We start from the raw sequence: 41,256 nt of genomic DNA, 5'->3' as shown, positions 1-41,256 counted from the left end.
CCAGAGCAGCGAACTGAGGAAGCATTCGCTGGTGGGTCTGCGGTCCTGCGTGAAAGGTAGCCATCTGGATCACACCTCCAACGGTGATGACTAGGGCTGGTCAACGCGGGGCTTCAAAGCACCTGACGGCACCTCAAGCCCCCTCCATCAGGAGGGGGTCGTTGACGCGAGGGCTTCCTCCGTCTGCTCGTCCTCCGCGCGGTGCCCGGTCAGGGCCAGGAACACCTCGTCGAGGCTGGACTTGCGCAGTGCCAGCTCGGAGGCGACGATGCCGAGGTCGTCGAGGCGGCGGACGATGGCGGGCACCACGGCCGGGTCGCGCACGGCGGCCGTGACCATGGCGCCGGACAGGTCGGGCGCCACGTCGAGGACGTCGGTGACCACCTTGGCGACCAGGTCGAGCTGGTCCTCCCTGAGCGGCCGCACCTCCAGCACCTGTGCGCCGGTGGTGGCCTTGAGCTCGTCGGACGTGCCCGACGCGATGACCTTGCCGTGGTCGAACACCACGATGTCGTCGGCCAACTGGTCGGCTTCCTCCAGGTATTGGGTGGTCAGCAGCACGGTCACGCCGTCGGCCATCAGACCGCGCACGACGCCCCACAGCTCGGTGCGGCTACGCGGGTCGAGACCGGTCGTCGGCTCGTCCAGGAACAGCACCTGCGGCCTGCCCACCAGGCTCGCCGCCAGGTCGAGCCGCCTGCGCATCCCACCCGAATAGGTCTTCGTGGCCCGGCCCCCGGCGTCGGCCAGGTCGAACCGGCTGAGCAACGCCTTCGCCCGCTCCCTCGCCTCACCTCGCGACAAGCCCAGCAGACGGCCGATCATCATCAGGTTTTCGACACCGGTCAGCATCTCGTCGACCGCGGCGTACTGTCCGGTCAGCCCGATCAGCGACCGCACCTGATGCGCCTGCCAGCGCACGTCGAACCCCAGCACCGTGGCCGTGCCCGAGTCAGGCGTGAGCAGCGTCGCCAGAATGCGCACGGCGGTCGTCTTGCCCGCGCCGTTGGGCCCCAGCACGCCGAGCAGCCTGCCAATCGGCACGGCGAGGTCCACACCGTCGAGTGCCTTGGTCTCGCCATAGTGCTTCACCAGGCCGTCTGCCTGAATCGCATACTGCATGACCCGCCCCTTCTCCTCGGTGCCTCCACTTTGGACTACGGCACCGACAGTTTCCGGCTGGCGTTCCGGCCGGCGTCCGGCCGGCATCCGGCGCCTCTGGCCGATCACCGACGCGGGCGGGAGCCATAAGCTGGCCTCGTGACGTCTTCTGGCCCGTTGCGTGACCCCCAACACCGTGTCTCGCCCAAGGCCATCCGGCTCTGGCTCGCTGAGGCGTTGTTCGGGTTCGTGCTGCTCGTGGGGTGCTCGATCCTGGTCGCGCAGTGGGTCGGGGGGAGCGGGTGGTCGTGGGTGCCCGGCTGGTTCGCGGACGATCCGTGGCTGCTGCCGGTGGGGGTGGGCGTGCTGACCACGCCGTTCCTGGTGGCCGAGCCGTTCGTACGCTATGCCGTACATCGTTGGGAACTGTCGGGTGATGTGGTCTACACCCGGTCGGGGTTCCTGACCCGGGAGTGGGTCTTCGTGCCGGTCAGCCGGATCCAGACGGTCGACAAGGCGCAGGGGTGGGTCGAACGGCTGCTCGGGCTGGCGACCCTGGAGATCCGTACGGCCTCTCACGCGGGCTCGTCGACGATCAAGGGCCTGGACTACACGGTGGCGGCCGGGCTTGCGGAGGAACTGGCGCACCGCGCGGAGCAGCTCAGGGACGATGCCACGTGACCGAACCCCGCCCCGGCCCTCCCGCGCACCCGTCGGCGCCCGAACCTTATCCCGGGCCTCCCGAGCACCCGGCGGCTCCCGAACCTCGCCCTGGGCCCTCCTCGCACGCGTCCACGCCCGAAGCTGATCCCGGGCCTCCCATGCACCAGTCGGCGCCCGAACCAGCTGATCCCGCTCGTGAGGGCTCGTTCCCGCCGGTGACCGTTCCCGCTGGGCCTGTGGAGCCCGCTGGGGTGCCGATGCGGTTGAGCCCCAAGGTGCTGCTCATCCACCCGGTACGGATGATCCCGTCGCTGATCTTCCCCCTTGTCGGGCTGCTGTTCGTGGGTGGGTTCTCCGGCATGTCGTACACCTGGGCGGCGGTCGGGGTCGGCGTCACGCTGGCCTTCGCCGTCGTCCGGTGGGCGATATTCAGCTACGAGATCGTGGGCGATCGTCTGGAGATCAAGCGTTCACTGATCAGCCGGTCGGTCCGTACCATCCCCTTGGAGCGGATCCGCGGCGTGGACGTCTCCACCCCGCCCATGCACCGGCTGCTCGGTCTGGCCGTACTCAAGATCGACACGGGGGCGAGCGGCGGCGAGGAGGAGGGCAAGCTCGACGGCGTCACCCGCGAGGAGGCCGAACGCCTGAAGTCGGTCCTGCTCCGACGCACCCGCGCCACCCGCCCCGCCCGAGCCGCGACGCCCGATGAGGGCTCCGCCGCCGTCGCCGCCACGGATCCCGCCACGGATCCCGCCGCGGTCACGGTGTCCGCTGCGGTTCGCGGGGAGACGGTGGAGGCCGAGCAGGAGATCATCCGCGTGCCGTGGACCTGGCTGCTGTACGGCCCGCTGTCCGGCGCGTACCTGCTGACGCCGTTCGCCCTGGCGGGCGGCGCCGTGGGGCTGGCGTTCCAGTGGGGCGACGACCTCGGCTACGGCCGGGACGCCGCGCTCACCGTCGGGGAGTGGCTCTGGGAGCACCCCTACCTGCTGCTCGCCGTGGTGTTGCTGCTCGTGGTGGCGATGCCGTTCGTGGGCGGTGTGATGTACGCGGTGTTCAACTGGAACTTCCGCCTCATCAGCCGCGACGGCTACCTGGTGGCCGAACGCGGGCTGATCAACCGGCGCAGCGTGTCCCTGGAGGCGGGGCGCGTACGGGGCTACGAGATCATCGAAGGACTCGCCGAGCGCTGGGCGGGCGTCGCCCGGGTCTGGGCCATCGTGACGGGCCTGGGCGACTCCCAGACCCGCGGGCAACTCCTGCCGGACGTCCCGCGCGCGGTCGCCTTCCGGGTCACCGGGGAGGCCATCGGCACCTACCAGGCCGAACTCCGTCCCCACCCGCCCATCGCCCGCAACCGCCGCCTCTTCCGCGCCGTCGCCCCGTGGCTCGCGCCGGCCCTCGCCACCGCCCTGACGGCCCTGCTGACCGCTCAGCCGATCTGGTGGATCGGGACCGTGGTCGCTCTCCTCCTGGCGGGCTTGGGGATTCCCCTCGGCCTCGACCGATACAGGTCTCTGGGACACGGATACGACGGCGTACGCCTGGCGGTCCGCTCAGGCTCCCTCCGCCGCTCGCAAGCGATGGTGGAACGCCGCGCGGTGGTGGGCTGGCACCTCAGGCAGACGTGGTTCCAGCGGCGAGCCGGGGTGTACACGCTCACCGCCGGGGTGGGAGCGGGCAAGGGCGGCTACTCGGCGATCGACGTCTCACAGTCCCAGGCGATCGGCTTCCCGGCCGAAGTGACACCGGAGTGGCTGGCTCCGTTCTTGTCCAAGGAGCAGTAGGCGGGCACCCTCCGCTGCTCGCCAAGGGGATATCTCCGGACGCGCTGTTCTACGGTGTCGGTGAGGTCAGCCGACGCCCTTCCGCCTGAGCCCTCGCCCCCGCTCACGTCCTCGCGCCTTCAACCTGGGCCCCAGGGCGCTCAGGGGCCCTGAGGCCCGGGAGGCCCTGGAGGCCCTAAAGCCTGGGAGGTCCTGCGGCCTGAGAAGTCCTGCGGGGAGATCACCGACGAACCGCCGGGCAGTGCGCGGGCGGTGTGGGTGGCGCTCAGACGCCAGTGTGTGGACGGCGCTTGAGCGGTGTGCGGGCGGTGCTCGGCTCAGTCCTGGCGGCGGGCGCCGAACATGATCTCGTCCCAGGTCGGTACCGAGGCCCGACGCCCCCTGGAGCCCTTGCGCGGCTGACGGGCCGCAGGGGCGGGCGGGGGAGAGGGCACCGGGACCGGGGGCTCCTCCTTGGCCGCCGGCTGCTCGGGCTTCGCGGTGTCGTCCTTGCTCGACCTCGCGGCTGGTACGGCAGGCTCGGGCGCTGTCGGCTCAGCCTTGGCCGCCGCCGGCTCAGCCTTGGGCTCAGTGGCGGGCTCGGTTTTGGGCTCGGCCACTGCGGGCTCGGCCTTGGGCGCGGGTGCCGTGGTCGGCGCGGGCGCCGAGGACTCGGCCTTGGGCTGGGGCTTCGAGGGCTGCGGCTTGGGCTTGGGTACGGGCGCGGTCGGTACCGGCTCGGCGGCAGTCGCCTCTGTGTCCGCCTTCGCGGTCGACTCGGCCTTCGCGGTCGACTCGGCCTTCGCGGTCGACTCGGCCTTCGGGGCTGCGCCGGCCTTGGGGGCTGCGTTGGCCGTCGGGGTGGTGCCTGCCTCAGGTACGCCTGCGGCGGTCTGGGGCTCGGGAGCCGTGGGGCTGGGCTTGGGGGCCGCTGTCGTGGGCTCGGGCTCGGCGGTCAGGTCGGCAGTCGGCTCGGCTGCCGACCGCTCGGCCGTCTCGGGCGCGGTCTTGGAGGCGTCCTGGTCGGCTGCCGTCGCGGGAGCAGTGGCGTCCTTAGCCGCAGGCGCGGCCTCGGTGACGGGCGGTGTGGTGATGGGGTCCGTAGTGGCGGGCGTGCCGACCACTGCGGTGGCCGCCTGGCCAGTACCTTCCTGGCCAGGTGCTTCCTGAGCAGAAGCCTCCTGAGCAGCGGCTTCCTGGCCGGTGGCTTTCTGCGCTGGGCCTTCGGTCTGGGCTTCCGTGGCGGGGGACGTCTGCGGCGCGGTGGTGCTCCCCACCGTGGCGTCCCCCACCGTGGCGTCCCCCAGAGCGGCGTCCCCCAGAGCGGCGCCCCCCATAGCGGTGGTGCTCTCCACAGCGGTGCTCTCTGCGGCGGTGCTCGCCGTTGCGGCGCCGGCGGGCTGCTTGACGACGATGTCACCGGGCTTCGGCTCAGTGACAGTCCCAGCGGACTGCGGTTCGGTGAGAGTGCTGTCGGGCTCCGCCTCGGAGGCGGAGCTGGCGGCTGCCTGCGGTTCGGCTGCCACGTCTGTGGTGGGCTTCGACTCGGTTTGGGGTGGTGTGGTCGGTCCTGAGGCTGTGGTGGGCTTCGGGGTCCCAGCGGGTTGTACGGACTCCGCAGCCGGGGCGTCGGTGCCTGCCACGGCAGACGGCGAATCCGCAGACGAAGGCGAATCCTTGGTGGGCACCGACTCCGCGGAGATCTGCGCAGTGGGCGCGTCGGCGGCCGAGCTCTGAACGCCGGGCGCGTTGACGGCCGGACCCTGAGTGGCGGGCGCACTGGTCGCTGGGTGGTCTGTGACGGGCACGTTGGCCACCGGGCCCTCTGCGGCGGGCGCGTTGACGGTCGGGTCCTCTGCGGTGGGCACGGCGACGGCCTGGCCCTCCGTTGCGGACGCGTTGGCGGCCGGTGCCTCTGTTGCGGTCGCGCCAACAGCCGATCCGTCTGCGGCGCCTGCGCCGGTGGCCGGGCCGTCTGCGGCGCCTGCGGTGGCGGCCGGGCCGTCTACAGCGGGTGAATCGTAAACCGACCTCTCTGCGGCGTGTGTGCCGGGGGTCGCGTCCGGTGCCGGGGGCAGCGTGACAGTGTCTTCGGGCGCGGACGCAGTGGTACGGGTGCCCGGAGGCGTGCTCTCGCGGCTCGCCGCGGCGTAGATGGCCTCGCCGTCTCGGCCGGTCGGGCGGTCGGGCTGGCGGTCAGGCGGGCGGGGAGTGCCGTAGTCGGGCAGCCAGGACGAAGGGTCACCATGGCGTGCCGAAGGGTCGCTGGGGCGGGTGTAGTCGGTGTCCTGCGCCGACGACGCCGACGACGAAGATGCCGTAGGTGCTGACGACGCCGAAGGATGGGAACGGTGGCCGGGCTCCTGGGCGCGGTAGCCCGTCTCCGGTGCCGACGGCTCGGCAAGGTAGCCGGTCTCCTGCGCGGGAGCACGGTAGCCGGGCACGGGTGGCTCCGAGCGGTAGTCCCTCGCGGGCGGGTCCGAGCGGTAGCCGGGCTCCGCCGTGCGGCCGGCGGGGTCGGCTGCGGGGGCGCGGTCGAAAGGGGCCTCTCGCGCTGGGGTGAAGGGCGTCTCACGGGAGGGAGTCTCGCGGGACGGGACATCACGGGACGGGACATCACGGGACGGGACATCACGGGACGGCGGGCGGCCGTAGGGCGACTCCGTGCCTCTCGGCTGGTAGCCGACCGCCGGCTCCTGCGACTCCGGCTCGTGGCGGATCACCGACGGGAACGGCAGCGGGTCCGACGCCAGCGGCGGCACCGGCTGCAGCTTGGCCACTCGCGGCGTGAACGGCGTGACCGTGGTGTCCTCCACCACGGGGCTGGGGTCGAAGTCGGCGGCCGAGAGCCGCATCGACTCGTCGTCGTGCGGCGTGACGTGCCGCCTGCGCGGGTCGAAGAGCCACTCGGCGTGCCTGGTGTGACCGTTCCAAACGTAGCCGAGCTTGACGCGCCAGAGGCCGTCGTCGCGCTTGGCGGAGTCCCAGTCGATCTCGTCGGTGGGCACGCCGCGCCTGGTGAGCCGCTCGGCGACGAGATCGCCGAGCGTCGGGCCGGCTGAGGACTCTCCGGGCATGCGTACGGACACGCGCTGCGCCTGCTGGGCCACGTACTCGCGCTCCTGGAGCACGGGGCCCTCGAACCAGCGGACGCGTTCGACCGGGATGCCCGCTGTGGCGGCGATCTCCTCGGCTGTCTCTCCGGCACGAATGCGGGCCTGGATCTCCTTGGGGCGCAACGGACTCTCCACTTCGATCTCGTACTGGCCGAGACGGGAGAAGTTGCCGCGGACGGCAGCACGGAGCCGGTCGTCCACGGGAAGCGTGAACCGTGTACCCCGCCCTGCTGTCGCCAGCACGAGATAGGTACCGTCCTCACTTACCGCGACGAGTCGGAGCTCCTGCATGCGAGTCCCTTCGTCAGCGTGCTGCTCATTCTTCCCCCGGACCCTTGAGTCTCTCGCGTGTGCCGGTTGCCTGCCAGCACCGTACCCGGCATGTCCGAACATCGCCTTCCTGGGATAGCCCAGGGGCGATGTGACGCCAGTCACATTTGTTGATTCCATCATCTTCAAGGCCTGCCCGTGCGCAAAGCCCTCGACGGATTCTGGCGAATAGTGTCACGCGTCGCCGAGCACTTCAGCCAAGAGGCCAGAACGGATGGGTTGGCGCCCGGATGGAGCTCCAGATAGTGGGCGGCGGCGCCGGCCAGGCGGGGGGCTCTGGCGGAGTACGTCTCGCCGGTGGGGGAGAGCCGGCATCGGCCGGTGTCGGTGGCGGCGACGACGAAGACGCCGGACCGGGCCAGGCGGGCCATGGCGGTGCGCAGGGCCGGGGAGTCGGCGCCGTCGAGGGAGAGATTGGCCACGGCGGGACCCCGGGCGTGCCGACGTACCCAGTCGAGGCCGGCCAGGGCGTCCGACAGGCTGCCGGAGCCGTCGCAGCCCAGCACCCGTACCGAGGCGACGCTCGCCTGGGGCGACACGCCGTGCGACCGGCCGGCCACGGCGCGCGCCACCCGGGTGCCGTGGCCGTCGCAGTCTTCGCCGGTACGCCCGGTGGCGTCGAAGGCCCACCAGAGCCGATCCCTCAATCCATCCGACATACGGAGAGTCTCCGTGCGTCCCGACATATGGGGATTCCCTGAGCGGAATGCGCCGGTTCGGCCGTGGGCGACGCCGCTGTCCACGATGTAGACCGTGACGCCCTTCCCAGTGGCACGAGCGGCGCGGATGGCACGGCGGGTGCGGGGGGTACTGGCGGCACGGGGGGCGCGGCGGGCGTGGCGTCGGGCGGACGTGGTGAGCGGCATGGGGTGGATCTCGCGGTCGGGCTCGACCGCCACCACCCTGGGGTCCGCGCTGAGCTCCGCCAGCTCGCTCGCGTTCAGTAGCGTGGCGAAGCCGGGCAGTGCGGCGGTGTAGAAGCGGCGTACCCGCCATCGCATCTCGCCGACCAGGTCGCGGGCCTCGGCCCGGTCACGCACGGTAACGACGTACGGGCGCGTAGGCTCGGTTATCGGCGGCCGGGAGGCGATGCCGGAGGCGGGCGCCATGGCGATGGGGATCGCGGTGGTCACGGCCGTCGCCGCGGCCGCGGCGAGGTAGAGAGAGGGCAGGCCGATTCGTCGGGGCACGAGCGACGAGGGTGTCTGTCACACACGTCACAGGAACAACAGGACACGCCCTCGCGTCTATTCACGAGAAAGCTCTTTACCGAACGCGGGCGAGAAAGGACTGATCCGGGGGATGAGCGGCGAGCAGCGGAAGTTCGAGCTGAGCATGCCGCAGATCGCGGGAAGCGCCCTGGCGGCGGTCACGGCGGCGGTCGGAGCCTCCTACCTCGGCGTGGGGGGAACGGTGATCGGCGCGGCGCTGATGAGCGTGGCGAGCACGGTGGCCACCGCGGTCTACACGCACTACCTCAAACGTACGGGCGAGAAGGTCAAGCAGCACACGGTGATCGCCTGGCGTGAGTCCGGCGCGGCGGATCCTCCGCCCGAGCGCGACGAGGGCCAGGGCGAGCTGGCGACGGCCGCGCACGCTACGGTGCGTAACCTCAGTGAGGCCCAGGGGCCGGGTGAGCCCTCGCGGCCCGGCGAGACCACGCTGGTCATGGCGCCGATCGAGGTGCCGGCGCGAAGGCGTGTGCCGTGGGCGAAGACGGGTCTGGCCGCGGCGCTGGTGTTCGGGGTGAGCATGGGCGGCATCCTGACGTACCAGACCATCGCTCAGACGACCGTGCACGACCAGCTCACCGGTGGCAAGCCGGTGACCGAGCGCGGCAAGGCGCCCGTCAAGGAGAAGGAAGAGCCCGCGGTCGAGCCCCGGACGTTCTACAGCGACCCGGCGACGCCCAGCGGTAAACCGACGACCTCCCCGACCGCCTCGCCGACTCGCTCGTCCCAGAGCCCGACGCCGACGCCCACCGGCACGGACAAGGACGCGAGCAAGGACCCCGGCAAGAACACCGTGGAGCCGTCGACCCCGTCAGCGACCACTTCGGCCCAGGACCCCGGCCGCATGACCGAAGCGCCGTCCACCCCGACCGAGCCGCCGCAGCAGTCACAACCGGCGCAGCAGGACGAACCCGCCGAGGCACAGTAAAAGCAAGTAGACGCCTACCCCAGCACCGTCTCCAGGTAGGCGTTGCCGAACAGCCGTCCCGGATCCAGTCGATCCCGTAGCGCCACGAAGTCCGCGAACCGCGGGTAGACCGTCCCCAGATACGCCGCGTCCCGGGTGTGCAGCTTGCCCCAGTGCGGCCGCCCGCCCAGCCGCGTCATGATCTCCTCCACCCCGGCGAAGTAGGCGGGGTTGGGCGTGGGCCGATAGATGTGGCAGGCGATGTACGCCGACTGACGGCCGTACGCCGTGGACAGCCACGCCGTGCCGGCCGGCGTCACCCGCACCTCCACCGGGAACGTGATCCGCCACCCCATCCGCTCCACCAGCGCCCGCGTCTCCCGCAGCGCCTGGCCGAGGTGCTCACGCGGCACCGCGTACTCCATCTCCAGGAAGCGCACGTCCCGGCGTGAGGTGAAGATCTTGTACGACGCGTCCACGGCCTCGGAGTCGCCGAGCGCGGCGGCGCTGACACCGTTGATCCGCGGGATCAGCCCGGGGGATCGGGCCCCCAGCGCGCAGGCGGCGCCGAACAGCGTGTTCTCCAGGAAGACGTTGTCCAGCCAGTACTTGACCGCGCCGGGCGGCCGGGCCGGGCCGGGGTCGCGGTTGTTGGTCTTGACCAGGCACGCGTCGGTGTGCGGCAGCCAGAAGAAGTCGAGATGCTCGTTGTCGGTGGTCAGGGAGTCGAGCGAGTCGAGGATGCCGCTGAGTGTCATCCGGCGCCGCCGGTTGCGCAGGAGGAAAGCGGGTTCCACCCGGAACGTCACCGAGGTGAGCACCCCGAGCGCGCCCAATCCCACCCGCGCGGCGTCGAACAGGTCCTCCCCGGGGGCGGCCGTCACGACCGAGCCGTCCGCGAGCACCAACTCCAGCGCCTCGACCTGGTCGGCCAGGCCGCCACTGTCGCGCCCGGTGCCGTGCGTGCCGGTCTGGATGGCTCCCGCGACCGTCTGGTCGGTGATGTCGCCCATGTTGGCCAGCGCCAGCCCGCGTGCGGCGAGCAGGGAGTTCAGCTCCCGCACCGGCGTGCCGGCGCGTACGGTGACGCGGTCGTCGGCGACGGAGGTGAGGCCGGTCAGCGCGGTGGGGCGGAGCATGACGCCGTCGGTGAGGGCCACTCCGGTGAAGGAGTGGCCCGTACCGATCATGCGCAGACGGCGGCCGGCGGCGGCGGCGTCCTTGACGGCGCGTACGACGTCCTCGGTCGAGGCCGGGGTACGCACCTCGGCGGGCGCGGCCGTCTGGTTGCGGGCCCAGTTCGTGAAGACCATGGCCGCCCTTGCGCTAGAGCATTGTTCGGATTAAACGTGAACGATACTCAGTTCTCCCAGCCCTCGGGAAGCGGGAAGGCGTCGCCGGGCTGCAGGTTCTGCGACTTGATGATGTCGGAGACCTTCACCAGCGTGTAGCCCCGGCTCTGCAGCAGCTGCACGAGCGACGGCATCACGTCGACGGTCTGCTTCACCCAGTCGTGCATGAGGATGATGCCGTCGCGCTTGGCCACGGCCAGCGTCTGCTTCTTGATCTCCGCGGAGTTCTTGGTCGCCCAGTCGCGCGAACCGGCGGTCCACAGGATCATCGGCATGCCGAACTCGGCCGCGACCTCCGAGGTCTGGAGGTCCAGCATGCCGTACGGGGGCCGCAGCAGCTTGGGCTCGACGCCCGCGGCCTTCTTGACGGCGTCCTGCGTCTTCTGGATCTCGCTCTTGATGGCGCCCGGCTCGATGGTGGTGAAGTTCTTGTGCGTGTAGCTGTGGTTGCCGAGCTCGTGGCCCTCCTTGGCCATGCGCTTGACGAAGGCGGGGCGGCTCTTCACGTACTGGCCTTCGAGGAAGAACGTCGCCTTGGCGTTGTACTTCTTCAGGGTGTCGAGGAGCTTTCCCGCGTACTTGCCCGGCCCGTCGTCGAAGGTCAGGGCGAGGCACTTGACCTGCTCGTCGGCGCAGTCCACTGCCTTCGCCTTGGCCTGGGCGACGGCGGCCGACTTGGCCGGGGCGGCGGGCTGACTGGGGGTGGCGGACGCGGTCGCCGGTGTCAGAGTGACAGCAACAGCCGCGATAGCCAGAAGTGAAGTGATTTGTCGGGACATGCGAAAGCTTTCGTTTGTGAAGGGTGTTGCGAGGGTTGTTCGACCGTAGCGGATCAGTTCCCGGCCGGTGAAGGTGCCTCGGGAAGTCTCAGCAAACCCGAACCTCCGACGCCCACGACAACAGCGACCGCCGCCGCTCCGAGCGTGAAGCCGTACGCGTTGGACGCCCCGAACGCCTCCGTCAGCCGTCCCCCGGCCCACGCCCCGATCGCCACCCCGAACCCGATCGACGTGGAGATCCACGCCAGCCCCTCGGTGAGCACCGAAGGCGGCACGAGCCGCTCGGTGAGAGAGAAGCCGGTGATGAGCGTCGGCGAGATCGCGAGCCCGGCCAGGAAGAGACCGAAGGCCATGATCCGCGCGTCGCCGATGAACATGATCGGCAGCAGTCCCACCACGAGCACCCCGAGCGCCCGTACGAACCGGTGGCGCAGCGAGGCCCGCCAGTGCCGCGACCCGAACCAGAGCCCCGACACCATCGACCCGCCCGCGATGGCGGCCAGCAGGAACCCGGAGGCGCCCTTGACCCCGTGCTCCTCGGCGAAGGCCACCGTGATCAGGTCGATCGACCCGAACACCGCCCCCAGCGCCAGGTAGACGCAGGACAGCAGGGCGATCCCCGGAATCAGGATGGCCATCCCGGCGCCGGACTCGCCCGGCCGTATCGGCGGCTGGGTGCGCCGCTGCGCCGCGAGCGCGAGGGATCCGCCGAGCATGCAGACCAGCGCCACCAGCAGTCCCATGTACGGATTGACCGCCGTGGCCAGGACGGTGACCAGTGCCGGTCCGGCGACGAAGATCATTTCGTCGGCGACGGACTCGAACGCGAAGGCCGTGTGCAGCTTGGCCGAACCGCCGTGCAGGTGCGACCAGCGCGCGCGGACCATCCCGCCCAGGGACAGGGAGGTCGCGCCGACCGACAGCCCGGCGGCGTACAACGTCCACTCGGGCAGCGCGAAGCCCGCCGCCAGCATGAGCGCGGCCAGCGAGAGCGCGTTGACGATCGAGAAGGGCACGATCACCCGGGCCTGCCCGAACCGGTCTACCAGCCGCGCGGTCAAGGGGGCGGCCACCGCGAAGGAGACGTTGGTGGTGGCGGCCACGGCGCCCGCGGTCGCGTACGACTCGGTGAGGCCGGAGATCAGCAGCACGATGCCGATGCCGAGCATGGACATCGGCATCCGGCCGACGAAGCCGGCCAGCACGAATCCCTTGATGCCGGGCCCCTTGAACAACCCCCGATAAGGCCCGACCACGTCTGTTCCTCTCCCTTGATGCGCCCCAACATTTACGCGTGCGCTGACCGGACAGCAAGTGATTTTTCCGGCAACTCGGCTAACGTGTGCCGGGTGTCCGGTCTTCCCTCGTTCCGCGCCGTCCTGATCGTGATCGCTTCGGTCATCGCCGTCTCGGTCGTGGCCGTGGGAGTGGCGCTGTCCACGCGGGACGACCTGTTCGCGAGTACGGCCGACCAGCAGCCGGCACGGAGATCGCCGAAACCGGTCCAGAAGACGCAGCCGCAGACCGCCGGTCTCGACAAGATCGTGCCCACGACCGAGCCGGTGAAGGACTTCGGCACGGGCGGCCCCAGCGTCACCCCGACCCCGCCCCGCGTGCTGGCGATCGCCCGCGCCGAGGTGCCCAAGACCACCCGCTTCGAGCTGGCGAAGCTCAAGCACGTGCAGAAGGTCGCCATCGTCGACGCCGGCTCGGTACGCGTGTCGGGCACCGGGCTGAACCTGCTCGCCGTCGACCCGGCCGACTTCCGCTCCTGGACGCCCAAGGCCGTCGCCGACCAGCCGGCCGTGTGGAGCGCGCTGTCCAGGGGCGAACTGGTCGCCGAGACCTCGGCCGTACGCAGGCTCGGCATGATCCTGGGCGCCGAGTACCAGGTGGACGGCGGCCCCCGCCTGCGCGTCGCAGCCTCGGCCACGCTCGGCCTGTCGGGGATCGACGGCCTGGTGGGCGCCGACATGGGCAAGGCACTCGGCCTGGCGCCGGGCGTCGCGGTCCTGCTGCACGGCAAGCCCGGCATCAGCGAGCCGGGCGTACGCAAGCTGCTCGGCAAGGGCGCCCAGGTCGTGACGCTGGGCGCCCGCCCCAAGGCCCAGCCGACGCAGCCGGCCCAGCAGACGGCCAAGCCGCAGCAGCAGGTCAACGTCGGGCGACCCAGCAGCTACCTCGACCTCTACAAGGCCTCGGCCACCCGCTGCCCCGGCCTGTCCTGGACCGTGCTGGCGGCGATCGGGCAGGTGGAGAGCGGGCACGGCCGCAACAACGGCCCGTCGAGCGCGGGCGCGCTCGGGCCGATGCAGTTCATGCCCGCCACCTGGAAGCATTACGGGGTGGACGGCGACGGCGACGGCAAGTCCGACATCTGGAGCCCGTACGACGCGGTGCCCGCGGCGGCCCAGTACCTCTGCGCGAACGGCGCCGGCCAGGGCGGCCAGAAGCTGCGCAAGTCGATCTGGTTCTACAACCACTCGTGGGACTACGTGAACAAGGTGATGGGCATCGCCGAGGCGTACGCCCGCGCCTACACCTGACGGCCGCGGGCGCCTTACGCCTGACGTCTCCGGGGCGGTGGGCAGCAGGTGAGCCCGCAGGGCTGCGGCTCGGGCTCCTCCATCAGCTCACGGATCATGCGGACGAAGGCCGGGTGAGTGCCCGCCGTCGCGGCCCGCTCCATGGGCAGGCCCAGCTCGGTGGCCACCTGCCTGGCCTCGGTGTCAAGGTCGTAGACGACCTCCATGTGGTCGGAGACGAACCCGATCGGCACGAGCACGACCGACCGGGCGTCGATCTTGCGCAGATGGTCGCAGACGTCGGGCTCCAGCCACGGCACCTCGGGCGGCCCGCTGCGCGACTGCCACACCAGATCCCACGGCTGGGTGCGACCCAGCGCCTCGTTGACCAGCTCGGCGCTCCTGCGCAGCTGCGCCTCGTAGAGGCCGCCGTAGGGCCCGGCGGTGCGCGCCATCGAGACCGGCACGCTGTGCGCGGTGAACACCAGCCGGGCGTCGTCGCGGCCGAGCCGGTCGAGCGCCTGCCCGACGTGGTCGGCCATCGCGGCGACGAACCCCGGATGGTCCCCGAAGTGCCGCATCTTGACCAGCTCGGGACCGCCCTTGACGGAGATCCTTGCGATGTCCTCGTAGTACTGGCGGCAGCTGGAATAGCCGGCGAACGCCGAGGTGGCGAACACCGCCGCCTTGCGGATCCCGTCGGCCATCATCCGCTGGACGGTGTCTTCGCCGAACGGCTCCCAGTTGCGGTTGCCCCAGTAGACGGGCACATCGACCACCGGACGCAGCGCTTCGATGAGCGCGCGGTTCTGGCCGTTGATCGGGCTGACGCCGCCGAAACCCTGGTAGTGCTCGGCCACCTCCAGCAGCCGCTCCTGCGGCACGCCTCGGCCCCGCACCACGTTCTCCAGAAACGGCAACACGTCCTCAGGCCCCTCGGGCCCACCGAACGACAGCACCAGCAGAGCGTCGTATTTCCCCACGAGACAACCCTATTCCGGTGAGGGAGCGCCTCCGCCTGCAGGAGGAGCGTCGGCCGAGCCGGTCTCACAGAGCGAGGCAATAAGCAGGTACGTTTTGTTGAGTGAGCGCATTCAACGACATTCGTGACTATGTTGCCATCCCCCGGGTTCTCTCGCTGAAGCTCTCGCCCGACGGCTCCCGGCTGATCTCCGCAGTCCAGTCCCTCAACCCCGACGGCAAGTCGTACGGCACCGCGCTCTGGGCCATTCCGATCGACGGCGAGCCGTACCGGCTGACCCGCTCGGCCAAGGGTGAGAGCGCGGCGGAGTTCACCGACGCGGGCGACGTGCTGTTCACCTCGGCCCGCCCCGACCCGACCGTCAAGGACGCCACCGACGAGGTGCCCTCGCTGTGGCTGCTGCCCCGCTCGGGCGGCGAGGCCCGGCAGGTGGCCGCCCGTCCCGGCGGCGTCGGCGCCTTCCGTACGGCCGGTGACGTGGTGGTGTTCGCCGCCGACGTGCTCACCGGCGAGGAGGCGGCCGAGGAGGAGCGCCGCAAGGCGCGCAAGGACGCCGGCATCAGCGCGATCCTGCACGAGAGCTACCCGGTCCGCTACTGGGACCACGACCTCGGCCCCGGCCACACCCGGCTGTTCGCCGCGAGGCTCGGCGCGGACCGGCTGGAGGACGTACGCGACCTGACCCCCGATCCGGGCGAGGCGCTGCGCGACGTCACCTTCGCGCTCACGCCCGACGGCGCCACCGTGATCGCGACCTGGCGTACCATCCTCCCGGACGCCGAGCTGCGGGTGGACCTGGTCGCCATCGACGTGGCCACCGGTGAGCGGCGCACGCTGTTCACCGAGGAGGGCCACGACTTCTACGGCCCGATCGCGGTCTCGCCCGACGGCACCCGCGTCGCCTGCGCGCGCGAGCGCCTGGCCGAGCTCGACGTCTCCGTCCGCATCGACCTGTGGATCGGCGACCTGGCCACCGGCGCCGGGCGTACCTACGCACCCGACCTGTTCCCTGCGGACGTCGAGTGGGCGCCCGACTCGTCGGCCGTCTACCTCGCGGCCGACCACCGGGGCCGCCGGCCGATCTTCCGCGTGCCGCTGGACGGGGAGGTCGCCCGGCTGACCCAGGACGACGCCGCCTACCTCGGGCTCAACGCATCGGCCGACGGCCGGTTCGTCTACGCGCTGCACAGCGGTGTCGACCGCACCCACGGCCCGGCCAGGATCGACACCGCCACCGGCGAGATCACCGACCTGCCCTCGCCCGCCTCGCGCCCCGAGCTGCCCGGCACGCTGACCGAGGTCTCCGCGACGGCCGACGACGGCACCACGATCCGCGGCTGGCTCACGCTGCCCGAGGGCGCCTCGGCCGACGACCCGGCGCCGATCCTGCTCTGGATCCACGGCGGTCCCGTCGCCTCGTGGAACGACTGGCAGTGGCGCTGGAACCCCTGGATCATGGTCCAGCACGGCTACGCCGTCCTGCTGCCGGACCCGTGCCTGTCCACCGGCTACGGTCAGGAGATGATCGATCGCGGGTGGGGCAACTGGGGTCCGCGTACCCTCGCCGATCTCGACGCGATCGTGGACGTGGTCGTGGCCAGGGACGACATCGACGGCGAGCGGATCGGCGCGATGGGCGGCTCCTACGGCGGCTACATGGCCAACTGGATCGCCGGCCACAGCGACCGCTACAAGGCCATCGTCACCCACGCCGCCCTGTGGAACCTCGAACAGTTCGGCGGCACCACCGACGCGGCCCAGTACTGGCAGCGCGAGATGGGCGAGCCCGGCTCCGAGCGCTACGCCAAGCTCTCCCCGCACCACGGGCTCGACAGCATCACCACGCCGATGCTCGTCATCCACGGCGACAAGGACTACCGGGTGCCGATCGGCGAGGCGCTGCGCCTGTGGTGGGATCTGCAGCGCCGCAACGTCGAGTCGAAGTTCCTGTACTTCCCTGACGAGAACCACTGGATACTCAAACCCGGCAACGCCGTCGCCTGGTACGAGACCGTGCTGGCCTTCCTCGGCCAGCACGTCCTCGGCCAGGAGTGGAAGCGCCCGGACTCGGTGGCGTGATGACTGATCCGCGGAGCCTGCTCGAACTGGCCGAGGACATCGCGCGCGAGGCGGGAGACATGCTGCTCGCCAAGCGGCCCACGATGTCGGAGGTCGTCGAGACCAAGTCCAGCCCCACCGACGTGGTCACCGCCCTGGACACGGCGTCGGAGCGGCTCATCCGCGCCCGCGTCCTGGAGGCCAGGCCCGGCGACAGCGTCCTGGGGGAGGAGGGCGGCGAGGCCGCCGGTGACTCCGGCGTGCGCTGGATCGTCGATCCCATCGACGGCACGGTCAACTTCCTGTACGGCCTGCCCGAGTGGGCGGTGTCGATCGCCGTCGAAGTGGGTGGCGAGATCGTCGCCGGCGTGGTGAACGTGGTGCCGCGCGGCGAGGTGTTCACCGCGGCGCGCGGCCGGGGCGCCTGGCTCGGCGGCGAGCGGCTGCGCTGCAACACCGGCGTGCCGCTGTCGCAGGCGCTGGTCGCGACCGGCTTCGGCTACCTGCGCGAACGCCGGGCCGTGCAGGCTCAGGTGCTGGCGTCGGTGCTGCCGCGGGTACGTGACATCAGGCGTGGCGGCTCGTGCGCCGTCGACCTCTGCTCGGTGGCCTCGGGCCGGGTGGACGCCTACTACGAGCGGGGCACCAACTACTGGGACTTCGCCGCGGCCGGGCTGATCGCGACCGAGGCGGGGGCCAGGCTCGGCGGGCTGAACGGCAGGCCGCACAGCAACGACTTCGTGCTCTGCGCGGCGCCGGGGCTGTTCGACGAGCTGCACGACCTGCTCGTACCGCTGGATCCCCAGCGCGACGCCTGACGGCGCGTGGATCCACGACACGGCGATCCCCAACTCGGCGCGAAACGGCCGGAGCCCTTGTCCAGGGCTCCGGCCGTTTCGTCACACGAGGTGCCGATCAATGAGGCAATGGGACGCCGTTGTCATCCGCTATGCGGCGTAGGTCCTCGATCTCGGCGGTGAGGGTGTCGGCGAGGTAGTCGTCGCCGGTGCACCGGGCCTCCCGAAGGCCCTTGTAAGCCTGGTCGAGGCGGCTTTCGATCGTGGTCGTGAACTCGCCCATCTCACCTACTCTCTTCAGGGGTTGCGGGGCGAAGAGCGCCCACCGCTCGCGGGGAAGCCAAAAGAGGCACACGGCGACGGGTGTTCACCAGGCATACCCCGCCCCATCGCGTACCGAAACATGAATTTGGCTGTGCCTTGCGGCACACATGCTCTGACATGCCTTACCGTGCGCTTATCGCAGGTGTGGGCAGAATGAAGCAGCGGATCCGGAGAGAGGTGCCAGTCGTGCGAGTGCTGGTTGTAGAGGACGAGCGGGTGCTCGCCGATGCGATCGCGACCGGTCTGCGGCGCGAGGCCATGGCGGTGGACGTGGCCTATGACGGGGGCGGCGCGTTGGAGCGCACCTCCTACATCGACTACGACGTGATCGTCCTGGACCGCGACCTGCCGGTCGTGCACGGGGACGAGGTCTGCCGCCGCCTGGTGGAGCAGCGTACGTCCTCGCGCATCCTGATGCTGACCGCGTCCGGCGACGTCGACGACAAGGTGGAGGGGCTCGGCCTGGGGGCCGACGACTACCTGGCCAAGCCGTTCGTCTTCGTCGAACTGGTCGCCCGGGTGCGGGCGCTCGGCCGCCGGTCGGCGCCGGCCCTGCCGCCCGTCCTGGAGCGGGGCGGGATCCGGCTGGACCCGGGCAAGCGGCTGGTCGAGCGTGAGGGTAAGGAGGTCATCCTCACCAAGAAGGAGTTCGCGGTCCTGGAAGAGCTGATGCGGGCGGAGGGCGCCGTCGTCAGCCAGGAGGACCTGCTGGACAAGGCGTGGGACGAGAACATCGACCCGTTCACCAACGTGGTGCGGGTGACGATGATGACCCTGCGCAAGAAGCTGGGGGATCCGCAGGTGATCGAGACGGTGCCCGGAGTGGGATACAAGTTGTGACTCAACGGCCGGAGCGCGAGGCGATGCCGACGCATCCGATGATCAGCCCGCACTCGGAGCGGGCCGTGGCGCGGGCGGATCAGGCGCCGCCGCCGAGCGGGCCGCCCGTCTGGGACGGCCCGCCTCCACCGTCGTACGCCCGGCCGCAGCGGACCCCGATGGAGCGGGTCAAGGAGCTGCCGGGCAGGGTGAGCATCCGGTGGCGGCTCACCATGGCCTACAGCGTGCTGTTCTTCGTGGCGGCGGTGGTGCTGGTCTTCTCGATCTACGCCATCGTCGGCACGGCGATCACCAGCGCGTGGCCGGAGCTCAGGACGGACAACGTCGACCCGACCATCGCGCGAATCATGATCGCGACGTGGTACTCGGCCAAGAACGAGACCGTCACCAGCGCCCGCGACGCGCTGCTGCAGAGCTCCTTCATGGCCCTGGCGGGTGTCGGCATCTTCGCGGTGATGCTCGGCTACTTCGTCGCCGACCGGGCGATGCGCCCCGTGAGCCAGATGACGGCCACTGCCAAGAAACTCTCCGAAAGCACCCTGGCCCATCAGCGCATCGACCTGGAGGGCCCGGACGACGAGCTGAAGGAGCTGGCCGACACCTTCGACGCCATGCTCACCCGGCTCAACATCGCCTTCGACACCCAGCGAAGGTTCGTCGCCAACGCCTCGCACGAATTGCGAACACCGCTCACCATCAACCGGACGGTCCTGGAGATCGCCCTGTCCGATCCCGAGGCGTCACAGGACCTCAAGGCGCTCGGCCGTACCCTGCTCGAAGTCAACGCGCGCAACGAGAAGCTCATCGAGGGACTGCTGCTGCTCGCCAGGAGCGAACGCGAGCTGGCGGTACGCAAGCCGCTGGACGTCAAGGACGTCGCCCAGACGGCCGTTGAGCAGGTGACTCCATTCGCCGAAGATAACGGCGTAACCATCACCACCGAACTGGTCAGCGCGCCTACCATAGGCGATCCGGTGCTCTTGGAGCGGTCCGTCAGCAACCTGCTCGAGAACGCCGTCAAGTACAACATTCCGGAAAACGGAAAAGTATGGATCCGAACGGGAATGGTAGACGGTGCGCTGGTTGTTCAGGTGGCCAACACAGGGCAGCATGTCCCTGCGTACGAGGTGAACAGCCTGTTCGAGCCCTTCCGGAGGCTCCACGCGGATCGTGTGGATTCGGCGAAGGGATCTGGTCTTGGGCTGTCCATCGTTCGTGCTGTTGTGCAGGCGCACGGCGGAAATGTGACCGCCGTGCCGCGGGAGGGCGGAGGACTTGTGGTGACCATTCGGCTGCCGAGCCGCTGATCCGGCGTGTTGCACCACGGCGGGCGTCTCGTTCTCGCCGCACATGTGGTTGGATGTGCCGTCGAACACGGTGGGGCATGCCGCCAAGGCTGTGGGTTTCGCCATATTTGGCTAACCATTGCCGACGGCAGCGGGTCCTGACGTGTTGGGAGGTTCATGGTTCCTTCCTGCTGGGTACCGATGCAAAAATTCCCCCGGCAGAACGGGCACAAGATGAGGCTCCCGGGCGTTAGAAGACGCGCGATGAGCGCGAAGACGTATAGATGAGGGGGATGGAGCAAGCACGATGGCTACCGATTACGACAGCCCGCGCAAGACGGACGACGACCTGGGGGAAGACAGCCTCCAGGAGCTCCAGGCGCGGCGCACCGACAAGTCGTCGGGCAGTATCGACATCGATGAGACCGATCTGGCCGAGTCGCTCGAACTACCCGGTGCCGACCTGTCGAACGAAGAGCTCAGCCTGCGCGTGATCCCGCGCCAGGCGGACGAGTTCACCTGCTCGCGTTGCTTCCTCGTGCACCACCGCAGCCAGCTGGCCTCCGAGAAGAACGGCCAGCAGGTGTGCCGGGAGTGCGCCGCCTGACGAAGGAGGAGGCTCCGCGTGGCCGCACCTGAGAAGGACAGGCAACCAGGCGACGAGATCGCCGACCCCGATAAAGAGGTCGGCGAGCTCGTAGGTCGGCTCGCCGACTCCGGTGAGCTGGAGCCGGCCGAGCGGCGACGGCTGCTCGGCCGTCTAGCCCGCGCTCTGGCCTCCGGCGCGCGCAAGACGCGTGAGACCGGAGTGGGGCGTGGACGCTGGCTGGCGGATGTGTTCATGAACATCGCGCCCCGCATCCCCATCAGAGACCTGCACACCCTCTCCGAGCACCACCACGGCCTGACCGGCGAGCAGCTCGCCGACGACCTGGTGCGCACCGCCCAGAAGGCGACCATGACGGTCGGCGCCATCGGCGGAGCGCTCGCCGCGGCCGAGTTCGCGGCCCCACCCCTCCTTCTCTCCGCTCCGGCCCAGCTCGTCGCCGAGACCATCGTGGTGGCCGCCATCGAGGTCAAGCTGCTGGCCGAGCTTCACGAGGTCTATGGCGTACGCGTCTCGGGCACCGGCACGCAGCGTGCGGCCGTCTTCGCCGCGGCCTGGGCCAAGCAGCGTGGCGTCGACCCCCTCGCGCCCGCCTCCGTCACCCTCGCGCTCGGCGCGGCCACCAAGACCGCCCTGCGCAACCGCCTCATGCGTACCCTCGGGCGCCACCTGACCACGCTGGGCCCGTTCCTGACCGGCGCGGTCGCCGGTGGAGCGCTCAACCGGATGGCGACCAAGAAGGTGGGTGAGGCCATCCGCGACGACCTGCGCGGCAAGCTGCCGCCCGGCAGCCGCTCGCCGGAGATCCGGCCTTAGGACGCCCGCTTGGGCGCGACGGCTCTGGCACGACCGCTTCGGGACGCCCGCATGGGGACGACCTCCGCCGGCCTAATGATCCCGCTTGTCGATGACTCGCCGGAGTTTGCCCACTGAGCGCTCCAGCGTCTCCGGGTCCACCACCTCGACCTCGACCTGTACGCCGATCGTGTCCTTGACGATCCTGCGCAGCGTCTGCACTGCCTCTGCGCGGGCCTCTGTGCCCTCCTCCAGGCCCGGTCGCGCCTCGACCCTGACCGTCATCACGTCGAGCCGCTCCGGTCGGGTGAGCCGTACCTGGAAGTGCGGGGACAGCCCCGGTACGCGCAGCACGATCTCCTCGATCTGGGTGGGGAAGACGTTCACCCCGCGCAGGATGATCATGTCGTCGGTACGGCCCGTCACCTTCTCCATCCGCCGGAACGCCGGCCGGGCGGTGCCGGGCAGCAGCTTGGTCAGGTCGCGGGTCCGGTAGCGGATGATCGGCAGCGCCTCCTTGGTGAGGCTGGTGAAGACCAGCTCGCCCGACTCGGCGGGGGCCCCGGTGAACGGGTCGACGGTCTCGGGGTAGAAGTGGTCCTCCCAGACGTGCAGGCCGTCCTTCGACTCCACGCACTCGTTGGCCACGCCCGGCCCCATCACCTCGGACAGTCCGTAGATGTCGACGGCGTCCAGGTCGAAGCGGTCCTCGATCTCCGCGCGCATCTCCTCGGTCCACGGCTCGGCGCCGAAGACGCCGACGCGCAGCGAGCACGCGCGGGCGTCCAGGCCCTGCCGGTCGAACTCGTCGAGCAACGCCAGCATGTACGACGGCGTGACCATGATGACGTCCGGCCGGAAGTCGGTGATCAGCTGTACCTGGCGGGGCGTCATGCCACCGGAGACCGGTACCACCGTGCAGCCCAGCCGCTCGGCGCCGTAGTGGGCGCCCAGGCCGCCGGTGAACAGGCCGTAGCCGTACGAGATGTGCACGATGTCGCCCGGTCGCCCGCCCGAGGCGCGGATCGAGCGGGCCATGACCTCGGCCCAGACGTCGAGGTCGTTCTTGGTGTAGCCGACCACCGTGGGCTGCCCGGTGGTGCCGCTGGAGGCGTGCACCCGCGCCACCCGCTCCCGTGGCACGGCGAACATGCCGAAGGGGTAGCAGTCGCGCAGGTCCTGCTTCGTGGTGAAGGGGAACTTCACCAGGTCGCCGAGCTCCTTGCAGTCGGCGGGGTGAACGCCGTGCTCATCAAACTTTTGCCGATATTTCGGGACATTTTGGTAGGCGTGGTGGAGTGTCCATTGGAGGCGCTCCAGCTGGAGCGCCATGAGCTCGTCGCGCGAAGCCCGCTCGATCGGGTCGAGGTCGCCGGGTTGAGGGGCGGCGCCGAGTCTCATCTCATCTCCTTGCTGCGGCCACGGAACTCCGCGACCACCTCGCCGTCGGCCTTCTTCACCGTGATGTCGTAGATGCCACTGCGGCCGTAGCGGGTACGTTCGGCGGCCTCGGCCGTCAGCACGTCACCCATCCGGGCCGGCGCCACAAAGGTGATCTCCGCCCCCGCCGCGACCGTCACGGGGCCATGGCTGTTGCACGCGCAGGCGAAGGCGGTGTCGGCCAGCAGGAAGACGTAGCCGCCGTGGCACAGCGCGTGCCCGTTGATCATCCGCTCGGTGACCTCCATCCGGCACACCGCCCGCCCGGCCCCCAGCTCCGTCAGCTCGATACCCAGGGCCGCGGAGGCGGTGTCGGCGTCCATCATGCGCCGCGCGCTCTCCAAGGCAGGTCTCCCTCGCTCAACTGACCGACTGTTCGGTAAATACTCCACCGCCCACCCTGATCTCTGTCAAGAGACGCCCGAATCCCTCCGACACCCACGACCTTCCTCGCCCCCGGAGGGGCGTCCCTCCCAAGGGTCCCCAGCCACCACGGACCGTCTCTTTTCCCTCCCCCGAAGGGGGTTTCTCTCCAAGGGGCCTCAGCCACCGCCGACCGTCACACGGATCGAGACGGTCGGGTGACGAACCCACTCAGTGACCGCCGCACTAGGAGATATGTGCGATTCGCGTTTGTTTGTGCAGGTCCTGGGCAAGGTCACTACGGCGCCGCTCGCCGTGCGTGAGTTCGCGGCATTGGACCGCTCCCAAGTCCTGGTAAAGACCCTGGGCGCGGAAGCGGGGCGAGGTCTGGATGGTCAGGCCGGCCGCCCATGTCGTCGCGATCATCTCCCAGGCGGAGCCCCGAGCGGGTGGCCGCCACCATGTACCGCGTCCCGCGGCATGTGGAGGATGGACTCTAGGAGGACCTGGGTGAGTGGCCGTAACTCGTTTATGATCGTCGCCAACCGGTTGCCGGTGGATCGAACGGTCGAGCCGGACGGGACGGCCTCATGGCGCAGGAGCCCGGGCGGGCTCGTCACCGCCATCGCTCCCGTCATGCAGCGCCGGCACGGCGCTTGGCTGGGCTGGCACGGCGCCGCCGACGAGCGCTTGGAGCCTTTCGACCAGGACGGCATGAGCCTGGTCCCGGTGCCGCTGTCGGCTCGCGAGGTGGAGCTCTACTACGAGGGTTTCTCCAACGCCACGCTCTGGCCGCTCTATCACGACGTGGTGGCGCCGCCGGTCTTCGATCGGGGCATGTGGGACGCCTACACCACCGTCAACCAGCGCTTCGCCGAGGCCGCGGCCGAGGTGGCGGAGGAGGGGGCGGTCGTCTGGGTGCAGGACTACCAGCTCCAGCTCGTCCCGGCCATGCTGCGCAGGCTCCGGCCGGACCTGCGCATCGGCTTCTTCCTGCACATCCCGTTCCCGCCGGTCGAGCTGTTCTGGCGGCTGCCGTGGCGCAAGGAGCTGGTCGAAGGGCTGCTCGGGGCCGATCTGGTGGGCTTCCAGCTGCCCGGTGGCGCCGCCAACTTCCGGCGGCTGTGCCGCAGGCTGCTCGGCCTGCCGTACAAGGGGAACGAGATCTTCCTCGACGACCGGATCGTGACCACGCAGGCGTTCCCCATCTCGGTGGACTTCGCCGAGCTCGACACGATGGTGCGCCAAGAGCACATCATGACCCGCGCCAAGGAGATCAGGGCGGAGCTCGGCGATCCTGAGCACGTGCTGCTCGGGGTGGACCGGCTGGACTACACCAAGGGCATCGGGCTGCGGCTGGAGGCGTTCGGCGAGCTGCTGAAGGAGGGGCGGCTGCAGCCCAACGAGGCGGTGTTCGTGCAGATCGCCACGCCCAGCCGGGAGCGGGTCGAAGAATACCGGCGGCTGCGCGACGACATCGAGCTGCAGGTCGGCCGGATCAACGGCGAGCACGCGATGCTCGGCCTGCAGCCGATCCAGTATTTCCACCAGTCGTACGGCCGCGAGGAGCTGGCCGCGCTCTATCTGGCCAGCGACGTCATGGTGGTCACGCCGCTGCGTGACGGGATGAATCTGGTCGCCAAGGAGTACGTCTCCTGCCACCACGATCTGCGGGGGGCGCTCGTCCTCAGTGAGTTCGCGGGGGCGGCCGACGAGCTGCGGCAGTCGTACCTGGTCAATCCGTACGACGTCGAGGACGTCAAGCGTCAGATGATGACGGCGATGCGGGCCACGCCGCACGAGCTGTCCCGGCGGATGCGTACGATGCGCCGCCGGGTAGCCACCTACGACGTGGACCGCTGGGCAGGAGAGTTCCTCAATGCCCTTGAGACACCTGCTTTACCGTCTTCCACGCCTCATACCGCTTCTTGGCGGTCCGGTTGACCACGATCTGCGCCACGGACATCCCGACGCCCATCACCACGGCGTAGCCGATGGCCTCGCCCATGCTGACCTCGGGTGAGTCGGTGTCGATCGGCGGCTCCTTGCCGGTGGTCTTCACCCAGACGAACCCGAGGATCTTGCGTGCCGCCCAAGCGGTGGCCAATCCGACCAGTCCCCCGATGACCCGCCAGGCGAGGTCAGGCTTGTCGTCTGCCATCCGAACGTCTCCTTCCGCTATGTAACGAACCCTAGTCTGTAACGCTTCCTGGGCCGGTGAAGCCGTACCATAAGGAGGCATGAATCAGCAGCGACTACGCCATGCAGCCATGCCGGAGAAACCGACTCTCGACGGCTTGGAGAAGGTATGGGTAGAGCGCTGGGAAGATGACGCCATCTACCGGTTCGACAGGTCCAAGCCGTGGGAGCAGATCTACTCGATCGACACCCCGCCTCCGACCGTCTCCGGTTCCCTTCACGTGGGTCACGTCTTCTCCTATACGCACACCGACACCATCGCCCGTTTCCAGCGGATGCGCGGCCGCGAGGTCTTCTACCCCATGGGTTGGGACGACAACGGCCTGCCCACCGAGCGGCGGGTGCAGAACCACTTCGGCGTCCGCTGTGACCCTTCGGTGCCCTATGACCCGGACTTCACACCTCCGGCCAAGCCCGATCCCAAGCGGCAGGTCTCCGTCTCGCGCGGCAACTTCATCGAGCTGTGCGAGCGGCTGACCCTCGAGGACGAGAAGGCGTTCGAGGAGCTGTGGCGGCGGCTGGGGCTGTCCGTCGACTGGTCGCTGACGTACGCGACCATCGACGGCGGTGCGCGGGCCGCCTCGCAGCGGGCCTTCCTGCGCACCCTGGCGCGCGGCGAGGCCTACATGGCCGAGGCGCCGACGCTGTGGGACGTCTCCTTCCGCACCGCCGTCGCCCAGGCGGAGCTCGAGGACCGCGAGTGGCCGGGGGCCTTCCACCGGGTCTCCTTCTACGGCGAGAAGGGGCCGGTCTGGATCGAGACGACCCGGCCCGAGCTGCTGCCCGCCTGCGTCGCCCTGGTGGCGCACCCCGATGACGAGCGGTACAAGCCGCTGTTCGGCACCTCGGTGCTGACGCCGCTGTTCGGGGCCGAGGTGCCGGTGCTGGCCCACCACCTGGCCGAGCCCGACAAGGGCTCCGGCATCGCGATGGTCTGTACGTTCGGCGACCTCACCGACGTCACCTGGTGGCGCGAGCTGGCGCTGGAGACTAGGCCGATCATCGGCAAGGACGGCCGCCTGCTGCCCGAGCCGCCCGAGGGCGTGGAGCAGGAACCGTACAAAGAGCTGGCCGGCAAGACCGTCCACAGCGCGCGCGAGCGCGTCGTGGAGCTGCTGCGCGAGTCCGGCGACTTGGACGGCGATCCGCGCGCCACGAAGCGGATGGTGAAGTTCTACGAGAAGGGCGAGCGCCCGCTGGAGATCGTCACCACCCGTCAGTGGTACATCCGCAACGGCGGGCGCGACTCCCAGCTGCGCGAGCAGCTCCTGGCCAGGGGCGCCGAGCTGCGCTGGCACCCGCCGCACATGAAGGTCCGCTACGACAACTGGGTGCGGGGGCTGGCCGGCGACTGGCTGATCTCCCGGCAGCGCTTCTTCGGCGTGCCGATCCCCGTCTGGTACCCGCTGGACGCCTCGGGCGAGCCCGACTACTCCCGCCCGCTGGTGCCGTCGGAGGACCTGCTGCCGATCGACCCCTCCTCGCAGGTGCCCGACGGCTACACCGAGGACCAGCGGGGCGTGCCGGGCGGCTTCATGGGCGATCCGGACATCATGGACACCTGGGCGACCTCGTCCCTCACGCCGGAGATCGCCGGCGGCTGGGAGCGCGATCCCGATCTGTTCGCCCGGGTCTTCCCGATGGACCTGCGGCCGCAGGCGCACGAGATCATCCGCACCTGGCTGTTCTCCACCGTGGTCAGGGCGCATCAGGAGTTCGGCACGCTGCCGTGGCGTGACGTGGTCATCGCGGGCTGGATCCTCGACCCCGACCGCAAGAAGATGTCCAAGTCCAAGGGCAACGTCACGACGCCGCTCGGGCTGCTGGAGGAGTACGGCTCCGACGCGGTCCGCTACTGGGCGGCCAGCGGGCGGCCGGGCACCGACACGGCGTTCGACACCGGGCAGATCAAGGTCGGCCGGCGGCTGGCCATCAAGATCCTCAACGCGTCGAAGTTCGTGCTCGGCTTCCCGGAGTCCGAGGCGGCGGTCACCGAGCCGCTCGACCTGTCGATGCTCGCCCAGCTCTCAGAGGTGGTCGAGGAGGCCACTCAGGCGTTCGAGGGCTACGACTACACCCGGGCGATGGAAGCCGCTGAGCGCTTCTTCTGGGCGTTCTGCGACGACTACCTGGAGCTGGTCAAGGCCAGGGCCTATGAGAGCGGCCCGGCGGCCGCCTCGGCGCACGCGGCGCTGCGCCAGGCGCTCGACGTGCTGCTGCGGCTCTTCGCGCCGTTCCTGCCGTTCGTCACGGAAGAGGTCTGGTCCTGGTGGCGGCCGGGCTCCGTGCACCGCGCGGCCTGGCCGTCGATCCCGGCGGGCACGAGCGACCCGGCGGGCGCGGGTGACCCGGCGGTGCTCGCCGTGGCCTCCGACGTGCTCGGGCGCATCCGCAAGGCCAAGTCGGCCGCCAAGCTGTCGATGCGCGCCGAGGTCTCCCGCCTCACCGTGTCGGGCCCCGAGATCGCCCTGGTACGGCTGGCGCAGGACGACCTGTGCGGCGCGGGCAACGTCGAGGAGTTCGTCCTCGACGACGGTCCCGAATTCGCCGTCGAGGTGACGCTGGAGGAGCAGTAGCCGCTAGTAGTCGCACACCCCCGAGGGGAAGATCGCCTCAAGGCGGGCCTGCTCCTCGGGGGACGGGCGCCATGAGCCGTACAGACCGCGCGCGACGGCCCTGGACACCGGCTGCAGGCGGCACTTGTAGACGCCGCCCTCCAGCGGACCGCCCGCCACCACGCGGGAGGTGGAGTAGAGCGGGAAGCGCGCGGTGCAGGCACCGGCGGCGCGCTGGTCCAGGATGCCGTCCCACACGTGCGGACCCGCGGCGATCTGCGCCCCGGAGCTGGTGAAGCAGCGGTCCACGGCCGCCGGGGGCTTGTTGCCCGCCACCCCGCGCCACGGGCGCGAGCGGATGTTGGCCATCCACTGGTCCATCACCTGCAGCGCCTCGGGCGTCTGGTCGAAGGCCGGCCCGTCGGGGCGGGCGTCGGTGAACCAGATGACCTGGTTGCCGGCGTTGCCGTCGTAGTTCAGCATCCGCTGCCGCGAGACGAACGACTGGTGCGAGTCGTGCATGTCGAGCTGGTCCTCGAGATAGTGGCGCCAGTCGATGATCGGGATGGCGATGTCGCCCCTGAACACCAGCCCGCTACGCTCCACGTTCTTGATCGCGATCGGGTCGCCGGTACGCCGTGGGGCCGGGTCGCCGGTGCGCATGTTGCGCGAGCTCCACGGGTCGAACTGGGCGGGGTCCTGGCAGAGGGAGGAGGTGAACGGGCAGCCCTCGCGCACCATGTCCTTCGACTCCTTCCAGGAGCCGGCGCGCGCGTTGACGTCGAGGAACTCCGCGGGCGTGATCACGCCCTTCACCAGCGCGCCCAGGCCGTACTGGACGCCGACGTTGTCCCAGGTGGAGCGGGCGTAGCCGTCGGGGGCCACGCCGTAGATCTCGCGCAGGTCGTCCCAGTGCGTCCACTGGATCGTGTCCTTGACGCCGGGCGGGTCCATCTTGGCCCACTCCGGATCTTTGTTGGAGGTCCACAGGGGGTTCATGGTCAGCGGGGTCAGCCCGCGCCAGCCCTTGACGCACTCGTCGGAGCCCGGCTTGCCGGTGTAGGGGTTGTCGACGGTGTCGCTGGCGTTCATCCCGATCAGCGCGGTCCGCGCGTCCCAGGAGGCCCAGCGCGGGTTGTGGTCCATGTAGCGTTCGAGCAGTTCGCAGTCGCCGACGTGGATGGTCTGGGTGACCATGTCGGGATAGGAATACTGCGGGATCGCCGCGTCGATCACCGCGGTGCCGTAGTTCTGGCCGTAGAGGTACTGCTGGAGGGCGCCGCCCGAGGCGCCCACGCCGACGGTGTAGAGCGGCGCCCCGTACTTCTCGATGAAGCGCTCCTTCACCATCAGCGCGGTCTCGCCGCCGAGGATGAGGTTGTAGTGCGTGGAGGTGCGGGTGCCCGAGGAGTACAGGATCGCGTAGCCCTTGCCCAGCCCGTACGCGTCGAGCGCGCTGCCGCCGATCGTGCCCTGGTCATGACCGATCCCCACACCCCCGTCGAAGCGGTAGATCGCCCGGCCGTTGTAGCCGTCCTCCAGCATCGCGATGGAGTAGAGGAAACGGTTGATCACGCCGCGCTCGCGGCGCACCACGAAGTCCACAGTCCGGCCGTCGAGCGTGGTGGTGGTCGACATGTCCGCGGGGCGCGCGGCGGGCATCGTCTTGAACGCGCCGTCCGTCGCGCGGTAGAGCCGCTCCGTCAGCACCGGCGCGAAGCAGTCCCTGCTCCAGCCGCCCGTGGTGCGCATGCCCTGGCCGTCCTGGTTGTCCGCGACGGGCGGGCCGAGCCCGCTCCGCTCGGTCTTGCACAGGAAGGGGTACTGGTGCGGCCCCGAGAAGATCGGTCCCGAGATCGGGTGGTTGCGTAATTTCAGGGTTTCTTTGAACGGCCCCGCCAGCGCCTTGATCGTGTTGTCGCCGTCGATCAACCCGGTCACCAGGCCGCTGAACGACTGGCCGCCGGGATCCGGTTTGAAGGACGCGGTGACGTCCTCGCCATTGCGCAGCACCTTGAGCCGCATGCCCTGGCTCACTCGTACCCTGACCAACGCGTCCCCGCCACTCACCTGGTCGGCGCGGCTCGACAGCACGTCGAGCGCGGGTTCGCCGCGCGAGGCCAGGGCGGGCACCGGGGCCGCCACGAGACACGCGATCACCGCGGTGATCGCGCTCACCTTAACCAACGCGACGGTCCTCATGTGCATGACGGTGACATGTGATCATGCCGTTGCCCAGACCCGATCTTTTATCCATGCGCACATATGTCCGTGACGTGCCAGTCTTGAACACGTGCTGACCGACCGCCCAAGCAAGCTCGTGCCACCCGTGCTGGCCAAGATGGCGGCATGGTGCCTGTGCCTGATCCTCGTCGGCGTGGTCGTCTACTTCTTCGTCCAGGGCATCGCGCGGCTCAGCTTCGTGGCCCTGCCGGTCGCCATCGCCCTGCTGCTGACCGCTCTGCTGTTCCCGCTCACCAGGAACCTGCGCGAGGCGGGCATGCGCCCCATCTACGCCACCTGGATCACCATGCTGGTGGCCCTCGCGGTGCTCGTCGGCACCGGCTGGCTGGTCGGCGCGCGGGCCACCGAGGAGTTCCCCAACCTGGTCCAGCAGGTCCAGTCCACCGCCCGCGACGTTCAGAACTGGCTGATCACCGGCCCGCTGCACCTCAAAGAGGCGCAGATCACCAGCTACGTCGACGAGATCGCGACGATGGTCAACGCCCAGCGCACGGCCATCACCAGTACGGTCCTGACCGCCGGCGCCGTCGCCTTCGAGGTACTCGCGTCTCTCGTGCTGCTGCTGTTCGTCTCGTTCTTCCTGCTCAAGGACGGCGACCGGATCTGGTCGTGGTTCCTGCGGGGGTTCGGCTCGATGGCGCCGCGCGTCGACCGGGCGGGGCGGGCCGCCTGGACCACGCTCTCCCACTATGTGCAGGGCACCGTCGCGGTCGCCGCCGTACACGGCGTGATCATGGGCATCGTGCTGGCCGGCATGGGAGTGCCCCTCTGGGCGCCGCTGGCGGTGCTGATCTTCTTCGCCAGCTTCATCCCGATCGTCGGCATCTTCTTCGCCGGTACGATCGCCACCCTGGTCACGCTGGGCGCCAAGGGGCCGCTCTACGCGTTGATCTTCGTCGGCATCCTGATCGTCGAGCAGCAGCTGGAGAACCACGTGCTCCAGCCGCTCATCGTCGGCCGGGCGCTCAACTTCCACCCGCTGGCCATCATCCTCGTGCTGTCCGTCGGCGGCATCCTGGCCGGCATCGCAGGAGCGGCGGTGGCCGTCCCCGTGGCGGCGGTGATCTACCGGGCGCTGCCCGAACTGTTCCACAAACCGCCCGCCCTGCCACCCGGGCCCACTCCGGCACCCGCCCCGCAGCCGTCTCCGCCGGCTTCGGGTTCTCCCGCCGAGGACGATAGTCCGCCTGGCAGCGAGTAACCTCATCACCCGTGACCACCTCGCCACGGGATCTCGGAGATCGGCGGCCGTCTCCCCGCTCTCACGAGGGCTCCCGGCGGCACGACACTCCACCCGCCCGCCCGGTGCGACGGGATCGCGGGCGGAAGGGCGTACCTTGAGGCTGAGGGGGCGCATCGCCGCCGAGCACCATGACCATGAGGTGAACCCTTGACCGACGTGCAGGTCCTCATCCAGCGACTCGACGACGGGCTGCCGGTGCCGTCCTACGCCCATCCGGGCGACGCGGGCGCCGATCTCTACGCGGCCGCGGACGTCGAGCTGCTGCCCGGAGAGCGGGCCATGGTCGGGACGGGCGTCGCGATCGCGCTGCCCGACGGCTACGCCGCGTTCGTGCACCCTCGCTCGGGCCTGGCCGCCAGGCACGGCGTCACGCTGGTCAACGCGCCAGGCACGGTCGACGCCGGCTATCGCGGCGAGATCCGGGTGACGGTGATCAACACCGACGCCAAGGAGCCCTTCCGCCTGAGCCGCGGTGACCGGGTGGCCCAGCTGGTCGTCCAGCGCGTCGAGCGGGCGGCCTTCACCGAGGTGGAGCAGCTGCCCGGCTCGGCCCGCGGCACCGGCGGTTTCGGATCAACAGGACGTTAACCAGGGAGAGTGAGCACAGTGTTCCGACGACGCCGTCGTGAGCAGCCGGATCAGGCGGCAGAGCAGCAGGCATCCGCCGCCCCAACGCGCGAGTCCGGCCCGTGGGACGCCGACGAGCCCCACCCCGAGACCGACAGGATCGACCTCGGCGGGCTGCTCCTGCCGCACAACCCGGACTTCGACCTGCGGCTGGCCTCGGTGGGAGACCAGAACGTCGGGGTCGTCGCGCTCTACGAGGAGAGTTCGCTCCAGCTCCAGGCGCTGGCCGCGTCCAAGAGCATGGGGCTCTGGGACGAGGTCAGGGCCAAGATCCGGGCCGGGGCCAAGGACCTCGTCGAGCAGGAGGGCCCCTACGGACCCGAGCTGATCGGCGAGATCGCCGGCGAGGGCAACACCACCCGCAAGGCCCGCTACATCGGCATCGACGGGCCGCGCTGGTTCGTACTGGCGATGATCAGTGGCCGCGCCGCGCTCGACGAGAACGTGGCGAACGTCTTCCTCGACTTCATCAAGGACGTCGTGGTCGTGCGGGGCACCGAGCCGATGGCCCGGGAAGAACCGATCACGCTGCGCCGACCCAACGAGCAGGGCGCCGAAACGGTCGACAGCCAGGGGCTCAACCCGTTCAAACGAGGTCCCGAGATCAGCGAGATTCGCTGACCGCCCACATCACGTAGGCTGAGTCATCATGAGTACGGCAGAGCCCCCCAAACGCGGGGGATTGCGCGGGTTCTTCAGTCGGCTGGCCTCCACCCAGTCCGAAATCGAAGCCCAGGAACTACGGGAAGACGTCGACGAGGTCGGCGCGACCCCGATCGTCTCGTGTGGCGGCCGCCGCCGCTTCTGCGTGGCCGGTACGCTACGTACCGTGACACTGCGACCCAGGGGCGGCGCGCCCGCCCTTGAGGCCGAGCTCTACGACGGGTCCGACGTCATCGACCTGGTGTGGCTCGGCCGCCGCAAGATCGCGGGCATCGAGCCCGGGCGCACCGTCAAGGCCGAAGGCCTGGTCAGCATGCAGGACGGGCGCAAGGTGATGTTCAATCCTCGATACGAGCTGCGCCCAGGGAGTTGATCAGGTGAGTGCTGAGGCGGAAGAGGTCGCCCACGACACCGTGGAAGCGGCGGTGCGAGCCCAGCTCGCCAAGGCGTTCGGGGGAGTGCGCGGAATCATCGAGGCGGCGGTGCCGACCATCGCGTTCACGCTGTCATGGATCATCAGCGAGGATCTGAAGACCTCGCTCATCGTCAGCATCTCGCTGGCGGTCCTGCTCCTGCTGGCCAGGATCGCGCAGCGGTCGACGCCGCAGTTCGTGATCAACAGCCTGATCGGCATCGCCATCGGCGCGTTCTTCGCCAGCCGCACCGGCGACGCGAAGGACTATTTCCTGCCCGGCATCCTGTGGAACGCCGGCTACTCGGTGGCGATGCTGCTGTCGATCGTCACCCGGTGGCCCGTGGTCGGGTTCCTGATCGGCTCGGTCACCGGTGACCCCACCGCCTGGCACAAGGATCCGGGCATCGTGAAGCTCTGCGTCAAGCTCACCTGGCTGCTGATGCTCCCGTGCGTGGTCAGGGTGGCCGTGCAGCTGCCCGTGTGGCTGCTGGGCGGCGGTGACGAGGCCGTGGCCGCCCTCGGCCTGGCGAAGATCGCGATGGGCTGGCCGCTCCAGGTGGCCGCGCTCGGCGCGATGCTGTGGCTGCTCGGCAAGGGGCGAACGCCGATCAAGTCGCCGGTCGCCCCCGCCTGACGTTTTTCAGTGTTGTGAGAGCAGGTGCGCCAGCTCCTGCTCCACCTCCTGGTTGGCGACGAAGAGGAGTTCGTCGCCTGCCTCGAGCGGGTCGTCGTTGGTCGGCACCAGCACTCGGCCCTCGCGCAGGATCGCGACCAGCGCCGAGTCATTGGGCCACGGCACCGAGCCGGCCCGCTGGCCCACCACGGGCGCGTCCTCGGCCAGGGTGAGCTCGACCAGGTTGGCCTGCCCCTGACGGAAGGTCATCAGGCGCACCAGGTCGCCGACGCTCACCGCCTCCTCGACCAGCGCGCTCAGCAGGCGCGGCGTCGAGACCGCCACGTCGACGCCCCACGACTCGTTGAACAGCCACTCGTTGTTGGGGTGGTTGATCCTGGCCACCACGCGCGGCACGCCGTACTCGGTCTTGGCCAGCAGCGACACCACGAGGTTGACCTTGTCGTCCCCGGAGGAGGCGACGACGACGTGGCAGTTGTTGAGCCCCGCCTCATCGAGCGAGGCGATCTCGCAGGCGTCGGCCAGCAGCCACTCCGCCCGTGGCACGCTGTCGATCTTGATGGCCCTGGGGTCGATGTCGATCAGCAGGACCTCGTGGCCGTTCTCCAGCAGCTCGGCCGCGATGGACCGGCCCACGGCCCCCGCTCCGGCGATGGCGACGCGCATCAGTGGTCCTCTTCCGGTGCCGCCGCGAGCACCTTGTTGATCCGGTCCATGTCGCTCTCTGTGGCGATGACGTGCAGCACGTCGCCGTCCTGGATCACGGTGTCGTCGGCGATGACCAGGGCCTCGCCCATGCGGTTGAGGTAGGCGACGCGGACCCTGCCTCGCTCCTCCAGTTCGACGGCCCGGGTGCCGATCCAGCCGGTGTGCGCGGCGACCTCGGCCAGGACCACAGTGCCGGTGGGGTCGCGCCAGAGCGGCTCGGCGCCCTCGGGCAGGATGCGGCGCAGGATCTGGTCGGCGGTCCATCGCACGGTCGCCACCGTCGGGATGCCGAGGCGCTGGTAGACCTCGGCCCGCCGCGGGTCGTAGATGCGGGCCACCACATTGTCGACGCCGAACGTCTCGCGCGCCGCCCGCGCCGAGATGATGTTGGAGTTGTCGCCGCTGGAGACCGCCACGTACGCGGAAGCGGACTCGATGCCCGCCTCGGTGAGCACATCGCGGTCGAATCCGACACCGGTCACCCGGCGCCCCCGGAAACCGGCCCGCAGCCGGCGAAACGCCTGCGGATCCCGGTCGATGATCGCGACCGTATGGCCGTTGTCCTCGAGGATGTGAGCCAAGGTCGAACCGACCCGGCCACATCCCATGATCACTATATGCATACTCCCCCGCACTTCGCGGTCGGCCGGTTGCTCGACACCAGTATGGCGCGATAAGGGAGCGCAACGTCGGCGCCCCTACAGCGGGGGGCTAGCATCTCGTAACGTGGCGAAGGTAACGGATCTTGTCAAACGCGTGCTGGTGGGCCGGGCGCTGCGCAGCGGCCAGCTCCACGAGCAGCTGCTGCCCAAACGCATTGCCCTGCCGGTCTTCGCCAGCGACGCCCTGTCCTCTGTGGCGTACGCGCCGCAGGAGATTCTGGTCATCCTGTCGCTGGCCGGAGTGTCGTTCTACGCCTACAGTCCATGGGTCGCGATCGCCGTCGTGGTCGTGATGCTCACGGTGGTGGCGTCGTACCGGCAGAATGTGCACGCCTACCCCAGCGGTGGTGGCGACTACGAGGTGGCCACCACCAACCTGGGCAAGAACGCCGGCCTGACCGTGGCCAGCGCGCTCATGGTCGACTACGTGCTGACCGTGGCGGTGTCGGTCGCCAACGGCGTCGACTACGTGGGCGCCACGATCCCCTTCGTCGGCGAGCACAAGCCGGCCGTCGCCATCGTCATCGTCGTCCTGCTCACCGTGGTCAATCTGCGCGGTCTGCGCGAGTCGGGGGCCGCCTTCGCCGTCCCGACGTACGCGTTCATGATCGCGGTCCTGGGGCTGATCGCCTGGGGCGGCTTCCGGCTGCTGGTGCTCGGCGACGAGCTGCAGGCGCCCAGCGCCGGGTTCACCATCGACGCCGAGCAGACCAACCTGACCACCTTCGCCGCCGCCTTCCTCATCCTGCGCGCCTTCTCCTCCGGCTGCGCGGCGCTGACGGGCGTCGAGGCCATCAGCAACGGCGTGCCCGCCTTCCGCAAGCCCAAGAGCAAGAACGCCGCCACCACGCTGCTCATGATGGGCCTGGTCGCCATCACCATGTTCGGCGGCATCATCGCGCTGGGCCTGGCCTCGGGCGTGAAGGTGGCCGAGCCGTCCGTGGTGGCCACGGACCTGCACGGGCCCGACGGGCAGCCGGTCGGGCCCGGCTACTACCAGCAGCCGATCATCTCGCAGGTGGCCGACGCGGTCTTCGGCGGCGGCTCGCTGCCGTTCGTGATCATCTCGGCGGTCACCGCGCTCATCCTGTTCCTGGCCGCCAACACCGCCTTCAACGGCTTCCCGGTGCTGGGCTCGATCCTGGCCCAGGACCGCTACCTGCCGCGCCAGCTGCACACCCGCGGCGACCGGCTGGCCTTCTCCAACGGCATCGTCATCCTGGCGCTGGGCGCGTGCCTGCTGCTGTGGGGCTTCGACGCCGACGTCAGCCGCCTGCTGAACCTGTATATCGTCGGCGTCTTCGTCTCCTTCACGCTCAGTCAGATCGGCATGGTCATCCACTGGACCCGCCATCTCAAGACCGAGACCGACCCCAAGATCCGGCACCAGATGCATCGCTCGCGAGTGATCAACTTCTTCGGCGGCATCATGACCGGGCTGGTGCTGGTCGTCGTACTGCTGACGAAGTTCCTGGTCGGCGCCTGGATCGTGTGCTTCGCGATGCCGATCCTGTTCCTCATGATGAAGGCCATCAGGCGCCACTACGACAACGTGGCGGCCGAGCTGGAGATCACCGAGGAGTACGACGAGTCGACGCTGCCGGCGCGCAACCACGCGATCGTCCTGGTCTCCAAGATCCACAAGCCGACGCTGCGCGCGCTCGCCTACGCCCGCGCCACCCGGCCGTCCACGCTGGAGGCGATCACCGTCGGCGTCGAGGGCGCCGAGGCGCGGCAGCTCCAGGACGAGTGGGAGCGCCGGGGCATCCCGGTGCCGCTCAAGATGCTCGACTCGCCGTACCGAGAGATCACCCAGCCGATCCTCGACTACGTCAAGACGCTGCGCCGCCGCTCGCCGCGCGACGTGGTCACCGTGTTCATCCCCGAGTACGTCGTCGGGCACTGGTGGGAGCACCTGCTGCACAACCAGAGCGCGCTGCGGCTGAAGGCGCGGCTGCTGTTCAAGCCGGGCGTCATGGTGACGAGCGTGCCGTGGCAGCTCCACTCCTCCGACCGGCTCAAGGGCCGCCCCGAGCCGGCCGCCCCGGGTGCCTCGCGCCGGGCGGGACATCAGGTGGTCAAGAAGCAGGTCAAGGCCGGAGACCACTCCGCGTAACGGGCTAAGTCCGGAAAGTGGCAGTGCCGGTCAGGGCATAGGGTGTCCGTGTGGAACAGGCATCTCTCGAGCTGACGGTAGGTCCGGTCGCCCATGGCGGTTGGTGCGTGGCGCGCCATGACGGGCGCGTGGTGTTCGTACGCCACGCGCTGCCCGGCGAGCGGGTCATCGCCGAGGTCACCGAGGAGACGACCCGCTTCCTCCGGGCCGACGCCGTGCGGGTGCTGGAGCCATCGCCCGACCGCGTGGTCCCGCCCTGCCCCTACGCGGGCCCCGGCCGCTGCGGCGGCTGCGACTGGCAGCACGCCACCCAGGAGGCCCAGCGTGGCCTCAAGGCCGCCGTGGTGGCCGAGCAGCTGAGCAGGCTGGCCGGTATCGAGCGCGAGATCGTGGTCGAGGAGGTGCCGGGCGCCAAGGACGGGCTCGGCTGGCGCACCCGCGTACAGTTCGCCGCCCGGCCGAGCGGCGAGCTCGGCTTCCGCAGGCACCGCTCGCACGACATCGAGGTGGTCGACGCCTGCCTGATCGCGCACCCGGAGGTGGAGGCCGTCGGCGTCGAGCAGCGCGAGTGGCAGGGCGCGTCCGCCGTCGAGGTGATCGCCTCCTCGACCGGCGACCGGGCCGTGGTGGTCAGGCCGCGCCCCAGGCGCAGCGTGACCGTGCCCGACCTCGACGCGCCCGCCTCGATCCTGCTCGACCAGGGCAAGGGCCACACCGTCCCGCGCAAGGGCTCGGGCGTGCTGCGCGAGCAGGTGGGCGACCGCGAGTTCAGGGTGGCGGGCAGCGGCTTCTGGCAGGTGCACCCGGGCGCCGCCGAGACTTTGCTGGACGCCGTCCTGTCCTACGCCGCGCCGGAGCCGGGGGAGTGGGCGCTGGACCTCTACTGCGGGGTCGGCCTGTTCGCCGCCGGCCTGGCGGAGGGCGTGGGGGAGCAGGGCGCGGTGTTCGGCCTGGAGTCGGAGGCGTCGGCCGTCCGCGACGCCCGCGCCAACCTGCGCGACCTGCCGCAGGCCCGGGTGGAACGGGGACGGGTGGAGGAGGCGCTGGACCGGTTCCAGATCGAGCGGGCCGACATCGTCGTCGTCGATCCGCCCCGGTCGGGGCTGGGACGCGACGTGGTCCACCGGATCACCGCGCTGGAGTCCTCGCGGATCGTCTACGTCTCGTGCGACCCGGCGACGCTGGCCCGAGACCTGGCCTGGTTCGGCGACGACGGCTACGGGCTGGTCGACCTGCGGGCCTTCGACGCCTTCCCGATGACCCATCATGTGGAGTGCGTGGCCCTGCTGGCAAGGGGATGACGTCCTTCCCAGCATCGTCGTGATGGGAAGCAGACCTCCATCCACCGCACGTCCTCATGGGCCGATCCCTGGAGCTGGTCTTGGCAAGCGCGAGCACGCACACCCGGCCGCTCATCGACGCCGCACTGGTCAGACGCTTGGTCGATGCCCAGTTCCCGCAGTGGGCCGAGCTGCCCCTGAAGCTGCTCGAACCGGCCGGCTCGGACCACGTGATCTACCGGCTGGGCGAGGAGCTGTCCGTCCGGCTGCCCCGCCACACCGGGGCCATCGGGCAGGCCAAGAAGGAGTACGAGTGGCTGCCCCGGCTCGCCCCGCACCTGCCGCTGGCCATCCCGGTGCCGGTGGGGGTGGGTGAGCCCGGCTACGGCTATCCCTGGCCGTGGGCGGTGTCGCGCTGGCTGGACGGCGAGGTGGCGACCGTGGAGACCCTGGCCTCCTCGTCAGAGGCCGCCGTCGAACTGGCGGAGTTCCTCACCGCCCTTCAGCGATTCGCGCCCGGGGACATTCCGGCCGCGAGTGCCCGGGAGGACCTCACCGGGCGACCACTGGCAGACCGGGACCGCGCCACGCGGGCCGCCATCGCGCAGGTGGGCACCACGTCTGGGGTCGTGTCCGGGGTGGCGTCTGGAGCGGCGTCGGGAGCCGCGGTCGACACTGGCTTGGGTGCCGTTTTCGACGCCGCAGCCATGACCGAGCTGTGGGACGCGGCGCTGAGCGTACCCGGATGGGACCGCCCTCCGGTCTGGTTCCACGGCGACTTCCACACCGGCAACCTGCTGACCGCCGACGGCCGCCTCAGCGCGGTCATCGACTTCGGCGAGCTTGGCATCGGCGACCCGGCCTGCGACCTGACCATCGCCTTCACCCTGATGTCGGCCGAGAGCCGGACCGCCTTCCGCGCGGCGCTCGGCGTGGATGACGACACCTGGACCCGCGGCCGCGGCTGGGCACTCGCCACCGGCCTGAACGCCTACACCTCCTACGCCGCCACCAACCCCCGGGTCGCCGCGCAGACCACCCGCCAGATCACCGAGGCCCTCATCGGCTAGCGTCTGTCCGGCCTTTGCTCAAGAGGTGAGTGGGTGAAGGTGAGATTCCGCGAGCCGGGCGGGCGCCGCACGGCTGGCCAAGATCGAGCCCCGGCCGGCCTTCGACCTGATCGGGTAGGCGGGCTCACGCCTTCGGGGGCAGGTCGCCGAGCCAGCGTTTCGCGGCTCGTGCCGTACGCAGGCGGATCACCGTCACCTCCGGATGGCGGGTGACGAGGTCGGCGGTCTGCGTTCTGCGGCGCTGGTGGTGTGTCCACGCCCACCGGATCGGGTGGTCGGGTTCGAGCCAGGAGCTCCAGTCTTCCCGGTTGCCGTTCCACAGCTCGCGCCGGGTGATGGCGCGGCCGAGTGAGCGGCGTACGACCCGCCACATCACGGTGCGGCGCGGCAGGTCCAGCCAGACGGCCGTGTCCGCGCGCTGCCACAGGAGGTCGCCCAAAGAGCGGTGGTACTGGTCCTCGGTCACCCACCGTTCGCCCCGGCTGAACTCGTCCACGTCAGCCTCGAACTCCGGCCGCTTGACCCAGCCGGGCCCGTGATGCAGGGCGTCGAGCTCGTGTCGGGGAAGGCCGAGCCGGGCGGTCAGCTTCCTGGCGAGCGTCGTCTTGCCCGACCCGGAGATGCCGCAGACGATGATCCTGTTCACCGTCCTAGTTTGACGGCGCGCGGAATCGGGTGCTGGATGGGACGACCACGAATCCGCCGACCGAAGCCGCCCGGACCGCGAGCTCAAGGGTTGGGGCCGGGTCAGCCGAGCTTGATCTGGTAGTCGAGAATCGCCCGATCGGCAGGGATGACGATGGGATCGGCCACTTCGACAACGCGGCCCTGGGCCAGCATGCGGCGGGTGATGGCGAACACGGGCACCCCGGATCCGATGCTCAACGTGGTCGTCTCCTCCGGCGTGGGCATCCGCGCCGAGACGCTCTCTTGGACGTCGTCCACGACGATGCCGATGGAGCGCAGTTGGGCGATGGTTCCGCCCGGCCACGGTTCGCGATCGGGGTCGGCGACCGGCGTGCCCTCGACATCGGAGGCGAGCAGGCACGGCCGGGACATCTGGGTCGGCTCTCCCTTGGCGTGGAAGACGAAGCGCCGCTCCAGGACGCGCGTCCCGACCGCGACGCCGAACAGTTCGCCCAGGCGCTCGTCCGCCTCGATCCACTCATACGCCCGGTCGAGCCGGTAGTCCTGCCAGGCGATGCCCTGCTCGGCTGTGAAGGACGTCTGCGGTGTGTCCTGCGGCTCCATGTCCGCGCGATACCGCTCAGACGCGATGCGCCGAACCGAGGGCCGGCGCCTGGCGAAGACGCCGCGACCGCGCTGGCTGAACACCAGCCCTTCCGCCTTCAAGGCGGCGATGGCCTTGCCGACGGTGCTCTTGCTGGCGTGATATCGGGCGATGAGCTCCGGTTCGGATGGTAGGAGCTCGCCGGGGCGGAGCCTGCCGGACTCGATGGCCTCGCGGTAGTCGTTCACGATCCGCTGGTAGAGCGGCTGAGCCATGGGCGGCCTTCCTGTGCCGGACCCGATCAGCTTAATGTCATGACCGTCCCGCCCGCTCATCGACTGGC

38 protein-coding genes (1 of these 38 running past the window's edge) are annotated in these 41,256 nt (G+C 70.0%); 21 read left to right on the top strand and 17 right to left on the bottom strand.

Annotation, left to right across the window (positions count from 1 at the left end):
- Positions 1 to 147: 147 nt before the first annotated feature.
- A complete protein-coding gene (locus AB0J16_RS38695) occupies positions 148 to 1,122 on the bottom strand; it encodes an ATP-binding cassette domain-containing protein (RefSeq protein ID WP_358549289.1) in 975 nt (324 codons plus the stop codon).
- Between the two features lie 138 nt (positions 1,123 to 1,260).
- Here AB0J16_RS38695 and AB0J16_RS38690 point away from each other — a divergent pair, with 138 nt between their 5' ends.
- Both AB0J16_RS38690 and AB0J16_RS38685 read left to right on the top strand, forming a co-directional pair.
- Complete coding sequence (locus AB0J16_RS38690; protein ID WP_358549286.1) at positions 1,261 to 1,782, top strand: PH domain-containing protein; 522 nt, start codon at positions 1,261 to 1,263, stop codon at positions 1,780 to 1,782.
- Positions 1,783 to 2,021: 239 nt separating this feature from the next.
- Complete coding sequence (locus tag AB0J16_RS38685; RefSeq protein WP_358549312.1) at positions 2,022 to 3,554, top strand: PH domain-containing protein; 1,533 nt, start codon at positions 2,022 to 2,024, stop codon at positions 3,552 to 3,554.
- Positions 3,555 to 3,871: 317 nt separating this feature from the next.
- Here the strand turns inward: AB0J16_RS38685 and sepH are convergent, their stop codons facing one another.
- Positions 3,872 to 6,940, bottom strand: coding sequence for a septation protein SepH (gene sepH, locus AB0J16_RS38680; RefSeq protein WP_358549284.1), 3,069 nt, complete (start codon positions 6,938 to 6,940; stop codon positions 3,872 to 3,874).
- A 164-nt stretch (positions 6,941 to 7,104) separates the two neighbouring features.
- The gene (locus tag AB0J16_RS38675; RefSeq protein ID WP_358549282.1) at positions 7,105 to 8,169 is read right to left on the bottom strand and encodes a S8 family serine peptidase; all 1,065 of its coding nucleotides are present in this window, start codon (positions 8,167 to 8,169) and stop codon (positions 7,105 to 7,107) included.
- A gap of 112 nt (positions 8,170 to 8,281) precedes the next feature.
- On the opposite strand from AB0J16_RS38675, the gene AB0J16_RS38670 reads away from it, so the two are divergent.
- Positions 8,282 to 9,139, top strand: a complete 858-nt coding sequence (locus tag AB0J16_RS38670) for a hypothetical protein (RefSeq protein WP_358549279.1) — start codon at positions 8,282 to 8,284, stop codon at positions 9,137 to 9,139.
- Between the two features lie 14 nt (positions 9,140 to 9,153).
- Here AB0J16_RS38670 and AB0J16_RS38665 read toward each other — a convergent pair whose 3' ends face one another.
- Genes AB0J16_RS38665 through AB0J16_RS38655 form a run of 3 tightly spaced genes read right to left on the bottom strand, consistent with a single transcriptional unit; the run spans position 9,154 to position 12,505 of the window.
- Positions 9,154 to 10,431, bottom strand: a complete 1,278-nt coding sequence (locus tag AB0J16_RS38665) for a D-arabinono-1,4-lactone oxidase (protein ID WP_358549276.1) — start codon at positions 10,429 to 10,431, stop codon at positions 9,154 to 9,156.
- A gap of 47 nt (positions 10,432 to 10,478) precedes the next feature.
- On the bottom strand, positions 10,479 to 11,249 hold the full coding sequence (locus AB0J16_RS38660) for a polysaccharide deacetylase family protein (protein WP_358549273.1): 771 nt from the start codon (positions 11,247 to 11,249) through the stop codon (positions 10,479 to 10,481).
- 53 nt (positions 11,250 to 11,302) lie between these two features.
- Positions 11,303 to 12,505, bottom strand: a complete 1,203-nt coding sequence (locus AB0J16_RS38655) for an MFS transporter (RefSeq protein WP_358549270.1) — start codon at positions 12,503 to 12,505, stop codon at positions 11,303 to 11,305.
- A gap of 93 nt (positions 12,506 to 12,598) precedes the next feature.
- Between AB0J16_RS38655 and AB0J16_RS38650 the strand changes: the two genes are divergently transcribed.
- Entirely contained in the window at positions 12,599 to 13,795 is a 1,197-nt protein-coding gene (locus AB0J16_RS38650) for a lytic murein transglycosylase (protein WP_358549267.1), read from the top strand.
- Positions 13,796 to 13,809: 14 nt separating this feature from the next.
- Here AB0J16_RS38650 and AB0J16_RS38645 read toward each other — a convergent pair whose 3' ends face one another.
- The gene (locus AB0J16_RS38645; RefSeq protein ID WP_358549264.1) at positions 13,810 to 14,757 is read right to left on the bottom strand and encodes a ferrochelatase; all 948 of its coding nucleotides are present in this window, start codon (positions 14,755 to 14,757) and stop codon (positions 13,810 to 13,812) included.
- 101 nt (positions 14,758 to 14,858) lie between these two features.
- Between AB0J16_RS38645 and AB0J16_RS38640 the strand changes: the two genes are divergently transcribed.
- Both AB0J16_RS38640 and AB0J16_RS38635 read left to right on the top strand, forming a co-directional pair.
- Complete coding sequence (locus tag AB0J16_RS38640; RefSeq protein WP_358549261.1) at positions 14,859 to 16,835, top strand: S9 family peptidase; 1,977 nt, start codon at positions 14,859 to 14,861, stop codon at positions 16,833 to 16,835.
- Positions 16,835 to 17,632 carry an inositol monophosphatase family protein gene (locus tag AB0J16_RS38635; protein ID WP_358549258.1) on the top strand — a complete coding sequence of 266 codons (798 nt, stop codon included), beginning with the start codon at positions 16,835 to 16,837 and terminating at the stop codon, positions 17,630 to 17,632. The genes AB0J16_RS38640 and AB0J16_RS38635 overlap by 1 nt, the downstream gene beginning before the upstream one ends.
- A gap of 97 nt (positions 17,633 to 17,729) precedes the next feature.
- Here the strand turns inward: AB0J16_RS38635 and AB0J16_RS38630 are convergent, their stop codons facing one another.
- Positions 17,730 to 17,894 carry a hypothetical protein gene (locus AB0J16_RS38630; RefSeq protein WP_358549256.1) on the bottom strand — a complete coding sequence of 55 codons (165 nt, stop codon included), beginning with the start codon at positions 17,892 to 17,894 and terminating at the stop codon, positions 17,730 to 17,732.
- 227 nt (positions 17,895 to 18,121) lie between these two features.
- Here AB0J16_RS38630 and AB0J16_RS38625 point away from each other — a divergent pair, with 227 nt between their 5' ends.
- Positions 18,122 to 18,775: a response regulator transcription factor gene (locus tag AB0J16_RS38625; RefSeq protein WP_225289202.1), complete on the top strand. Its 654-nt coding sequence runs from the start codon at positions 18,122 to 18,124 to the stop codon at positions 18,773 to 18,775.
- Between the two features lie 79 nt (positions 18,776 to 18,854).
- Here AB0J16_RS38625 and AB0J16_RS38620 read toward each other — a convergent pair whose 3' ends face one another.
- The gene (locus AB0J16_RS38620) at positions 18,855 to 18,989 is read right to left on the bottom strand and encodes a hypothetical protein (protein WP_358549253.1); all 135 of its coding nucleotides are present in this window, start codon (positions 18,987 to 18,989) and stop codon (positions 18,855 to 18,857) included.
- Between AB0J16_RS38620 and AB0J16_RS38615 the strand changes: the two genes are divergently transcribed.
- From AB0J16_RS38615 to AB0J16_RS38605, 3 genes are all read left to right on the top strand, one after another.
- Positions 18,988 to 20,082, top strand: a complete 1,095-nt coding sequence (locus AB0J16_RS38615; RefSeq protein ID WP_358549250.1) for a HAMP domain-containing sensor histidine kinase — start codon at positions 18,988 to 18,990, stop codon at positions 20,080 to 20,082. The two genes, AB0J16_RS38620 and AB0J16_RS38615, sit on opposite strands and share 2 nt — an antisense overlap.
- A 286-nt stretch (positions 20,083 to 20,368) precedes the next feature.
- Positions 20,369 to 20,668 (top strand): DUF4193 domain-containing protein, encoded by a 300-nt coding sequence (locus AB0J16_RS38610; RefSeq protein ID WP_020542847.1) that lies wholly within the window; start codon positions 20,369 to 20,371, stop codon positions 20,666 to 20,668.
- Between the two features lie 18 nt (positions 20,669 to 20,686).
- Entirely contained in the window at positions 20,687 to 21,484 is a 798-nt protein-coding gene (locus tag AB0J16_RS38605; RefSeq protein WP_358549247.1) for a hypothetical protein, read from the top strand.
- Between the two features lie 72 nt (positions 21,485 to 21,556).
- On the opposite strand, the gene paaK is transcribed toward AB0J16_RS38605, so the two are convergent.
- Together paaK and paaI are read right to left on the bottom strand one after the other, a co-directional pair.
- Entirely contained in the window at positions 21,557 to 22,864 is a 1,308-nt protein-coding gene (gene paaK / locus AB0J16_RS38600) for a phenylacetate--CoA ligase PaaK (RefSeq protein ID WP_358549245.1), read from the bottom strand.
- Positions 22,861 to 23,229, bottom strand: a complete 369-nt coding sequence (paaI, locus tag AB0J16_RS38595; protein WP_225289841.1) for a hydroxyphenylacetyl-CoA thioesterase PaaI — start codon at positions 23,227 to 23,229, stop codon at positions 22,861 to 22,863. Before paaI ends, paaK begins: the two co-directional genes overlap by 4 nt.
- 547 nt (positions 23,230 to 23,776) lie before the next feature.
- Here paaI and AB0J16_RS38590 point away from each other — a divergent pair.
- Positions 23,777 to 25,210: a trehalose-6-phosphate synthase gene (locus AB0J16_RS38590; protein WP_358549243.1), complete on the top strand. Its 1,434-nt coding sequence runs from the start codon at positions 23,777 to 23,779 to the stop codon at positions 25,208 to 25,210.
- On the opposite strand, the gene AB0J16_RS38585 is transcribed toward AB0J16_RS38590, so the two are convergent.
- Complete coding sequence (locus AB0J16_RS38585) at positions 25,143 to 25,427, bottom strand: DUF4235 domain-containing protein (protein WP_357940820.1); 285 nt, start codon at positions 25,425 to 25,427, stop codon at positions 25,143 to 25,145. The genes AB0J16_RS38590 and AB0J16_RS38585 overlap by 68 nt on opposite strands.
- Before the next feature lie 79 nt (positions 25,428 to 25,506).
- Between AB0J16_RS38585 and valS the strand changes: the two genes are divergently transcribed.
- Positions 25,507 to 28,041, top strand: coding sequence for a valine--tRNA ligase (gene valS, locus AB0J16_RS38580; RefSeq protein WP_358549240.1), 2,535 nt, complete (start codon positions 25,507 to 25,509; stop codon positions 28,039 to 28,041).
- 3 nt (positions 28,042 to 28,044) lie between these two features.
- On the opposite strand, the gene AB0J16_RS38575 is transcribed toward valS, so the two are convergent.
- Entirely contained in the window at positions 28,045 to 30,222 is a 2,178-nt protein-coding gene (locus AB0J16_RS38575; RefSeq protein ID WP_358549237.1) for a DUF6351 family protein, read from the bottom strand.
- Positions 30,223 to 30,313: 91 nt separating this feature from the next.
- On the opposite strand from AB0J16_RS38575, the gene AB0J16_RS38570 reads away from it, so the two are divergent.
- From AB0J16_RS38570 to AB0J16_RS38550, 5 genes are all read left to right on the top strand, one after another.
- Entirely contained in the window at positions 30,314 to 31,465 is a 1,152-nt protein-coding gene (locus AB0J16_RS38570) for an AI-2E family transporter (RefSeq protein WP_358549234.1), read from the top strand.
- Positions 31,466 to 31,654: 189 nt separating this feature from the next.
- Positions 31,655 to 32,095 carry a dUTP diphosphatase gene (gene dut, locus AB0J16_RS38565; protein WP_357940828.1) on the top strand — a complete coding sequence of 147 codons (441 nt, stop codon included), beginning with the start codon at positions 31,655 to 31,657 and terminating at the stop codon, positions 32,093 to 32,095.
- A gap of 9 nt (positions 32,096 to 32,104) precedes the next feature.
- Positions 32,105 to 32,755, top strand: a complete 651-nt coding sequence (locus AB0J16_RS38560) for a DUF3710 domain-containing protein (RefSeq protein ID WP_358549231.1) — start codon at positions 32,105 to 32,107, stop codon at positions 32,753 to 32,755.
- Between the two features lie 28 nt (positions 32,756 to 32,783).
- Entirely contained in the window at positions 32,784 to 33,170 is a 387-nt protein-coding gene (locus AB0J16_RS38555) for an OB-fold nucleic acid binding domain-containing protein (protein ID WP_214635894.1), read from the top strand.
- Between the two features lie 4 nt (positions 33,171 to 33,174).
- A complete protein-coding gene (locus AB0J16_RS38550; RefSeq protein ID WP_358549228.1) occupies positions 33,175 to 33,846 on the top strand; it encodes a DUF3159 domain-containing protein in 672 nt (223 codons plus the stop codon).
- 6 nt (positions 33,847 to 33,852) lie between these two features.
- Here the strand turns inward: AB0J16_RS38550 and AB0J16_RS38545 are convergent, their stop codons facing one another.
- The gene (locus tag AB0J16_RS38545) at positions 33,853 to 34,512 is read right to left on the bottom strand and encodes a TrkA family potassium uptake protein (RefSeq protein WP_357642476.1); all 660 of its coding nucleotides are present in this window, start codon (positions 34,510 to 34,512) and stop codon (positions 33,853 to 33,855) included.
- Complete coding sequence (locus AB0J16_RS38540) at positions 34,512 to 35,177, bottom strand: TrkA family potassium uptake protein (RefSeq protein ID WP_357642478.1); 666 nt, start codon at positions 35,175 to 35,177, stop codon at positions 34,512 to 34,514. The genes AB0J16_RS38545 and AB0J16_RS38540 overlap by 1 nt, the downstream gene beginning before the upstream one ends.
- Positions 35,178 to 35,280: 103 nt before the next feature.
- On the opposite strand from AB0J16_RS38540, the gene AB0J16_RS38535 reads away from it, so the two are divergent.
- From AB0J16_RS38535 to AB0J16_RS38525, 3 genes are all read left to right on the top strand, one after another.
- On the top strand, positions 35,281 to 37,332 hold the full coding sequence (locus AB0J16_RS38535) for an APC family permease (protein ID WP_358549225.1): 2,052 nt from the start codon (positions 35,281 to 35,283) through the stop codon (positions 37,330 to 37,332).
- A 50-nt stretch (positions 37,333 to 37,382) separates the two neighbouring features.
- Positions 37,383 to 38,633, top strand: coding sequence for a class I SAM-dependent RNA methyltransferase (locus tag AB0J16_RS38530; protein ID WP_358549223.1), 1,251 nt, complete (start codon positions 37,383 to 37,385; stop codon positions 38,631 to 38,633).
- A gap of 80 nt (positions 38,634 to 38,713) precedes the next feature.
- A complete protein-coding gene (locus AB0J16_RS38525) occupies positions 38,714 to 39,682 on the top strand; it encodes an aminoglycoside phosphotransferase family protein (RefSeq protein WP_358549220.1) in 969 nt (322 codons plus the stop codon).
- Positions 39,683 to 39,806: 124 nt separating this feature from the next.
- Here the strand turns inward: AB0J16_RS38525 and AB0J16_RS38520 are convergent, their stop codons facing one another.
- Both AB0J16_RS38520 and AB0J16_RS38515 read right to left on the bottom strand, forming a co-directional pair.
- Complete coding sequence (locus tag AB0J16_RS38520; protein WP_358549217.1) at positions 39,807 to 40,328, bottom strand: hypothetical protein; 522 nt, start codon at positions 40,326 to 40,328, stop codon at positions 39,807 to 39,809.
- Positions 40,329 to 40,429: 101 nt separating this feature from the next.
- A complete protein-coding gene (locus AB0J16_RS38515) occupies positions 40,430 to 41,188 on the bottom strand; it encodes a GntR family transcriptional regulator (RefSeq protein WP_358549215.1) in 759 nt (252 codons plus the stop codon).
- 39 nt (positions 41,189 to 41,227) lie between these two features.
- On the opposite strand from AB0J16_RS38515, the gene AB0J16_RS38510 reads away from it, so the two are divergent.
- Positions 41,228 to 41,256 carry the 5' end (the start) of a hypothetical protein gene (locus tag AB0J16_RS38510; protein ID WP_358549213.1) on the top strand. Its footprint extends 103 nt past the window's final position, so 29 of the gene's 132 nt are visible here — the first part of the coding sequence; its start codon is at positions 41,228 to 41,230; its stop codon lies beyond the right edge, outside the window.

Source organism: Nonomuraea sp. NPDC049750 (assembly GCF_040659625.1).
Classification (GTDB): Bacteria; Actinomycetota; Actinomycetes; order Streptosporangiales; family Streptosporangiaceae; genus Nonomuraea.
Note: the sequence above shows the minus strand (reverse complement) of the source record. Positions and strands in the feature narration are given on the sequence as shown.

What these genes read in the sequence shown, in the direction of transcription:
- AB0J16_RS38695 (WP_358549289.1), bottom strand. Translation starts at nt 1,122, where the DNA reads ATGCAGTATGCGATTCAGGCAGACGGCCTGGTGAAGCACTATGGCGAG.
- AB0J16_RS38685 (WP_358549312.1), top strand. Translation starts at nt 2,022, where the DNA reads ATGCGGTTGAGCCCCAAGGTGCTGCTCATCCACCCGGTACGGATGATC.
- sepH (WP_358549284.1), bottom strand. Translation starts at nt 6,940, where the DNA reads ATGCAGGAGCTCCGACTCGTCGCGGTAAGTGAGGACGGTACCTATCTC.
- AB0J16_RS38670 (WP_358549279.1), top strand. Translation starts at nt 8,282, where the DNA reads ATGAGCGGCGAGCAGCGGAAGTTCGAGCTGAGCATGCCGCAGATCGCG.
- AB0J16_RS38665 (WP_358549276.1), bottom strand. Translation starts at nt 10,431, where the DNA reads ATGGTCTTCACGAACTGGGCCCGCAACCAGACGGCCGCGCCCGCCGAG.
- AB0J16_RS38660 (WP_358549273.1), bottom strand. Translation starts at nt 11,249, where the DNA reads ATGTCCCGACAAATCACTTCACTTCTGGCTATCGCGGCTGTTGCTGTC.
- AB0J16_RS38635 (WP_358549258.1), top strand. Translation starts at nt 16,835, where the DNA reads ATGACTGATCCGCGGAGCCTGCTCGAACTGGCCGAGGACATCGCGCGC.
- AB0J16_RS38630 (WP_358549256.1), bottom strand. Translation starts at nt 17,894, where the DNA reads ATGGGCGAGTTCACGACCACGATCGAAAGCCGCCTCGACCAGGCTTAC.
- AB0J16_RS38615 (WP_358549250.1), top strand. Translation starts at nt 18,988, where the DNA reads ATGGCCTACAGCGTGCTGTTCTTCGTGGCGGCGGTGGTGCTGGTCTTC.
- AB0J16_RS38620 (WP_358549253.1), bottom strand. Translation starts at nt 18,989, where the DNA reads ATGGTGAGCCGCCACCGGATGCTCACCCTGCCCGGCAGCTCCTTGACC.
- AB0J16_RS38610 (WP_020542847.1), top strand. Translation starts at nt 20,369, where the DNA reads ATGGCTACCGATTACGACAGCCCGCGCAAGACGGACGACGACCTGGGG.
- paaK (WP_358549245.1), bottom strand. Translation starts at nt 22,864, where the DNA reads ATGAGACTCGGCGCCGCCCCTCAACCCGGCGACCTCGACCCGATCGAG.
- paaI (WP_225289841.1), bottom strand. Translation starts at nt 23,229, where the DNA reads ATGATGGACGCCGACACCGCCTCCGCGGCCCTGGGTATCGAGCTGACG.
- AB0J16_RS38585 (WP_357940820.1), bottom strand. Translation starts at nt 25,427, where the DNA reads ATGGCAGACGACAAGCCTGACCTCGCCTGGCGGGTCATCGGGGGACTG.
- valS (WP_358549240.1), top strand. Translation starts at nt 25,507, where the DNA reads ATGAATCAGCAGCGACTACGCCATGCAGCCATGCCGGAGAAACCGACT.
- AB0J16_RS38575 (WP_358549237.1), bottom strand. Translation starts at nt 30,222, where the DNA reads ATGAGGACCGTCGCGTTGGTTAAGGTGAGCGCGATCACCGCGGTGATC.
- AB0J16_RS38555 (WP_214635894.1), top strand. Translation starts at nt 32,784, where the DNA reads ATGAGTACGGCAGAGCCCCCCAAACGCGGGGGATTGCGCGGGTTCTTC.
- AB0J16_RS38545 (WP_357642476.1), bottom strand. Translation starts at nt 34,512, where the DNA reads ATGCGCGTCGCCATCGCCGGAGCGGGGGCCGTGGGCCGGTCCATCGCG.
- AB0J16_RS38540 (WP_357642478.1), bottom strand. Translation starts at nt 35,177, where the DNA reads ATGCATATAGTGATCATGGGATGTGGCCGGGTCGGTTCGACCTTGGCT.
- AB0J16_RS38515 (WP_358549215.1), bottom strand. Translation starts at nt 41,188, where the DNA reads ATGGCTCAGCCGCTCTACCAGCGGATCGTGAACGACTACCGCGAGGCC.